Source organism: Mesorhizobium sp. M0491 (genome assembly GCF_040321265.1).
Lineage (GTDB): Bacteria > Pseudomonadota > Alphaproteobacteria > Rhizobiales > Rhizobiaceae > Mesorhizobium.
Window position 1 is genome coordinate 112,799 of sequence record NZ_JAMYRE010000013.1, and the last position, 52,697, is coordinate 165,495.

Below are 52,697 nucleotides of genomic sequence, written 5' to 3' on the forward strand. Positions count from 1 at the left end.
CTTTAAGCTGGAAAATTTATACTTTGAAATCCAGGTGAAAAGCTGGCTTTTGTATCTTGCACTAAAGCCATACTTAAAGCTGGTTGTGTCGCTCCTGTGGGTCGACTCCTCCTAGCCGGTAGCCTGGAACCAGTCGCGGAAGGCATCCGGCTGGGATGGGAGTCACTGTGCGGGGCTGCCGAAGGAGTCGGCGGAAAGAAATTCGACCGGAGTCCGCGCCCAAGGGGCGAGCCGTAGATAGGAAAACAATCCCATGTGGGTAGAAATGTGGGTCGAACTAGACGAAGCCGAAATAACGCAATAAAATCAATATGTTAATCGAATAAATGGCGGAGAGAGCGGGATTCGAACCCGCGTTACGGTCTCCCGTAAACACACTTTCCAGGCGTGCGCCTTCAACCACTCGGCCACCTCTCCGTCCATGCATGTCGCGTCGGCCGGTTTCGCCGTGCGGGTTGGGGAGATGCACCTCCCTTGGGGCTGAGGCGTGGAAATCCGCGCCGGCGCCGCCAACCAGCGAACGCCCTTCCCCGCACCTGAGCCGAAGCAACAGGCGCGGGGCTCATCTAGTCGATCCGGCGCCGAATGCCAAGCCATAACGGCAGTCTATTCGCTTTGCCGGCCACACAGTGTTTCACAAGGCGGCCGGCATGCCCGTTTTTACAGGCGCCGCCGCTGCAATGGTGTGCACAGGCAGGACCGCGGGGCCGGCCGCCCTTGACTTCCCCCGGAGTTGCCTGTCGGGTGCCGAGGCTTTGCGGGGGCATTGTGCGGACATGACATCGAGCAATGGACAGCCAGTCAGGCGGCCGGACAGCGGGCTGTCCTTCGTGCCGGTGGGCTGGCTTGTCTTCGTCATGGCGTGGTCGGTCTACGGCCTGATCTCCGTCTGGCCCGCGGTCGGCGCCACCGGCCTGCCAGACAGCGTGTTTTACCTTATCTATGGCGGGCTGGTCATCGATATCGTCACCATCCTGTGGGGGCTTTACCTGCTCGGCCTCGCCTTCGGCCGCTCGGCCCGCTTCCCGCGACGGTTCATCATTTGGCAGGTCGCCACAATCGTCTGGCTGGTGACCTGGCAGGCCTGTGCACTGACGATTTCGGATTTCGTCTTTTCGGGCCAGGCGCTTGCCATCATGGCTGCTCAAATCGCCATCGGCGTTCTCTGCATCTATCTGCTGCGCCGTGGATCCGAAGCCGATGCCGTTTATGTCAATCCGGAAACCGAAAGCCCGCCTGTCTTCGTCTCGGTCGTCGCCGCGCTGCTCGGCATCGTCCTGGGCGCGGTCATCGGCGCCGTGGGCGGATTCGCCATCGGCTCGGTGATCGCTGATGCCACCGAGATGAGCTGTTTCGAGGGCGCCTGCGGCTATTTCGCCGTGTTCACCGGCCTGGCCGGCCTGGCGATCGGCGCCATAGGCGGCGGCGTTTTTGCCGTCTGGCGTGTCCATCGGCGCAAAGGAAGCCGGCCGCATAGTTCGCGCAGGGCAACGAATCCGGGTTCACCCGGGCTTTAGAGACTTCGCCGGCACGTCGGTTTGCAAGGCACCAAACGCAAAAACCCGCCTGTGCGGCGGGTCGTCGGCGCAAGTCAGCACCATACCGAAATTGTTAGCATAGCTGCCCTCACATGTCAATGAAAAGCCACCCGGCCGACGGTTGTGTGGGCTTCTGTTGACCTGAGTTTGGAGTCTGCAAATTCGCGTATGGCGATTGCGATCCAGCCATGCGCATTCTATCTCTGAAAGGCCCCTCGGGAGGGGGACCAGCCCGGAGGAGGGTTCTGATGTTTCGCTTCGTCTTTCGTCTTGCCGCAATGATCGCGCTGTCGATTTCCGTCATCATGGCGGTGCTCGACGCGACACGCACCGTGGCGGCCTCCGTTCTGGTGCTGACCCCGCTCAACACCAGTTGGCTGGCGGTCTCCCCTGACACGCGGGCCGCCTTCGAAACCTTCATCCGAACCAAGGCCAGCCCGCTGCTGTGGGACGGCGCCATCGCCTGGGTGCTGAACCAGCCGGGCTTCGCCGTATTCGCGGTGCTGGCTTTCCTGCTCTATGCGATAGGCTACAGGCGGCCACCGCGTGCTGGGCAGTTCGCCGCCACCTAGAGCATCGGACCCAAAAGCGGTTGCCGGTTTTGGGAAATCCGATGCTCAAACAAAGCCGCCGTCATGCGGCTTCTTGCGTTTCACCCGGAGAGGAGCCGCGCATGTTCTTTCTCAGCGACATGCTGAACAAGAAGCTCAATATGCCGAAGCCCTCCGAGGCCCTGCCGGGCCGCGCCAGGGCGATCCCGACCGCATCCAGACACAAGGTCTTGAAAAGACCGCTCAAGGGTCCTTATCCCGAGAGGCTGGAGACGGCGATGTTCGGACTGGGCTGCTTCTGGGGTGCGGAGCGGCTGTTCTGGCAGATCGAAGGCGTCTGGGTCACCGCGGCTGGCTATGCCGGCGGCTTCACCCCCAATCCGACCTATCAGGAGACCTGCACCGGGCTTACCGGTCATGCCGAAGTGGTGCTGGTGGTCCATGACCCCGAGATCGTCTCCTATGCTGGGCTTCTGAAGCTGTTCTGGGAAAGCCACGACCCCACGCAAGGCATGCGCCAGGGCAATGATGTCGGCACCGCCTATCGCTCCGCGATCTACACGAGCGACGAGGCGCAATTGTCGGCGGCGAGCGCCTCGCGCGATGCGTATGAGACCTCGCTGCGCGGTGCCGGCCACGGCAGGATCACCACCGAGATCGCGCCGGCGGCCGAATTCTACTTCGCAGAATCCGATCACCAGCAATATCTGGCGAAGAATCCTTACGGCACGTGCAACCTCAAAGGCACTGGCGTCGCTTGCGCCATCCCTGCCGCCGCCTCCGCCTGACACTTGGCGCAAGGACAAGCTGCGGTGCGGCTTGCCCGCACCAAGCTTTTCCAAAAGGTCAAAATTCCGCGTGAATTTTGTTTCGGGCCATGCCAGATTGCCGCCGAGCGGGAGGGAGTACACTCCTGGCTGACGTCGTATGCCTGCCGGAGAACCGGGCCGGCATGCGGCGCGTAACGGAAAAAATAACCGACAGGGTGTGGATCACATGAAACGTATCGTTCTCGGCCTCCTGGCCGCAACCGCAATGGTTCTTCCGGCTTTCGCCGCGGATGTCCAGCCGGCCATCCTCTATGATCTCGGCGGCAAGTTCGACAAATCCTTCAACGAGGCTGCCTACAACGGCGCCGAAAAATTCAAGACGGAAACCGGTACGGCCTACGTCGAATTCGAGGTCTCCAATGCCTCGCAGCGTGAGCAGGCGCTGCGCCGCTTCGCCGAGGACGGCCGCAACCCGATCGTCATGGCCGGCTTTGCCTGGACGGACGCGCTGGCCAAGGTCGCCGCCGAATATCCCGACCTGAACTTCGCCATCATCGACGACCAGGTCGATCTGCCGAACGTGCGGTCGCTGAAGTTCAAGGAACAGGAGGGCTCCTACCTCGTCGGCGTCCTGGCGGCCATGGCTTCGAAGTCGAAGAAGGTCTCCTTCGTCGGCGGCATGGATATCCCGCTGATCCGCAAGTTCGAATGCGGCTATGTCGGCGGCGCCAAGTCAGCGGGCGCGACCGACGTCATCCAGAACATGACGGGTGATACGCCGGCTGCCTGGAACGATCCGGCCAAGGGCGGCGAGATCGCCAAGACGCAGATCGACCAGGGCTCCGACGTGGTCTATGCCGCGGCAGGCGGCACCGGCGTCGGCGTGCTGCAGGCGGCGGCAGATGCCGGCAAGCTCGGCATCGGCGTCGATTCCAACCAGAACGGCCTGCAGCCGGGCAAGGTGCTGACCTCGATGCTGAAGCGCGTCGACGTCGCCGTCTACACCGCCTTCATGGACGGCAAGAACGGCACCTTCAAAGGCGGAGTCGAGAATCTGGGCCTCAAGGAAGGCGGCGTCGACTACGCCATGGACGACAACAACAAGGCGCTGGTGACGGAAGAGATGAAGGCGGCCGTCGAAAAAGCCAAGGCCGACATCATTGCCGGCAAGGTCGAAGTACACGATTATACGGCTGACAACGCTTGCCCCTATTGAGCGGCACGAACACACAGCCATGATCTGCAAACCGCCGGGCGCCAGCCCGGCGGTTTTGTCTTTACCGGATCGAGCGAAACGTTCGCTCCGTGCCGGACACCGTTTGGGGATACAGATGCAGCCGAAGATCGGACCCATGGGCGAGCACGACGTAGCAGCGGTAGCCCAACTGCGCCTGGCTGCCTTTTTCGAGGGAACCGGAAGGACCCTCGGGGAAGATGCGGCAGGGCTTCGTGGCTTGATCGCCGGTGACGGCTTCGAGGCGGCATTCGTGGCCCGGATCGGCGACACCCCGGTCGGGACATGCCTGCTGGTCCGCCACGAGCTGGAGCCCGCACATGATCTGACGCCATGGCTGGCCGGGTTGGTTGTCGATGCAAGATATCGACGCCGAGGCATCGCCACCGCGCTGGTCAAGGCAACGGAAGCCCATGCGGCGTCACGCGGCGTCGAGACGCTCTATCTCTACTTATGGGATGCGCGTGATTTCTACGCGGCCCTCGGCTGGAATACCGTTGAGATAAGCGGCTCGGACGGCGAGACGATGGCGCTGATGTCGCGCCGGCCTCGCCTATAGCAGCTTCGCGACGACACAGCCCAGCGCGAACGCCACCATCAGCCCGGCGGCAACGACAACTCCGCGCCGGCCGCCAAGCGCGTGCACGCCAATGCCGTATGGTGGCCGGGACAGGCTTCGGATCACCGTGCGCGGTTTGACCTCATTGCCGCCGAGCTCGACGCTGCGCATCTGAGGTAACTCGGCTAGGCGTTGGGTAACCAGTTCCCAATGCCTGCCAGGCAGCAGGCCGCGTTTTCCGTAACGGTCGAAGAAATACATCTGCTCGGCAAGTCGCACGACCGCGTCGCGGAAGGCGGGATCGACCTCCAGGTCACGTTCGGCCCGTTCGCGGTCTTTGTCGTTCATAAGACCGAGCACATATTCGCCGGCCCGCGCGATGCGATCGCTTTCACTGACCACGGCGTGCACCTTCCCTTTCCTCACCAGTGCGGTGGCTTGGTTACCGGCACCTCATCTCCTGTCTGCTCCTCCAGCGCCAGGAAGCGATCCGTCAGCGCGTCGAGCTTGCGCTGCATGCGCTCGATCACTTTCCACTGCTCGGCGATCTGGCCGGACAGTTCCTCGATGGTCTTCTCCTGCTCGGCGGCGCGTATTTCCAGCGTCGTCAGCCGGTCGGCGGGCGTGATCATGTGAATTCCCCAGTCTTCACGGCGATGTCGTTCGCCGCGATGTCGTTCACCGCGATGTCGTTCACCGCGATGTTTTGCGCCGTGATGCGAATTTCGGCGCCGTCATACTAGCGAATGTGAAGGCCCCGGCCACGTTGCAAATTGACAAGCGCACCGGGATTTGTCGAGAGTGAACCGGCTCCGCCAATTGGCACGGGCGGAGCGTCATGCTAGGCGTTTTGACCAAGCGATAAAAAAATAAGAGTGGGACAGGCTGCATGGCGCAAGCCGCAATCGAGTTGATCGGCATCAACAAGAGTTTTGGTGCGGTGCGCGCCAACCGGGACATCAATCTTGAGATCGGTCGCGGCACGATCCACGGCATTGTCGGCGAGAACGGAGCTGGCAAGTCGACGCTGATGTCGATCCTCTACGGCTTCTACCAGGCCGACAGCGGCGAGATCCGCGTTGGCGGCCAGCCGGCCTCGATCAAAACCCCCAATGACGCCATCGCGCTCGGCATCGGCATGGTGCATCAGCACTTTATGCTGGTCGACAATTTCACGGTGCTGGAGAACGTCATCCTCGGCGCCGAAAGCGATGCGCTGCTGAAGAAGAGCATCGCCAAGGCGCGCTCCGAACTGGAGCGGCTGGAGCGTGAATACGGGCTGGAAGTCGATCCCGATGCAATCATCGAGGAACTGCCGGTCGGCCTGCAGCAGCGGGTGGAGATCCTCAAAGCACTCTATCGCGGCGCCGAGATCCTGATCCTCGACGAGCCTACGGGCGTGCTGACACCGGCCGAGGCCGATCACCTGTTCCGCATCCTCGGGCAGTTGAAGGACCAGGGCAAGACGGTGGTGCTGATCACCCACAAATTGCGCGAGATCATGGCCATCACCGACACCGTGTCGGTGATGCGCCAGGGCACGATGGTGGCGACGCGCGAGACCAGGAAGACGACTGTCGAGGAACTGGCCGAGCTGATGGTCGGGCGGCGCGTGCTCTTGCGGGTCGAGAAGGGCGAGGCCGAGGCCGGCGCCGTCAAGCTCGCTGTCAAGAACCTGACGGTCAGGGATACGCGCGGCGTCACCATGGTCGACGACATCTCCTTCGATATCAGGGCCGGCGAGATCGTCGGCATCGCCGGTGTCGCCGGCAACGGACAATCCGAACTGCTCGAGGCGATTTCCGGCATCAGGCGCGCGGTGTCCGGCTCGGTCATGCTCGACGGCAAACCGATCGACCTGACCGGTGCGGCAGATCCCGGCGAATTGCGCGACCGTGGCCTGGCGCATGTGCCGGAGGACCGCCATCACGTCGGGCTGGTGCTGGCCTTCGAGGAGAACGAGAATTCTATCCTCGGCTATCACGACGATCCCCGCTATTTGAAGGGGCCGTTCCTCAACGTTGACGCCATTATGGCCGACGCCAGGGACAAGATCGAGAAATACGACATCCGCCCCGGCAATCCGCGCCTGAAGACCGCCAATTTCTCCGGTGGCAACCAGCAGAAGATCGTGCTGGCGCGGGAGATGGAACAGGACCCGGGTGTTCTGATCGTTGGCCAGCCGACACGCGGCGTCGATGTCGGCGCCATCGAATTCATCCACAAGCGCCTGATCGCCATGCGCGACCAGGGCAAGGCGGTGCTGGTGGTGTCGGTCGAGCTTGACGAGATCCGTTCGCTGTCCGACCGTATCCTGGTGATGTTTGCGGGCCGCATCGTCGGCGAACGCGGCCCCGAAGCGACCGAGGGCGAGCTCGGCCTGCTGATGGCCGGCATCGAGCACCAGGAGGCCGCCGAATGAGCGCGCCTTACGCCAAACTGCCGGCCTGGGCCGACTATGGCCTGATCCCGCTGATCAATCTGTTCGTCGCCTTCGTCGTCGCCGGCTTCGTCGTGCTTCTGGTCGGCGAGAATCCGTTGCGCGCAGCCGTCATCCTGGTCGAAGGCGCCTTCGGCAAAGGCACCGGCATCGCCTTCACCCTCTTTTATGCCACCACCTTCATCTTCACCGGGCTTTCGGTGGCGGTGGCCGCGCATTGCGGCCTGTTCAACATCGGCACCGAAGGGCAGGCCTACATCGCCGGCCTCGGCATCGCCATCGTCTGCCTGAGCTTCGACAGCACACTGCCATGGTGGCTGACCTTCCCGCTGGCGATCATTGCTGCGGCGGCGGTGGGCGCATTGTGGGCGCTCATCCCGGCCTATCTGCAGGCCAAGCGTGGCTCGCACATCGTCATCACCACCATCATGTTCAACTTCATCGCCGCCTCGATCATGGTTTACCTGCTGGTCGGCCCTTTGAAACCAGCTGCCTCGCAAGCGCCGCAGACGCGCAACTTCCTCGCTGGCGCGGAATTGCCCAAGCTCAACTGGATCATCGAGCTGTTCGGCGCCAAGATCCGTTCGGCGCCGCTCAACGTCACCTTCCTGCTGGCGCTGGTCATGGCGTTCCTGGTCTGGCTGCTGATCTGGCGCACCAAGCTCGGCTATGAAATGCGCACCTACGGTCACAGCCCGAAAGCGGCACGCTATGCCGGCATTTCCGAAACCCGCATCATCATCACCGCCATGATGATCTCGGGCGGGCTGGCCGGCATGATGGCGCTCAATCCGGTGATGGGCGATCAGCACAATGTCGCCATCGACTTCGTTTCCGGCGCCGGCTTCGTCGGCATCGCCGTGGCGCTGATGGGCCGCCTGCACCCTGTTGGCATCGTGCTGGCGGCAATCCTGTTCGGCATGCTCTACCAGGGCGGCGCCGAGCTCGCCTTCGAGATGCCGGCAATCAGCCGCGACATGATCGTCATCATTCAAGGCCTGGTGATCCTGTTTGCCGGTGCCCTCGAGCACATGTTCCGGCCCTACATCCAGGCGCTGTTCGCCTCGTTCAGTCCGCGATCGGTTGGCATGGAAGCGGTCAAGGGGAAAGGTGCCTGAGATGGATGTGTTCAACGCGATCATCCAGACATTGGACTCCACCATCCGCCTCTCGGTGCCGCTGCTGCTTGCCTGCCTCGCCGGGCTCTATTCGGAACGCGCCGGCATCTTCGACATCGGCCTCGAAGGCAAGATGCTGGTCGGCGCCTTCGCCGGTGCGGCCGCCGCTTCCGTGTTCCATTCGGCCTTTCTCGGCCTCGGCATGGCCATCCTGATCTCGGTCGCCTTTGCCATGATCCACGGCTTTGCCTCGATCACCCATCGCGGCAACCAGATCGTCTCCGGCGTGGCGATCAACTTCATCGCCGCCGGCTCGACCATCATCCTCGGCCAGGCCTGGTTCCAGCAGGGCGGGCGCACGCCGGCGCTGCAACCGGGCGAGCGCTTCGAGGCCATCACCTTGCCGGGCGCCGAGGCCATCCGCGACGTGCCGGTCATCGGACCGATCTATGCCGAGCTCCTGTCGGGCCACTCGATCCTGGTCTATCTTGCCTTCCTGATGGTGCCGTTCACCTGGTGGGTGCTGTTTCGCACCCGTTTTGGCCTCAGGCTGCGCGCCGTAGGCGAGAACCCGGCCGCCGTCGATACCGCCGGCATATCGGTCGCCTGGCTGCGCTACAGGGCGCTGATCTGCACCGGCATCCTCACCGGCATTGCCGGCGCCTACCTGTCGATGGTGCAAAATGGCGGATTCGTGAAGGACATGACCGCCGGCAAGGGCTATATCGCGCTGGCAGCCCTGATCTTTGCCAAGTGGAAGCCGGTCAACGCCATGTTCGCCTGCCTTCTGTTCGGCTTCCTGGACGCGGCGTCGATCCGCCTGCAGGGATCACCGCTGCCCATCATCGGCAAGGTGCCGGCACAGTTCATGCAGGCGCTGCCCTACATCCTCACCGTCATCCTGCTCGCCGGCTTCATCGGCAAGGCAATCCCGCCACGCGCCGGCGGCGTGCCTTATGTCAAGGAACGTTGAGCGGCAGGTCGGCTTTGCGCCGGGTTTTGAACACGATCATCGGAGAGAACACCTGAATGTCGCATGATCTGTTCGAGGCCGCCAAGGCCGCCATGGCCAGGGCCTACGCGCCCTATTCGAAGTTTCCGGTCGGCGCTGCCTTGCGAACCGAAGACGGGCGCGTCTTTACCGGCGCCAACATCGAAGTCGCCTCTTATCCGGAAGGCTGGTGCGCCGAGACCACGGCGCTCGGCCACTACATTATGGGCGGCGGCGGCAAGATCGTCGAAATCGCCGTCATCGCCGAACGCATGGCGAAATGCTCGCCTTGCGGCGGCTGCCGGCAGCGGCTGGCCGAATTCTGCCGGCCGGAAACAAAGCTCTATCTCTGCGACAATGCAGGTGTGGCCGAGACCGTGACCATGGGCGACATGCTGCCTTACGGCTTCCGCGGCGATATTTTGAAATGAACAACGGGCTCAAATGAACAGCTGGCAGCGATGACGGAAAAAGCCCTGGATCATCTCGTCGAAAGGCTGGACGGCCTGGCGCCGGCCACGGCACTGGTGCTCGGTTCGGGCCTCGGCGGTCTGGTCGACCAGATCGAGGACCCGATCCGCATCTCCTATGCCGACCTGCCCGGTTTTCCCAGAAGCGGTGTCACCGGGCACGCCGGCGAAGTGGTGGCAGGGCTGTTTGCCGGCGTGCCGGTGCTGATGCTTTCGGGCCGCGCCCATTACTACGAGCACGGCGTTGCCGCGGCGATGCGGCCGGTGCTGGAAGTGCTTGCCGGCATCGGCATCACGAAGCTGATCCTCACCAATGCCGCCGGCTCGGTCGATCCGGACATGCCGCCGGGCTCGGTGATGCTGATATCGGACCACATCAATTTCTCGGGCACCAACCCGCTGATCGGCGAACCAAGCGACCGGCGTTTCGTCGGCCTGACTGAAGCCTATGATGCCGGCATCCGCCAGGCCATCGAACGGGCGGCAAATGCGACCGGCACCACCCTGCACAAGGGCGTCTATATGTGGTTCTCCGGCCCATGCTTCGAAACGCCGGCCGAGATCCGCATGGCGCGCATCATGGGCGCCAATGCAGTCGGCATGTCGACCGTACCGGAGGTCATTCTCGCCCGCTTCCTCGGACTGCGCGTCGCCGCCTGTTCGGTCATCACCAATTTGGCCGCCGGCATGACCGGGGCCGAGCTTTCGCACCAGGAGACCAAGGACATGGCACCGGTAGGCGGCGCGCGGCTGGCGACGATCCTGCAGCGCGTGTTTCGCGACGGACTGCTGGAGATCTGATGCTTCCCCAGGAAATCATCCGCCGCAAGCGCGATGGCCTCAGGCTGTCGGAAGAGGAGATCGCCGGCTTCGTCGAGGGCGTGACGTCAGGCGCCGTTACCGATGGCCAGGCTGGCGCCTTCGCCATGGCGGTGTTCTTCAACGGCATGAGCCGCGACGAGGCCGTGGCGCTCACGCTGGCGATGCGCGATTCCGGCGACGTGCTCGACTGGTCGGACCTGCCCGGCCCGGTCACCGACAAGCATTCGACCGGCGGCGTTGGCGACAATGTCTCGCTGATGCTGGCGCCGATCGTCGCCGCCTGCGGCGCCTATGTGCCGATGATCTCGGGCCGTGGCCTTGGCCACACCGGCGGCACGCTGGACAAGATGGATGCCATCCCCGGCTACATCAGCCAGCCCGACGTCGCGCTGTTTCGCAAGGCGGTGCTCGAAACAGGCTGTGCCATCATCGGCCAGACCGCCGACCTCGCGCCCGCCGATCGACGGCTCTATGCGATTCGCGACGTCTCCGGCACGGTCGAATCGGTGCCGCTGATCACCGCTTCGATCCTGTCGAAGAAGCTGGCGGCCGGGCTGCAATCGCTGGTGCTCGACGTCAAGGTCGGCAACGGCGCCTTCATGGAAAAATCGCGCGACGCCACTGCACTCGCCAACAGCCTTGTTGAGATCGCCAACGGCGCCGGACTGAAGGCTTCGGCGTTGATCACCGGCATGAACGAGCCGCTGGCGTCGGCCGCCGGCAACGCCGTCGAGGTGCGCAACGCCGTCGATTTCCTCACCGGCCGGTATCGTGACCGTCGGCTCGAGGACGTGACGCTGGCGCTGGCCGCCGAAATGCTGCAGTCGGCCGGGCTGGTATCGTCCAACCAGGATGGCATGCGGCGCGCCACCGAGACGCTCGCCGGCGGCCGCGCCGCCGCCACTTTCGCACGCATGGTGGCCGCGCTTGGCGGCCCCGCCGATTTCATCGAAAAGCCGGAAAAGTATCTGCCGGCGGCGGCGATCGAATTTGCCGTCAAGGCAACGGCAAACGGCTTCGTCACCGGCATCGCCACCCGCGATATCGGGCTCGCCGTGGTCGGCCTGGGAGGTGGGCGCACGCGGCCGGACGACCAGATCGACCCCGCGGCCGGCATCACCAGGCTGTTGCCGGTCGGTGCGGAGGTTGGGATCGGCGAGCCGCTGGCGCTGGTCCATGCCCGCTCATTGGCGGATGCCGAGGCGGCGGCGGCAACCGTGCTTTCGGCCTATACGGTCGGTGCCTCCAAGCCGCCCGCCGACAAGTCGGTCATCCGGCGGATTCTGCCGCGCGGCTAAAGCAATTCCAGGAAAAGTGTGAAACGGCTTCCCGGGAAAAGCGCATAACGCTTTCCCTTGGAAATTACGGAGAACGAACGGCCTTACTGGACGAGCAGCAGCGTGCCGTTCTCGACCTGGTATTTGTCGAGCCGGTTGAGGAAGCTCATGCCGATCAGATTGGTGCGCAGCGCCCTGTCGTCGAGCACGATGGTCTGGACGTCATTGACCGTGATGTTGCCGATCTGCAGGCGGTCGATCATGGCCACGGCCGCCTTGATGGTGCCGTTGGCGGTGTTGACCTCGCGGTTGAAGTCGGAAGCGTTCAACGACAGGCCGATTCTGCGCGCCGTCGAAATGTTGATGGCGACCAATGTCGCACCTGTGTCGATCATGCCGTCGATCTGACGTCCGTTGAACTTGAAAGCCGATGAGAAATGTCCGCGCTCGTCAGCCGCGACGACCACCTTGCGGCCCATCGGCAGCGGTGCCGCGGGCTTGTTGGGCATCGATGCCAGATTGACGTCTGGTTGGGCTTCGACCGCTTGTTTGCCCGGCACCGCCGACCTCAGCAGGTTTTCGACGAGTTGCGGATTCGACTGATACACAATCGGTATCGAGGCCGATGTACCGGCGAAAACGGCGAGGATCAGAAGTTTGCGCAGCATGGATCGGCCTTTGTGACAGCCGATCCTTATGCCTTGATGATGTTTGCCGGTTTAACGGGCGCCAGAAACCCGCCTTTGCGTAAACAATTGGTAAATTACTTGGTCCCGTACATGCGGTCGCCAGCGTCGCCGAGGCCCGGCATGATGTAGCCCTTCTCGTTGAGCTGGCGGTCGATCGAAGCGGTGAAGACGGGAACGTCCGGATGCGCCTTGATGAAGCGCTCGATGCCTTCAGGCGCCGCCAGCAGGCAAAGGAAACGGATGTTGGTGGCGCCACGCTCTTTCAGCTTGTCGATCGCCGCGATCGCCGAATTGGCGGTGGCCAGCATCGGATCGACGACGATCACCAGCCGGTCGGCGAGATCGCTCGGCGCCTTGAAGAAATATTCGACCGCTTCCAGCGTTTCGTGATCGCGGTAGAGACCGACATGGGCGACGCGCGCCGCCGGTACCAGGTCGAGCAGGCCTTCCAGCAAGCCGTTGCCGGCGCGCAGCACCGAGGCGAAGACCAGCTTCTTGCCCTCAAGCGTCGGCGCTTCCATGGTTTCCATCGGCGTCTCGATGGTCGTCGTCGTCAGTTCGAGGTTGCGGGTGACCTCGTAGCCGAGCAGCAGCGAGATTTCGCGCAGCAGCCGGCGAAAGCCGGCCGTCGAGGTTTCCTTCTTGCGCATGATGGTCAGCTTGTGCTGGACAAGCGGGTGGTCGACGACGGTGACGCCCTTCATGGTGTTCTCCTGATGCCTGCGCCCGAAAATGCGCGCATGGCCCTTTCGGACGCGCCGCGCTTCAAGCTGCCTGGGCGAACCCTAGCGGCAATGCGCCGGCCAAGGAACCGCTTGGCCCGCACCGACCACAGCTTTGTCGGCGGAAATCAGCGTGCCGCGCTGCTCAACCGGGCAAGAAGTGCCGTCTTTGTCTTTCTGTCGACGAAAGCGGCTTCGATGGCTGTACGGGTAACGGCGGCCAGCGCCTTTTCGTTCATCGAGAAATGCTCGGCGGCAATCTCGTATTCGCGCTTCAGCGAGGTCCAGAAATACGGCGGATCATCGGAATTGAGCGTCACCTTGCAGCCTGCCGCCTGCAGGGACGGAAACGGATGGTCGGCAAAACTGTCGAACACCTTGAGCGCGATGTTGGAACCGGGGCAGCATTCCAGCACGACGCCCTCGTCGGCGATGCGCCGGACCAGGTCCAGGTTCTCGATGGCGCGCACGCCATGGCCGATGCGGGACGGACGGATATGATCGAGCGCCGCCTGGACGGTCTCCCAGCCCGTCAGTTCGCCGGCATGGATGGTGATGCCGAGCCCGGCTTCGCGGGCGATCTCGAAAGCCCTGACATAGTCCTCCATATCGCCGATGCGCTCATCGCCGGCAACGCCGAAACCGGTGACCAGCGGATGCCCGCAGCGCGCCGCGAAGCGCGCCGCCTGCTCGATCGACTCGACGCCGACATGGCGCACGCCGGTAACGATCATGCGGCCCTCGATGCCGGTCTTGGCCTTGGCGCGGGCCATGCCTTCGCCGAGCGCATCGGTATAGGCTTTCGGCGACAGCCCGGCCTTTTTCGCGTGGTCCGGCGAGGTGAACACTTCGGAATAGATGGCGCCATCGCGAGCGAGACTGGTCAGATAGTGGTCGGCCAGCCGCGCATAGTCCTCCTCGGTCCGGAACAGATCGGCGGAAAAATCATAAGCCGCCAGGAAGGAGGTGAAATCGTGCCAGACGAAGGAACCGTTCTGGATATAGGGCGAGGTGTCCTTGCCGTATTTCTGCGCCTGGCGGACGACGAGTTCGGGCGCCGCTGCCCCTTCGATGTGGCAGTGCAGTTCCGCTTTCAAAGGCATTCAATCATCCCGTCGGTCCGTCCAGGTCTCGAAAACCCGCCACCTGGAAGCGCGGCTGAACACCGCGCCTTAAACAATAGCGCCCGCACCATCGATCGGCTATGGTCCCGCCGGTTTTATGACGGATCAAAAAAATGTCAGTTGAGAGAACCACGGCCGCGGGCGGCATGGAAACTTCCTATGGTTTCAAGCGTGTAGGGGCTGGCGACAAGCAGTCCCTGGTCAACGATGTTTTCCACAAGGTCGCCAACCGCTACGACCTGATGAACGATCTGATGTCGGCCGGCCTGCACCGGCTGTGGAAGGACGCCATGGTCACCTGGCTCAATCCTCCCAAAAGGATCGGCTGGCGCGTGCTGGACGTTGCCGGCGGCACCGGCGACATCGCCTTCCGCATCGTCGATGCCAGCCACGGCAATGCCCATGCCACCGTGCTCGACATCAATGGCTCGATGCTGGCTGTCGGCCGCGACCGGGCCGAAAAGAAGGGCCTGTCCGGCAACACCGATTTCGTCGAGGCCAACGCCGAGGAACTGCCCTTCCCTGATGCCACATTCGATGCCTACACCATCGCTTTCGGTATCCGCAACGTACCGCGCATCGAGGTGGCCTTGGGCGAAGCGTTTCGCGTGCTGAAGCCCGGCGGGCGCTTCCTGTGCCTGGAGTTTTCCGAGGTCGAGATGCCGCTTCTCGACAAGGCCTACGAAGCCTGGTCGTTCAACGCCATTCCCAAGATCGGCAAGATGGTCACTGGCGACGGCGAACCCTATTCCTATCTGGTCGAATCGATCGCCAGGTTTCCCAATCAGCAGAATTTCGCGACGATGATTTCCCGCGCCGGCTTCGACCGCGTTTCCTTCCGCAACTATTCCGGCGGTATTGCAGCACTTCATTCGGGCTGGAAGCTTTGAGGCCGGGCCGCATTTCTCACAACCGACGCGTGCTATGCCGGTTCAAAGAGCCGGCAGGATCGGCGCTGCCATGAGCAATGTCAGTGCAGGATTCCGGCTCGTAAGGGCCGGCTGGGTGCTGGTCCGCGAGGGTGTCGTCGCCGCTCTGCCGGGTGAGGAGCTGTCGGGCCTGCCGAAGTTCGGATGGCGGATGGCGCGGCTGCTCACCCGCCGCCGCGCGCTGGCCTATGAGCGCAGCGACCGGCTGGCCAAGGCGGTCGTCCGGCTCGGTCCATCTTATGTAAAGCTCGGCCAGTTCCTGGCGACGCGGCCCGACGTCGTCGGCAACGACATGGCGCTCGATCTCGCCACGTTGCAGGACAAGATGCACACCTTCCCCCGGGCCGAGGCCATCGCGGCGGTCGAGGCTTCGCTCGGGCGCAAGATCGGCGCCCTCTATACGCAATTCGGCGACCCGGTCGCCGCCGCCTCCATCGCCCAGGTCCATGCCGCCGACGCTCTCCATGACGGCATTGCCACCAAGGTGGCGGTCAAGGTGATCCGGCCAGGCGTGCGCCGCCGTTTTTTCCAGGATCTCGAAAGCTATTTCCTCGCCGCTCGCCTGCAGGAGAAATACATCCCCTCGTCACGCCGGCTGCGGCCGGTCGAGGTCACCCAGACGCTGGCACAGACCACCAAGATCGAGATGGATCTTCGCCTCGAGGCGGCGGCTCTCTCGGAGCTCGGCGAAAGCACCAGGGATGACCCCGGCTTTCGCGTGCCGTCCGTCGACTGGGAGCGCACCGGCCGCGACGTCTTGACCATGGAATGGGTCGACGGTGTCAAGATGAACGACATTGCCGGCCTGGAGGCCGCCGGCCATGAACTGAAGGCGATCGCAGCAAACCTCATCCAGTCGTTCCTGCGCCACACGCTGCGCGACGGGTTCTTTCATGCCGACATGCATCCGGGCAATTTGTTCGTCGAGGCAAACGGCACCATCGTTGCCGTCGATCTCGGCATTGCCGGCAGGCTCGGCAAGAAGGAGCGCCGCTTCCTCGCCGAAATTCTCTATGGCTTCATCACGCGCGACTATCTGCGTGTCGCCGAGGTCCATTTCGAGGCCGGCTATGTGCCGCGCCAGCACAATGTTGCAGCCTTCGCGCAGGCGATCCGGGCCATCGGCGAGCCGATCCATGGCCAGCCGGCCGAGACCATCTCGATGGCCAAGCTTCTGACGCTGCTGTTCGAGGTCACCGAACTCTTCGACATGGCGACGCGGCCCGAATTGATCCTGTTGCAGAAGACCATGGTGGTGGTCGAGGGCGTGGCGCGCACGCTCGACCCGGCCTTCAACATGTGGAAGACGGCCGAGCCGGTGGTCGGCGACTGGATATCAGGCAATCTTGGGCCGCGTGGCATGATGATCGATGCGCGTGACGGCGCCAGGGCGCTGCTCACGCTGGCCCGCCAGATTCCCGAGCTTGCGGCGCGCACCGACCGGCTGTCGCGCGAGATCGACCTGATGGCCGAGCACGGCCTGCGCTTCGACGAAACCACCGCCCACGCCATTGGCAAGGCCGAGGCGCGCTACAGCCGCTCCGGCCGCTGGGCACTGTGGGTCATCGCGCTGACGCTCGTCTATATCGCCTGGAAGATCATCTGAGTGCATGCAATGACAGCAATGCTGTCATTGCATGCACGCTGCTTGTCGCCTATATTAAGCGGCATGGAGCAAGACCATGAGCACAATAACAGTCCGCAACCTTGACGACAACGTGAAGCAGGTGCTCCGCGAGCGCGCCGCCGCGCGCGGCGTTTCGATGGAGCAGGAAGTGCGGGATGCCTTGCGTGAGGCGGCAATCCCAAAAACCAGGCTTGAGAATGGGGCGTGGCGACTGAAGGCTTCCCGTGACGAAATCTTGGCGCTCGGGCGGAAGCTGGAACGCCCTTTTGATCTCAAAGCGATTACTGACCATATGTGGGACGAGGGACTTCTGTGACAGTCGCGGTCGATACCTCGGCGTTGATCGCAATCCTTGGCGCGGAGCCGGATGCCGCTGCATTCGTCGACGTTTTCGGTACCTCATCTGTTGCACTGGTAAGCGCAGCGACGCTGCTGGAGGCGCATTGTGTCGCGAGCCGGTCGAGTGATGGCGTTAACGTCAACGAACTCAAACTGCTAATCGATCTTCTCGAGTTGACGGTAGTTCCTTTTGATTTAGCGCAGCTTGAAGTCGCACGGCTTGCCTACTCTCTCTATGGCCGTGGATCTCATCATCGTGCTGATCTCAACATGGGCGACTGTTTCGCTTACGCCTTGGCCAAGACGCGAAACCTGCCGCTGCTTTTCAAGGGTAATGATTTCATCCATACCGATATCGAACCGGCGCTGAAGCCGGCATGACACTGGACAGGAACTGGTCTCAGGCATGAGCCTCTCCGGCAAGCGCATCCTGCTCATCATTGGCGGCGGCATCGCCGCCTACAAGGCGCTCGATCTGATCCGCCGGCTGCGCGAGCGTGGTGCGGCGGTGCGGGTGATCATGACATCGGCGGCACAGGAATTCATCACCACGCTGTCGGCCGGCGCGCTCTCCGCCGACCATGTCTTTACCGAACTGTTCGACCGCCAGGACGAGCACGATGTCGGCCACATCAGGCTGTCGCGCGAGGCCGATCTGCTGGTGGTGGCGCCCGCCACCGCCGACCTGATGGCCAAGCTCGCAAACGGCCACGCCAACGATCTGGCCTCCACGGTGCTCATCGCCACGGACAAGCCGGTGTTGATGGCGCCGGCCATGAACACCAGAATGTGGGCGCATCCGGCCACCCGCCGCAACCGCGCGACGCTGCAGAAGGACGGCGTCACCTTCGTTGGTCCGGCCAAGGGCGAGATGGCCGAAAGCAATGAGGCGGGCGAAGGCCGCATGGCCGAACCGCTGGAGATCGTCGCTGCGATCGAGGCGCTGCTCGATGTCGGCCCGAAGCCGCTGTCGGGGCGCAAGATCATCGTCACCTCCGGCCCGACGCATGAGCCGATCGACCCGGTGCGCTACATCGCCAACCGTTCGTCCGGCAAGCAGGGCCATGCCATAGCGGCAGCACTGGCCAGGCTCGGCGCCGATGTGCACCTCGTCTCCGGCCCTGTCGGCATTGCCGATCCGGCTGGCGTGAAGACCATCCATGTCGAACGGGCGCAAGAGATGCGCTACGCGGTGGAACAGCTCCTGCCCGCGGACGCGGCGGTGTTCGTCGCCGCCGTGGCCGACTGGCGCACCGAGAACTCGGCGGGTGAGAAGATCAAGAAGGTCGCCGGCGAAGGGCCGCCGGTGCTGCGCATGGTCGAGAATCCCGACATTCTCGCCGGCGTCGGCCATCACAGCCAGCGACCCGGCCTGGTTATCGGCTTCGCCGCCGAGACACAGGATCTCCTGCGCAACGCCGAGGCCAAGCTCAAGAAGAAAGGCGCCGATCTCATCGTTGCCAACGACGTGTCGCAGGGAAGCGGCGTCGGTTCTTCGGGCGTGATGGGCGGCGATCGCAACCGGGTGCGGATCGTGTCAAAGGCCGGTGTCGAGGAATGGCCGGAGATGAGCAAGGACGATGTGGCGGCGCGGCTCGCCGCCCTGATCGCCGAAAGGCTTAAAACGATCGTCGTTTGAGCTGAAAGACGTTCTGCTGCAGTGACGCACCGCCCTGCCGCGAGACGGCATTCAGGCGGCGCGCTTTAAGTCCTGCGGCTCTACATCAATTGGTCAAAAGCTCGGCGGTCCGGGCAAGCGCGCCGGCGAAGCCGTTGAGCGGAATGGAGAAGCTCACCGCTTGTCCGGTGTCTGCCGCGAAAGCGTCGATCTTCAGTGTGGTGCCTGATTTCAGCAGTGGCGTGACAGTCGCATCGAACACCACCGGCACCAGACAGCCGACGACCTGGCAGGTGTTGAACGCCAGGCTGCCGTCCAGCTTCTGATCGTCGATGGTCAGGCTGACCCCCTTGGCCAGCGCCAGGCCGAACGGCAACGCAAGCGTGCCCGTGGCATCCTCGCCGGTCTTGCTCGACAGCTCGATCGCCAGCAGCCGCTGATTGCTTTGCTTGTTGAATTGCTGATGCGACAGGCTGCAGGTCTTGGCCGTGCCCGATATCTGGCAATTGACCGTCCAGTCGCCGTGGGTTTCAGACAGTGCCGACGCGCCGCCGGGCAACTGCGGCGCATCCGCGGCAGCGGGTGCCGCGACCGCCTTGTCGCTCTTGGTTTGTGCCGCCACGGCCGCCACGCCGACGGTGCAGGCAACACCCAGCATCGCCACGAAATGCGCGTACTTCCTCATCAAGATCCCTCCCGCCCGGCTCCGCCTCGGGCCAGCTAGAAACCGACCTTGAGAGACGCGCTGATCGCGTTCTGTTTAACCGTTTCGCCGAAGGCGCCATTATATCTGACGGACATGCCGACGCCATTGACGCCATTCAGCTCAAGGCCGGCGCCGACCCGATAGAGCGGCGAATCGACGGCCTCCGTCAAGTGCAATGCGGGGTTGCCAGGCAGATTCTCCGCCGCCGCGAAGCGACCTTCGGGGGTGACAAGCAGATTTGGTCGCTCGACCCGCTGGCCATGGCATCGCCGCGCAAACGTCCTATATCAGTGGGCAGAGTTTTTTGCGCGGGAATGAGCGAATGTCGGCACTTCGGCCATCAACGATCTTCACAGTGGCAATGCTGGCCACGGCAGTGCTGGCGGGCGTTTGCCTGCCGGCTTCCGCACAAGCGCTCAATTCCGCTACCGGCAACAATGCGCTGATCCGGCAGAACGACCTGCAAATCCTGCAAAACAGGATACAGCGGCAGCAATATCAGCAGCAACAGCGGCAGTACCGCGCCCAGGACCGCCAGATCGTTCAGCAACCGCCCCCGGTCGTGCAGCAGCTCAAGCCAAGCTGCCAGACCCAGATAATCGGCACCACCGCCGTGAGCAATTGCCGCTGACAACAAGGCCTTTTTCATTTATTTAGCCGACTTAGGTATTTCGAGTGTCTTTCGGCATATGCGAAAGTTTTGGCGGCACATGCGAAAGTTTTGGTTTTGCAACGACGCCTTGTCGCGCTATGCGGCATTGCATCGACTGGATTGACGAATGGCAGCCACCAAGAAGAAAGCCGTACGCAAGGCAAAAAAGGGCGAAAGAATCCGCCAGGTGGCGGCTGTTCCCTTTCGGCTGATCGCGCGCGGCGACATCGAGGTCATGCTGGTTACGTCGCGCACCACCAGGCGCTTCATCGTACCCAAGGGCTGGCCGATGAAGGGCAAGAGCGGGCGCAAGGCGGCCACCATCGAGGCGCAGGAGGAAGCCGGCGTACTCGGCAAGACGCTGAAGCAGCCGGCAGGCACCTATTCCTACTGGAAGCGGCTGGCCAATCGCTTTGTCCGCGTCGACGTCATCGTCTATCTGCTCGAGGTAACGGAGGAACTGGCCGATTGGCAGGAAGCCAAACGACGCCAGCGGGCCTGGCTGGCACCAGCCGATGCGGCCATGCTCATCGACGAGCCGGATCTTTCAACGTTGGTGAAGACGCTGAAGCTTCCCCAGCCTATGCAGGTGGACAAGGCGTAAAGCCTCACTCGCCGGGGTCATCGCTTTCGGGAAACGGCCGCACCGGCGTGCCGGTATAGGCCCACAGCCACTCGCGCGGCAGCGGCCCCTTGTTTCGCTCGGCCTGCTGCGACTGCTCCCAAGCATGCGCCAGGATGCCGACCGAGCGCGACAGCACGAAAAGCCCTCGCGTCAGCGGCGGCGGAAAACCGAGTTCGCCATAGATGACGGCGGTGGCGCCATCGATGTTGAGCGGTATTTTTTTCCCCTTGCGGCGTTCGACGTCAGCCTCGATCGCAGCGGCGATGTCGGCGAAACGTCCATTGACGGCACCGCGTGCGGCGAATTCGCGGATCAGTTCCAGCAAGCGCGGCGCGCGCGGGTCGACGGGATGGAAGCGATGTCCGAGTCCCGGCACATAGCCCTTCTCCTCGGCGAAGAACCGGTCGAGCCGCGCCGAGACCGCCTCATTCAGCGTCATCCCGGCATCGATCGCCACGGCAATGTCACCATAGAAGGAAAGCGCCTGCTCGCCGGCGCCTCCATGCACGTCGCCGAGAACGTTGATGGCCGAGGCCATGGCGCTGTTGATACCGACGCCGCAGGTTGCAGCCATGCGCGCGATGGCGATCGATGGCGCCTGCGGTCCGTGGTCGACGGCGGCACCGAGCGCAATGCCGAGCAGCGCGGCCTGATCCTCGCTGGGCAGTTCGCCGCGCAGCATCAGCCAGATCATCGCCGGGAAGCTGACGCGGCCGATCAGATCCTGGATCTCGTAGCCGCGCAGCCGGATGACACCAGGCCGCATCTCGATGATGTCGGTCTGCCACCATTCCTCGCCGCGCTCACGGCCTGTCTTCTTCTCCGTGCCGCTCATGCGCTTGCCTTTGTGTTGACGCGCGGTGGCAGGTCGGCGAACACCTCGCCCATATGTTCGCCGAGCGCCGGCGGCGGCTTTGTCGGCAAGGGCGCCTCGCCGTCGACCATGAAGCCGCCGCGCAGAACGGTCAGCGGTTTGTCCATACCAGCCACATCGTCGAAATTCGCGGTCACCTGGCGTTCGAGGACTTGCGGCTCGGCCAGCACTTGCGGGATCGTCAGCACCCTGCCGGCAGGCACGCCGGCGCGATTGAGCATCTCTTCCCAGGCCGCAGCCGGCGCGCCCGCCAGGGCGTGCTCGATCTCGACTTTAAGCGCCGCACGGTTGCGCTTGCGCGTCTCGCGCTCGGCAAAGCGGGCATCCAGGGCCAGTTCCGGCCGGCCGATCAGCCGGCACAGCGTCACGAACTGTTCCTGCTTGTTGGCGGCGATATTGATGAGCCCGTCGCCGGTGCGAAACGCACCGGAGGGTGCCGCCGTCATGTTCTCATTGCCCATCGGCTTGGGGTCGATGCCTGCGGTCAGATAGTTGGAAACCGGCCAGCCAAGCGCGGAAAGTGTGCATTCGAGCATCGAGACGTCGAGAAAGGCACCCTCGCCGCTCGTCTTCTGCCGCACCAGCGCCGAGGCGATGGCGAACGCGCCGACCAGTCCGCCAAGCGTGTCGGCCACGGGATAGCCGACCCGCAGCGGCGCCGTTTCCGGTGTGCCGGTGATACTCATGATCCCCGACAGGCCCTGGATTATCTGGTCATAGGCGGGATTGTCGCGCATCGGCCCGGTCTGGCCGAAACCCGATATCGCGCAATAGACGAGGCCTGGACGCACCGTCTTCAGCGCCTCGTAGCCAAGCCCCAGCCGATCCATCACGCCCGGGCGGAAATTCTCCACCAGGGCATCGGCGCTGGCCACCAGATCGAAAAAGCGCTCGCGATCGGCTTGCTTCTTGAGGTCGAGCACCACCGACCGTTTGCCGGCGTTCTGCGCCAGGAACGATGCGCCCATGCCGGCGCTGTTCAGCTTTGGCGAGCCGCCGAGCTGGCGGGCCAGGTCGCCGCCTTGCGGCGCCTCGACCTTGATCACATCGGCGCCAAGCAGCGCCAGCTGATAGGCGCAGTAGGGACCGGCCAGCACATTGGTCAGGTCAAGGACGCGGATACCGGAAAGCAGTTCTGTCATGGCATCATGGATCGATCAGGCATCGCCGGGCACATGCTCCGGTCCGCGCCGACGCCGATGCTCGATGAAGGCCCAGATATGCGGGCCGGCGAGGCCGATGAAGGCGAGCGTCAGCAGCGTCAGCGACAGCTTGTGGGTGTAGAACACCGACCAGTCGCCATTCGAGATGGTCATCGCCCGGCGGAACTGGGTTTCGGCGAGCGGCCCAAGGATCATGCCGATAATGACAGGCGCGGTCGGGAAATCGAACCGCCGCATCAGGAAACCGGCCGCTCCCAGCAGATAGAGGATGACGAGGTCGATGGGCGACTGCGAAATACCATAGGTGCCGACCGTCGCGAACACCAGGATGCCGGCATAAAGCTGCGGCGCCGGGATTTTCAGCAACCGCACCCACAGCCCGATCAACGGCAGGTTGAGGATGACCAGGATGACGTTGGCGATGAACAGGCTGGCGATCAGCCCCCAGACGAGATCGCCCTGGGTCGTGAGTAGCAGCGGTCCGGGATTGATGCCGTAGCTCTGGAAGGCCGACAGCATGATCGCCGCCGTCGCCGACGTTGGCAGGCCGAGCGTCAGCATCGGCACCAGCACGCCGGCTGCAGACGCATTGTTGGCGGCTTCCGGGCCGGCGACGCCTTCGATGGCGCCGACCGTGCCGAACTCCTCCTTGTGCTTCGACAGCTTCTTTTCGATGGCGTAGGACAGGAATGTCGGGATCTCGGCGCCGCCGGCCGGCATGGCGCCGATCGGGAAGCCGATAGCAGCGCCGCGCAGCCACGGCTTCCACGAACGCCCCCATTCGGCCGCCGTCATGTAGAGCGAGCCCTTCAGCGGCACGATCTCGTCCTTGCCTGCATAGCGGCGCGAGGCCATGTAGAGCGTCTCGCCGACGGCAAACAGGCCGACCGCGGCAATGATGACATCGACGCCATCGAGCAGTTCGTTCGTGCCGAAGGTGAAGCGCGGCTGGCCGGTCTGCAGGTCGACGCCGATCATGCCGATGACGAAGCCGGCGAACAGGCTGGTCAGGCCGCGCACCGACGACGAGCCGAGCACCGCCGAAACGGTGATGAAGGCCAGCACCATCAGCGAGAAATATTCGGCCGGACCGAAGGCCAGCGCGAATTTGACCACCACCGGCGCCAGGAAGGCAACGCCCATCGTGCCGATCGTGCCAGCGACGAACGAGCCGATCGCCGACGTGGCGAGCGCCGCACCGCCACGGCCGGAACGCGCCATCCTGTTGCCTTCCAACGCAGTGACGATGGTGGCGCTTTCGCCGGGCGTGTTGAGCAGGATCGACGTCGTCGAACCGCCGTACATGGCGCCGTAGTAGATGCCGGCGAACAGGATGAAGGATGCCTCCGGCGCCACCTGATAGGTGATCGGCAAAAGCAGCGCGATGGTCAGCGCCGGCCCAAGACCGGGCAGCACGCCGATGGCGGTGCCAAGCGTGGTGCCAAGCAGGCACCACAGAAGGTTGACCGGGGTGAAGGCGACCGAGAAGCCATGTGCGAGATGTCCGAGCGTTTCCATGGCGTCAGCCCCTCAACACGGTGATGAACGCATCGATGACCGTGTTCAGCTGGTTCTCGATGAAACCGGCACCGATGTTGACGCCAAGCGCCCTGGCGAAGCCGAAATAGGCGGCCAGCGCCAGGATCAGGCCGAGCACTGCGTCACGCAGTGTGCGCTTGCTGCCGAAGCCGTAGCAGACCAGAACGAACATAATGACCGAGGCGGCGGTAAAGCCGAGCGGCTGGATCAGCACCAGGTTTGCCACCAGCCCGATAACGACGATGCCCATCGCCTTCCAGTCGGTCGGCGTTTCCTTTTCTTCCTCCGGCTGCCAGCCGCCGCGCAGCGCTGCGAGGATGAGCAGCAGCGAAAGCACGATCATGCCGGTCATGGTGATATAGGGAAAGACGGTCGGCCCGACCTTGGAATAGAGCGGCGACACCGGGATCGCCAAGGTCTGCCAGGCTACGGCCCCGGCGCAGGCGAGAAGCCCGACGCCGATCAACAATTCGGGCATGGCAAGGCGCGGCGCCGCCGCCTGAGGGTCGCTGGTGCTCATCGGTGTCCTCCCAAGGTGGCCGGCATCCTCCAGCCGACCGCATCCGCAGTTTCGCCGCATCATATGTCCATGCGGCAGGCGAGATGGGAAGGGGGCGGCACTCTAACCGCCCCCTGAAGACATCAGGCGAGGCCGAGATCCTTGAGGATCGCGGTGATGCGGGCCGTGTCCTCGGTGAGGAATTTTGCGTAGTCGTCGCCAGTCAAAAGGATGGGCGTCCAGTTGCGGTTTTTGCACTCGGTTGCCCATGCATCGCTCTTGGCCATGGTCTCGATCATTGTGACCATCGCCGCCTTGTCGGCGTCGGAAATGCCCGGCGGTGCGAAGACGCCGCGCCAGTTGAACAGCTCGACATCGATGCCGGCCTCCTTCAGCGTCGGCGCATCGATGCCGTCCTGGCGCTTGTCTGCCGAGATGGCGAGCAGCCGCAGCGCGCCCGCCTTGACCTGCTCGGAGAACTCGCCAAAGCCGGAGATGCCGGCCGCGACCTGGTTGCCGAGCAGCGCCGACAATGCCTCACCGCCGCCGGCGAACGGCACGTAGGACAGGTTTGTCGCCGGCACGCCGACCGTCTTGGCAATCAAGCCGAACAGGATGTGATCCGAACCGCCGGCGGAGCCGCCGGCGACGGGAACTTTTGTCGGATCGGCCTTGAGCGCGGCGACGAAATCAGCGGCCGTCTTGAACGGCGACTCCGCCGGCACGACCAAGGCCTCGAACTCGCCGGTGAGGCGGGCGATCGGGGTGACTTGCGTCAGATTGTTCGCGGCCTTGTTGGCAATGATGGCGCCAACCATGACCATGCCGGCAACCATCAGGGAATTGCCTTTGCCGGTCCACTGGCTGATGAATTGCGGCAGCCCGACAGTGCCGCCGGCGCCGCCGACATTGGTGATCTGCGAACCCGAGATGAGCTTTTCACTGCGCAGCACCTGGTCGATCGTGCGCGCCGTCTGGTCCCAGCCACCACCGGGTGCGGCAGGCACGAAGAGCTGTATCTGGGGCGCGCCTTCGGCGAAAGCGGGAGAAAGATGCGACGTCATCAGCCCGGCACCCACGGCTGCGGTGCTCATCAAAAATCTGCGTCTGTTCAGCATGGGGATTCCTCCAAATCACGACACCTCCTCCGGTGCCCGCCAAAACGCGCCTGCATCCAGACCCGTCATCGATTTCAAGCAGATGTTACGGAGTTCTGTCAACGGAAACGATATTCTACTGGACAGAACGATTTGGCGGCGCGACAGAGTCGCGTGCTCGGCTTTCTTCAAACTGGAACCGCCATGGACTCGCCAAGCAAATCGGCAAATGGGGAAATAGATCGCACCTCGGCGGACGGTGTTGCCGCGCTTGATCGGGCCATTGCCATCCTCGATGCCTTCACCACGGATGACCGGTCGCTCAGCCTGGCCGAAATCGCGGCGCGCACCGGCCTCTACAAGAGCACCATCCTGCGGCTTGCGAATTCCCTTTTGCGCGGACGATTGCTCGAGCGCCTCGACAATGGGCGCTACCGCGTCGGACCCGCGACCTTTCGGCTCGGTGCGCTCTACCAGCGTTCGGTCGTGGCGGTCGATATCCTGCTGCCGATCATGCGCGATCTTTCCGAGCGAAGCTGGGAGAGCGTTGCCTTCTATGTTCGCTCGGGCGATGTCCGCACCTGTCTCTACCGCGTCGAATCCAAGCACCCGATCCGCTACACGATACGCGAAGGCGACGTATTGCCTTTGCTGCTCGGCTCGGGCGGCCGCGTGCTCGCAGCGTTTTCGGGCCAGCAGGGCGAACCCTACGAGACCATCCGCAAGACCTGCAACTGCCTCGCCGTGGGCGACCGGGACCCCGAGACGGGGGGCGTGTCGGCGCCGGTGTTCGGCCCGGGAGGCGTCCTGCTCGGCGCCTTGACTCTGGCTGGGCCCAGCACGCGCGTCGACGCGGCATTTCTGCAGCGCATGAAGCGTCCGCTGCTCGAGGCGGCGGCCCGCGCCACCCGCGCCTTCGGCGAGGACGCCTCCATGCTGGAGCGGGCAAGCCTGGCAGCGGACGCCATGCCGTAGAATGCGTCCTGGTTGGAAGGCTCGCTCAGGGTCAATTTGACCAGAACCACACGGCGGTTCTTGGCGGGGCCCGCCTGTCATTATTGCTGGCGACAGGCGCCATCATGCCGGCGCCGGCAGCGGGCAGCCTCGCCGCTCAGGTCACCGCGCCAGCAGGACGGTCGGAGTGTCATGATAGGTGGTCTTCACCACTTCCCGGTAACCGCACTTGGCAGCCACCCTCAGCGAAGCGCCGTTTTCCGGATCGATGATGCAGACGGTCTTCTCGCGCCCGAAAATCGCTTCGCCCCACGCCAGGACGCGGGCAACCACCTCGGTGGCGAAGCCCGCCCCGTGCACGGCCGGAACCAGCGCCCACCCGGCCTCGGGAATGCCTTCGATCGATGGTTCCATGTCGCGCTTCAGATCGTGAAACCCGGCCTCGCCGATGAAGCGCCCGGTCGCCTTCTCCTCGATCGCCCAGAAGCCATAGCCGAGCAGCGACCACAGGCCGGCGTGACGCAGGAAGCGCATCCAGCTCTCTTCGCGCGTGCGCGGCTTGCCCCCGATGAAACGGGTGACCACTGGATCGGTCCACATCGCGGCATAGGCGTCGAAATCGTCCAGCCGGTGTGCCCGCAGGATGGTTCGCTTCGTTTCGATGACAGGAGCGCTGGTCGCTTGTGGATTGTTCATGGGATCTGCCTCGCACGGATCGCCAGCGATTAGCAAATCGCCGATGCGGCGCAAGGGGCCAGGGCAACACGGCCCATCATCCAGGCGCCGCTATGGGAATTTTGCGAGACGGTGTTATTTTTCACCGCAGGCCGATTTCAACACCTGCCGGCGCGACTTTCAAGCGCGCATTGGCGCCGTCAAACCCAGGGAAAGAGCATGGACACCGCCGATCTTGCGCTTGCGATCTTCCATCATCTGCTGGTGTTTTCGCTGGCGGGAATCATCGGCGCCGAATTCGTCCTGATCCGCGGCGATCTGGGTGCTGCGACGCTCAAGAGGCTCGCCGGCATCGACCGCCATTACGGCGTCATCGCCGCGCTGATCATCGTCGTCGGCATCGGCCGCGTCTTCTATGGCCTCAAGGGCTGGGAATTCTACGTCTACAACTGGGTGTTCTGGGCCAAGATAGCGGCGTTCGGCGCTGTCGGCCTGCTGTCGATCATCCCAACCGTCCGCTTCATATCCTGGAACAGGCAGGCGAGCGGCAATGCCTCGTTCCAGGTGCCGGCGGCCGAGCTTGCGTCCGTGAAGACCTACATCCGAGCCGAAGCTTTCATCTTCCTGCTCATCCCGGTCTTCGCGGCGGCGATGGCGCGCGGCTACGGCTACTAGGATAGGGCTGATCAGCAGTTTGCCGTTTGCCTCCGGTTGCAATCTGCTAGCTTGCGCTAGTTGTTGCTTCATCCGCAGGCGGTGCTGAGAGGGACCCCGCGCAGCGGTTGGAGATTGATACACTGGGAGGAGATCACGATGAGAAGATTTGTCGCCACTCTGGCTGCTGCCGCGGCCGTCACGCTTTATGGGTTCACTGCCGGCGCGCAGACCTATCCCGAACGCACCATCACCGTTGTGGTGCCGTTTGCGGCCGGCGGCCCGACCGACACGGTCACGCGCCTCGTCGCCGAAGCGATGTCGAAGGATCTCGGCCAGCAGGTCATCGTCGAAAATGTCGGCGGTGCCGGCGGCACGCTGGGTGCCGGCCGCGTCGCCAACGCCGAGCCTGACGGCTATACGCTGCTGCTCCATCATATCGGCATGGCGACAAGTGCGACACTGTACAGAAAGCTCGCCTACGACACGCTGAACGCCTTCGAATATGTCGGCCTCGTCACCGAGGTGCCGATGACCATCGTCGGCCGCAAGGACCTGGAGCCGACCGACCTCAAGGGGTTGGTGGAGTACGCCAAGGCCAACAAGGATTCCATAACCGTCGCCAATGCAGGCATCGGTGCGGCCTCGCATCTATGCGGCATGCTGTTCATGAGCGCCATCAAGACGCCGCTGGTCACCGTACCCTACAAGGGCACCGGCCCGGCCATGACCGATCTCCTCGGCGGCCAGGTCGACATCATGTGCGACCAGACGACCAACACCACCAAGCAGATTCAGGGCGGCACCATCAAGGCCTATGCCGTCACCTCGCCGGAGCGCCTTGATGTGCTGAAAGACGTGCCCACGACGGTGGAAGGCGGCCTTCCCGAAGTGCAGGTCGGCATCTGGCACGGTCTCTATGCACCCAAGGGCACGCCGGCCGGGATCACCGAACGCCTGTCGAAATCGCTGCAGGTCGCGCTGAAGGACCAGAACGTCGTCGCCCGCTTCGCCGAACTCGGCACCAAGCCGTCGCCCGAGGCCGATGCGACGCCCGCCGCACTGAAGGCCAAGCTGGAAAGCGAGATCGCGCGCTGGAAGCCGATCATCGAAGCCGCCGGCCAGTACGCCGACTGAGGTTTGAATAGGGGCGCCACCAGCGCCCCTATTCGCTTGGCATCCGCTACCCACTGCGGGCTTGGGAGAACCATCATGAAACCTTTCGCGATCGACAGGGCCAACGGCCTGTGCGCCGCCCTGTTCATCGGTTTCGGCGCATGGTTCGCGCTGCAATCGCTCGGCCTCGAAATCGGCACCGCGTTGCGCATGGGTCCAGGCTATTTTCCGCTGGTCCTGGCGATCGTGCTGATCCTGCTTGGCGCCGTCATTCTCGTCCAGGCCGTACGCGTCGAGGGCGAAGCGATCGGGCATATCGCGTGGCGCGGCATGCTGCTCATCCTGCCTGCTCCGATCTTCTTCGGCCTGACGGTGCGCGGCCTCGGCTTCATCCCGTCGATCTTCCTGACGGCGTTGATCGCGTCGTTTGCCAGCCGCCGCATGAAGCCGTTGACCGCGCTCGTGCTGTCGGCCGGCCTGACATTGTTTGCGTACCTCGTCTTCAGCTACGCGCTCGGCCTGCCGTTCCGCCGCTTCGGCCCGTGGCTGGCCCCATGGTTGGTGTCGTGAGGCGATGAGCATGGATCTGCTCGACAACCTCGCGCTCGGTTTTTCGACGGCGACGTCGCTGACCAACCTCGGTTTCTGCCTGATCGGCGTCCTTCTCGGCACGCTGATCGGCGTCCTGCCCGGCATCGGCGCCACCGCGACCATCGCCATGCTTTTGCCGATCACCTTCCAGATCGGCGACCCGGTTTCCTCCCTCATCATGCTCGCCGGCATCTATTACGGTGCCCAATATGGCGGCTCGACCACCGCCATTCTCATCAACATGCCGGGCGAATCCTCGTCCGCCGTCACCGCGATCGACGGCTACCAGATGGCCAGGAACGGCCGCGCCGGAGCGGCCCTCGCGATCGCGGCCATCGGCTCGTTCTTTGCCGGCACGGTGTCGACGTTCCTCGTCGCCATCTTTGCCCCGCCGCTGACGGCGATCGCGCTGAAATTCGGCGCGGCCGAGTATTTTTCGCTGATGATCGTCGGCTTGGTTTCGTCCGTCGCGCTCGCCCACGGCTCTATCGTCAAGGCGCTGGCCATGGTCGTGCTCGGCCTGCTGCTCGGCATTGTCGGCACCGACATCTACACCGGCACGCCGCGCTTCACGCTTGGAATCCGGGAATATGCCGACGGATTGAATTTCGTTGCGGTGGCGGTCGGCGTCTTTGGCGTCGCCGAGATCCTGCGCAACCTCGAAAACGAGGATGAGCGTTCCGTGATGATCCGCAAGGTCACCGGCCTTATGCCGACCCGTGAGGACTTTCGGCGCATGGCAGCGCCCATCGTGCGCGGAACAATCATCGGTTCGGCGCTCGGCATCCTGCCGGGAGGCGGCGCGATCCTGGCAGCTTTTGCGTCCTACACGGTCGAAAAACGCGTCTCGAAAAACCCGCAGGAGTTCGGCAAGGGCGCCATCGAAGGCGTCGCCGGACCGGAATCGGCCAACAATGCCGGTGCGCAGACCTCCTTCATCCCGATGCTGACGCTCGGCATTCCAGCCAACCCGGTCATGGCGCTGATGATCGGCGCCATGATCATCCAGGGCATCGTGCCCGGCCCCAATGTCGCGACCGAACAGCCGGCGCTGTTCTGGGGCATCATCGCCTCGATGTGGATCGGCAATCTGATGCTGATCATCCTCAACCTGCCGCTGATCGGGCTTTGGGTGAAGCTGCTGACGATCCCCTACTACGTGCTTTTCCCGATCATCATGGCGTTCTGCTCGATCGGCGTCTACAGCGTCAACAGCAACGTCTACGACCTCTACGCCGTCGCCTTCTTCGGCTTCCTCGGCTACCTCCTGACCAAGCTGCGCTGCGAACCGGCACCGCTGCTGCTCGGCTTCGTGCTCGGCCCGCTGCTCGAGGAAAACCTGCGCCGCGCCATGATCCTCTCGCGCGGCGACCCAAGCACCTTCGTGACGAGACCGATCAGCGCCGGCCTGCTGCTCATCGCGCTCGCCGTGCTCGTCATCGTCTTCCTGCCGGCGGTCAAGAAAAAGCGCGAAGAGGTGTTTGTGGAGGAGAGTTGAACTACGTCGTCGTTCCGCTTCGGTCCTGGATCTCTTCGACAGGATCGAGCGGTGCGATCGGCACCAGCGGTGCTGGCACATCGGTCGTCTTGACCTCGGCCTTGCAGATGTCGGCGATGACGCAGGCCGGGCAATCCGGCTTGCGCGCCTTGCAGACGTAGCGGCCATGCAGGATCAGCCAGTGATGTGCATGGCGCATATATTCGTCCGGAATGATCTTCAACAATCCCTGCTCGACCTGTTCCGGTGTCTTGCCGGGCGCCAGCCCGAGCCGGTTGCCTATGCGGAGAATGTGCGTGTCGACCGCCATCGTGTGCTGGCCGAAGGCCATGTTGAGCACGACATTGGCGGTCTTGCGCCCGACCCCGGGCAGCTTGACCAATTCATCGCGACTGTCGGGTACCTCGCCGCCATGGTCGCGGATCAGCGCCTGCGACAGCGCAATCACATTCTTCGCCTTGTTGCGCCACAGCCCGATGGTGCGGATATATTCGCCGACCCTTGCCTCCCCCAGCGCCAGCATCTTGTGCGGCGTATCGGCGGCCTTGAACAGCGCCCGCGTCGCCTTGTTGACGCCGGCATCCGTCGCTTGCGCCGACAGCACCACCGCGACCAGCAGCGTGAAGGCGTTGACATGTTCGAGCTCGCCCTTCGGCTCGGGCCGCTGGACGGAAAAGCGCCGGAATATCTCGTTCACTTCGGCCGGGCTGTAGCGTGACGCGCTTCGCACCGGCCGCGGACGCGGCTTGGCGTTCGACCCATCGCTTCGTGCGGGCAACAGCTCTTTTTTGGACAGGGAAGAATCTTTGGACTTGGGGCTTGCCATTTCCCTCCTATAATATCCCCTCATGAGCGACACAAACGCCTCGTTTCAGGCCGACGAGCCATTCTTTCAGGCGCTACTCACCCCGCACCGGTCTCTGGGCCGGACAGGATTCTTCGTCCTGATCGGTGCGCTGCTGTTCGGCTGGCTTGTGACAGGCGCGTTTTTCCTGTCGCGCGGCGCCTGGCCGGTGTTCGGCTTCTTCGGCCTCGACGTGGCCGCCGTCTACATCGCCTTTCGCATCAACTATCGTGCCGCTCGTGCCCGCGAAGAAGTCTCGGTCTCGCGCACCAGCCTCGACATCCGCAAGACAGCCCCCTCGGGGAAATCGGAAGCGCATCGCTTCAATCCGTTCTGGGCGCGGTTTTCGGTGGCCCGTCACGCCGAGATCGGCATCACAGGGATGACGGTGGAAGGCCAAGGGCAGAACGTGCCGATCGGATCCTTCCTGGACCCCGATTCCCGCGAGAGTTTTGCCACCGCCTTTTCGCGGGCGCTGGCGACCGCCAAGGCACGCTGAGCCAGCCACGAGCGACTCCAGGGCTCGAATCCTGTGTCCATCTGGGTATGCGCCGCAAGAAAGCAAGTTTCGGGTGGCGATCGACGCCCCGAGGGGCGATATTCCGGCTCAAGGAGACAGTTCCATGAGCACACACACCGCGGTCCTCAAAAAGGACATCACGCCTGAAGGCAGCGACTACGAAATCGTGCGCCGTGCCATCGAGAAGATCAGTCTCGACTATCGTGATCAGCCTTCCCTTGAAGAACTGGCCGAGGAGGTCGGCGAGACGCCAACCGGCTTGCAAAAACTCTTCACCCGCTGGGCCGGCCTGTCGCCCAAGGCCTTCCTGCAGGCGGTGACACTGGACCATGCGCGCAGGCTGCTCGATTCCGGCATGCCGCTGCTCGAGACCTCGTTTGAACTGGGCATGTCCGGCCCGGGCCGGCTGCATGACCTGTTCGTCACGCATGAGGCGATGTCGCCGGGCGACTACAAGACACGCGGCGCCGGGCTCATCATCCGCTACGGCTTCCATTCCTCGCCGTTCGGCACCGCCCTGATCATGGCCACCGAGCGCGGACTCGCCGGCCTCGCCTTCAGCGACCCCGGCGAGGAACGCGCCGCCTTCGCCGACATGTCCAGCCGCTGGCCGAACGCCATTTATGTCGAGGACATGATTGCTACCGGCCCCTATGCCGCCCGTATCTTCGACCCGGCGCTGTGGCGCCCCGACCAGCCGCTGCATGTCGTCATGATCGGCACCGACTTCCAGGTTCGCGTCTGGGAGGCGCTGCTCAAGATCCCGATGGGTAAGGCCCGCACCTATTCCTCGATTGCGGCCAGCATCGGCGCACCGTCCGCCAGCCGTGCGGTCGGTGCGGCCAACGGCGCCAATCCGCTCTCTTTCGTGGTGCCTTGTCACCGCGCCATCGGTAAATCAGGCGACCTCACCGGCTATCACTGGGGCCTGACCCGCAAGCGCGCCATTCTGGGCTGGGAAGCCGGACAGGTATCGTAATATCGATTTTTTTCGATATTAGGAAGAAAACCATGGGTATGTCGGCGTTATTAAGTATAAGCGCGATTTCCACTGTGGTTTTCGCCTTTGCAACCGAGGACAACCTCCGGTTTCTGTAATTGTTATTTCGAGCCTTTATTTTAGGTAACTCTAAATTAACCACGATAAAGTGATGATACCCCATGTTAATCCGGACGATCCGGCTTGATAGGAGGTCCCGATGACGTTGTTTCGCGCCGTCTGCGGCGCAGCTCTGCTGGTTGCCAGCATCGACGAGGCCGCGCTGGCCACGACGCAGAATGTCCTATTCAATGGTACGATCGCGCCCACCTGCACACTTGTCGTTGCCACCAACGGCACGATGACGGCCAGCCCCGATCTCCAGTCCCTCAGTTCGCACAACAGCGGCGGCTCGGCTGGAACCGTGACGCTGACGACGACCGGAGGTGTGTCGCTGAGTGTCGACCCGGTCACCACCATGACGGTGCCATCGGCAGACAGCACGTCGACGACCTGGACGCCCACCTACTCAGCCGCCGGCGCGCATGCCATCGGTGAGACCGGCTCGGCAAGCAGCATCACCACCCCCGGCGCCGACCTCGTTTCGGTCCACCTCGCCGGCACCAAGGGCGGCAGCAGTCGCTTCGCCAACGGCAATTATCAGGCAACGGTAACGCTGCGCTGCGAATGACGCGAGCGAAGGAGGGGGTCGTGAAACATGCTCGAATCCTGGCGACGGCACTGGCCGTCGGATTGGCGCCCATTGCCGCCAAGGCCCAGTCGATGTCGCCGATGCGTGGCGAGATCAACAGCTTCACCGACGTCTTCGCGGTTCGCGTCTTCCCCGCCAATCCCTACGACCGGAAGATCCGGGTCGAAATCCATGTCTACGATCAGGATTTTCAGCCGGTAGATGCCAGAATCTCTCCAGATATATTCCAGCTGGCTTCCCAGGCCTCCCGTTCTGTCCTTGTGGTTGTGCCTTTTGACGGCGCTGCCGAGCGTAAAGTGCGTATCTGTACCGAAAGCATCCCCTTTCCCAATCAACAGACGCAGATAAGGGCACAGATATGCGGAAAGTTTTTTGGGCGCCGCAAGTCCTGACACTGGCGCTCGCGGCTGCTTGGGCGGGTGCGTCGCCGGCCGGGGCCGAGGACGTCTATAACCTTAACCAGAATGAGAGCGGCTTCAACCTGCCCGGCGTCACCTTGCCCCAGGGCCAGGACGAGGTCCATGCCGCGGACGGTACCACTTGCCGTTCCGCCGTCTCCGGTTCCGGCGCTTATGTCGATCTCGGCGTTATCAGAGGCAACAGCCAGTCGGACAACAGCGTTGCCACCTATGGTCGGGTGGTGATCCCGATCGGGCGCACGCCGAAGCGCGTCGATTGCAGCCGTCTCTATGAGCTTGAGGTCGAGCGCCTGCAGTTGGAACTGAAGCTCCTCAAAATGGGCCTCGGCGCCGACGGCCAGACGGCGAGCGTGGCTGCCAGCACTTCTACGGCCGCGTCACCGGGGTGGGCCAACGAAGGCTGGAGCATCAGGACCGGAAGTGGTGATGGCAAGAAAAAGAAGAAGCAGTAGTCGCGCGCTGCTTGCGATGGCAGCACTTGCCGGTTCCTGCCTTCCGGTGCAGGCGGCGATCATCGGCACCTGCACCATCATGGTCGGGGCGTCCGGAACGATGAAGGCCAATCCCGCCATCAGCATACTGGGCTCCAAACAGGCAGGCGGATCGAGCGCCAGCGCCACCGTGGTGGCAAGCTCCCTGTTGTGCTCGATACTTAATTTGCTTGACTGCTATTCGGTTTCGGCGCCGGCGCCTGCCGCATTCTCGTCCGCGCCGAGCGGCGGCGGCACCAACGTGACCTTCGCTTCGGTCTTCCGCCTCGATGGCTCGGGGGCCGATGTCAACGGAAGTGTGCCGCAGAGGGTTGCCAACGGCACCCACACGATGCAGGTCGACCTCACCGCCACCAGGTCGAGCGGTATCTTTCCCGCCGGCAACTATCAGGGCACGGTCACCCTGCGCTGCGAATAAGGCCACGACACCCCAAATCGGGCTGGACCATGCGCGTGGTCTGGCAAGCCGCGGCCTTACAGGTTAGCTTCCGCGCAATCGGAACGACCTGGGTTCGCTTGGACGCACAAGGATGCTCCGACATTTGAATTTGCGTTGCCAGGAGGCCTTGCTTGATTATCGTCATCGGTTCGATCAACCTCGACCTTATTGCCAAGGTCGACCGCTTGCCTAGCCCCGGCGAGACGGTAGGCGGCTCGGCCTTCACCACCGCGCCCGGGGGCAAGGGCGCCAACCAGGCGCTGGCCGCCGCACGCGCCGGCGCCTCGGTGCGCATGGTCGGCGCCGTCGGCAGGGACAGCTTCGCCGCCGAGGCACTGGCATTGCTGCGCGACGGCAAGGTCGACCTGTCCGGCGTTGCCGAGACTCACGCCTCGACCGGCACGGCACTGATCATGGTCGCCGACGACGGCGAGAACATCATCGCCGTGGTGCCGGGCGCCAACGCTTCCGTAGTGCCCGGCGATCTCTCCAAGGCCTTTCTGAAAAAAGGCGACGTCGTGCTGCTGCAAAATGAGATTCCGCTGGCCACCGTCGATGCCGCCCTCGACCAGGCAAGGGCGGCCAGCGCCATCACCGTGCTCAACACCGCCCCTTTCCAGGGGCAGGCAGCCGGCTTTCTCGACAAGGCCGACTATGTCGTCGCCAACGAAACCGAGTTCGACCTCTATGGCGAAGCGCTGTCGCTGCAAGGCCGCGACCGGGCGGCCCGCATGCGCGACTTTGCCGGAAAGACCGGCCGCACCGTCGTCGTCACGCTCGGCGGCGACGGCGTGATGGCGGCGACACCGAGTGATTTCCTCACCGTTACGGCACGCAAGATCACCCCTGTCGACACGGTCGGGGCCGGCGATACGTTCTGCGGCTATTTCGCCGCCAGCCTGTCGTCGGGCCTCACGCTCGAACAGGCGCTGGCGCGCGCCGGCGCGGCCGGCTCGCTGGCCTGCCTGAAGCCTGGCGCCCAACCGGCGATCCCGCTCGCCAAAGACGTCGATCAGGCGCTGCAGGAAACCCGTTAAAATGCTGCGCCCTCAAACGAAACATGCCGTGCCGCCGGCAGGCGACATCTGCCGCCTGTCCGCGGTCGAACTCGCCGGCGCGATCCGGGAGAGAGAGCTTTCCGTGCGCGAGGTGGTGGCGGCATTCCTCGACCGCATCGAGGCGGTCAATCCGCTGGTCAACGCCATCGTCTCCTTGCGCGATCGCGCCGATATCCTGCGCGAAGCCGATGCGGCCAATGCCAGCCCAGCACGAGCCAAAACCGGCCCGCTCTTCGGCCTCCCCATCGCCATCAAGGATCTCGCCTCGACCACGGGCCTCAAGACCTCCTTCGGCTCGCCGATCTTCGCCGATTTCGTGCCGCAGGAAGACGATTTCTTCGTCGAGCGCATCCGCAATGCCGGCGCCATCATCATCGGCAAAACCAACGTCCCCGAATTCGGGCTTGGTTCCAACACCTACAACGCCGTGTTCGGGCCGACGCTGAACGCCTTCGATCCGGCCCTGACCGCCGGCGGCTCGAGCGGCGGCGCGGCGGTGGCCCTGGCGCTCGACATGGTGCCCGTCGCCGATGGCAGCGACTTCGGCGGCTCGCTGCGCAACCCGGCCGCCTGGAACAATGTTTTTGGCTTCCGCCCGTCGCAAGGACTTGTTCCCGGCGGACCCGATTTTGAAGTCTTCCATGCGCAGATGGGCGTCGACGGACCGATGGGCCGCAACGTCCGTGACATGGCACTGCTGCTCGATGTGCAGGCCGGTTACCACCCGCACGCGCCATTGTCCTACGAGAAACCCGGCTCGTTCCTCGAAGGGCTTGGAATACCGGCAACTGGTGGCCGCATCGCCTGGCTCGGTGACCTCCGCGGTCATCTGCCGGTTGAAACAGGCATTCTCGGCCTGTGCGAGGCGGCACTTGGCCGCTTTGCGGAAGCGTCCTTCACGACCGAACCCCTGCTGCCGGATTTCGATTTCGAAGCGCTGTGGCAGGCCTTCGTGACGCTGCGCCAGGCCAGCAGCGGCTGTGCGCTCAAAACCCACTATGACGATCCCGCGAAGCGCGGTCTGCTCAAGCCGGAAGCCATCTGGGAAGTGGAGAACGCAATGCGGCTGACGGCGCCGCAGATCCGCGCCGCCTCCGTGACCCGTACATCGTGGCATCGCATGCTGCTGTCGATCTTCGACCGCTATGACCTGATTGCGCTGCCGACGGCGCAGGTCTTCCCCTTCGACATGGGCACACATTGGCCCCGTGAGGTCGCCGGACGCGCAATGGACAGCTATCACCGCTGGATGCAGGTTTCCGCCTTCGCGACCTTGGGCGGCTGCCCGGCAGTCAACGTGCCGGTCGGCTTCGACGACAAGGGTAGGCCGATGGGCATGCAACTGATCGGGCGGCCACGCGGCGACCTCGCCGTGCTGAAGGCGGCGGCCGCCTATGAGGCAACGCTGCCCTGGCCGGCCGGCGCCTGAATCGGGCGGACTGGCGTGTCGCAGGGCGCCGCGTAACGGCTTGCACCGGCTGCGCTGCTATGCATGATTATCATCGGTTGCGCCGCATCGGCGGCATTCTTGGGGAAAAACCATGTCGCTGGAACTCTACGCCGCTTATGTGCTCGCTTGCGTCGTCATCATCCTGGTGCCGGGCCCGACGGTCACGCTGATCATCGCCAACAGCATTCGCCATGGTTCCCGCGCCGGCCTCGCCAATGTCGCCGGCACGCAGGCCGGGCTTGCCGTGATGATCGCCATCGTCGGCATCGGCCTCAACACGCTGATCGCAGGCATGGGCCACTGGTTCGAATGGGTCAGGCTGATCGGCGCCGCCTATCTGATCTGGATGGGCGTGCAGATGTTCCGTTCCAAGGGCACGCTGAATGCCGATGGAACGGCGAGAAAGCCGCGCGGCGGCTTCTTCCTGCAGGGCCTGCTGGTGGCGCTCAGCAATCCCAAGACGCTGATTTTCTTCGGCGCCTTCTTTCCGCAGTTCATTTCGCCGCAAGGCAACTACTCGCTGCAGATCGCCGTCATGGGCCTCACCGCCATGATCTTCGCCGCCTTCTCGGATTCGACCTATGCGCTGGCCGCCGGCCGCGCCGGGCGCCTGTTGTCGGCCGGGCGCATAAAACTTCTGTCGAGGATCAGCGGCAGCTTCATGGTCGGCGGCGGCCTTTGGCTGGCGTTTTCAAAGGCGAAGTAAGGTGTGCCTCTTCCCTCGCCCCGTTTATGGGGAGAGCGTGGTCGCGAAGCGATCGGGTGAGGGGCAACGCCGGGTCTGCAGACAAAATATTAACGTTTGTGCCGCCCCTCATCCGCCTGCCGGCACCTTCTCCCCGTGAACGGGGAGAAGGAAGAACCTACAGCCGCCCCAGCCTCTCCACCAGCAACGCGAAAAAGCCGTCATGGTCGATGTCGCGCATCACCATGGCGTTCTTCGGCCGTTTGGTGACGCCCCACCAGTCGATCACGGTCATGCCCATGGTGAGCTCGGAGGCCGTTTCCACGCTGACGTTGCAGTTGCGGCCCTTGAACAGGTCCGGCTTCAACAGATAGGCGATGACGCAAGGGTCGTGCAGCGGGCCGCCGTCGGTGCCGTATTTCTCCTCGTCAAAGCGCTCGAAGAACTCCAGCATCTCGGCGGTGGCGGTGCCGACCTTGGTGCCGAGCGTGCGGAAGGTTTGCGTGCGCTTGGCAGTGGTCAGCGCCTTATGGGTGACATCGAGGGGCATCATCACGATCGGGATGCCGGATTTGAGCACGACATCGGCGGCCTGCGGATCGACGTAGATGTTGAATTCGGCGGTCGGGGTGACGTTGCCGCCTTCGAAGAAGCCGCCGCCCATCAGCACGATTTCCTTGATGCGTGGTGCGATGCGCGGCTCGCGGATCAGCGCCAGCGCAATGTTGGTGAGCGGGCCGAGCGCGCAAAGCGTGATCGTGCCGCTTTCTTCGCTCATCAGCGTCTGGACGATGAAATCGACCGCGTACTGGTCCTGCAGCTTCATCGTCGGTTCGGGCAGTTGCGGTCCGTTGAGACCGGTCTTGCCATGCACTTCCTCGGCGGTGACCAATTCGCGCATCAGGGGCCGGATGGCGCCGGCATAGACCTTGATGTCCGGACGGCCAGCCAACTCGCAGATCTTGCGGGCATTCTTTTCGGTAAGCTTCAGCGGCACGTTTCCGGCAACGGCTGATATGCCGACGATCTCCAGTTCGGAGCTGCCGAGCGCCAGCAATATGGCGACGGCATCATCCTGACCGGGATCCGTGTCGATGATGATCTTGCGTGACTGGGGCATTTCAATTCCTTGTTTGGCGAGGTCGTGGGCTTGAACCGATCCGATCGAAGCATCCAAATGACGCCGAAGCGGCCGCGAGCTGCCACGCCGAACCGCTCGACCGGGGAAGACAATCCCCGACCTGCGCGCTTCTCCTTGCATCTGCTCGCCGTTTCAAGCGCCATGTCGGTCATTCCTGTGAGTCCACGCCTGGTCTTTTTGGGCGGGTCTGTTGACGGCTTGAACTTGGTCGCGGGGCGGACCATATCAAGGCCATCGGGAAAAATGCCATCTGGGTTTTTCCACTTTATGTCGCTCTTGAGAGGACAGTGTAACATGAGCCGAATGACGCCCTTTTCCAGCCCGCTTCTCCTTGGTTTCGACGCCATGGAAAAGACCCTGGAACGCTTGGCGAAATCCGGCGACAGCTACCCTCCCTACAACATCGAACGCCTCAGCGGCGCCGACGGCAAGACCGAAAGGTTGCGCATTACATTGGCGGTCGCCGGTTTCGCCGAAAGCGATCTCGATGTCACCACGGAGGAAAACCAGCTGGTCGTGCGCGGCCGTCAGACCGACGACACCGAGCGCGAATTTCTTCATCGCGGCATCGCCGCGCGCCAGTTCCAGCGCTGTTTCGTGCTGGCCGACGGCATGCGGGTGATCGCGGCGGAGTTGAAGAACGGTCTTTTGTCGATCGACCTCGATCGGCCGGAGTCCGAACGGCTGGTACGGAAAATAAACATATCGGTGAAAGACTGATCGTTACCACTGCATCGGCCGGAAAATCGGCACCGATTTTTCGAAAGCACGATGCAGCAAATTGAATGGCTCTCATGCGGGATGGCCTTGAGCGGCGTCCTCGCGCCAAGGAGGCTTTGAAATGACCAGAACTGAAAACATCACCATGACCAATGGCGAATTCGCTCATCTCGGCGAAGGCTCGGTCGCTTATCTCAGAAAGGTCTCGAGCGACGAATTGCTCGGCCGTTTCCCCAATCTCGGCGAAATCGCCCCCGGCATGGAACTGTGGGCGCTGTTTGCCGCCAATGGTCAGCCGATCCTGCTTTCCGATGCGCGTGACCGCGCTCTGGCCGGCGCCATGGAAAACGACCTGACCACCGTCGCCATTCACTGACAGCGATTCCGGCTGAAACGGAAAAGGGCCGCCCATGGCGGCCCTGTGGCGATATCATTCTCGAAATTCAGGCCGCGTGCGAAGCCTGGGTGTCCGACAAAAGCGCGTGGATAGCGGCGGCGTCGCGCGTACCCCTGATCTTGGCCACCGTGTCGGCATCGCGCAGCACCCGCGCGATGCGCGACAGTGCCTTGAGGTGGTCGGCGCCCGCCCCTTCCGGCGCCAATAGCAGAAACACGAGATCGACGGGCTGATCATCCAGCGATTCGAAATCGACAGGCGTCTCCAGCCGGGCGAAAACACCTGCGATGCGCTTCACGCCGGCCAGCTTGCCGTGCGGAATGGCGATGCCGTTGCCGACGCCGGTCGAACCCAGCCGCTCACGCTGCAGGATGGTGTCGAACACCTCCCGCTCCGGAATGCCGGAAATCGCCGCTGCCCGTTCGGACAGCAATTGCAGCAGCTGCTTCTTGGAGTTCGCCTTCAACGCCGGCAGTATCGCCGGAACGTTGATAAGATCGCTCAGATCCATGCTTGAAAATCCCTTGTTCGCCTGCCGTCACCAGTCCCCACCCCTCGTGCGGCCGGCTCTTATCCCAGTGCGACCGTGGTCGTCACGTCCGTGCGACCTTTGTCGTCACGCTTGCGCGACCTTGGTCGTCGACGGGTCGATCCAGCCGATATTTCCATCGGGTCGGCGATAGACGATGTTGAGATGGTCGGTTCCCGCATTGCGGAAGACAAAGACCGGGCTGTCCTTGGTGTCGAGCTCGATGACCGCCGACGCCACCGACATGGTCTTCAGCGTCATGGTTGATTCGGCGACGATGGCCGGCGCGAAATTCTCCGGAATGTCCTCGTCGTCATCGGCAAGCGGCGCCATCACCGTGTAGGCTATGTCGGTCGGCTGGCCGTTGGCGGCGCCCGAATTGTGCGATTTCAGCCGGCGCTTGTAGCGCCTCAGGCGGGTTTCCAGACGGTCCGCCGCCGCCTCGAAGGCAAGCGTCGGATCCTGGGCATCGCCGGTGGCCTGCAGCGAAGCGCCGGAATCCAGCCGGATCATGCAGTCCGCCGAATAGCGCGAGCCCGATTTGATGACCGTGACATGTCCGGCAAAGCCGCGATCGAAATATTTGCCGATCGCTTCGCCGACGCGATCATTGATGCGTGTCCGAAACGCATCGCCGATGTCCATGTGTTTTCCCGATATGCGCAGATTCATCTGAAAACTGACCTTCCTTGCTCAGGCTTCAAACTGGCCAGAGTTTATACTCGTGATCCGTGCGCACAAGCTTTGCGGCGTCACTTGCGCCGATTTTAAATCCAAACTTTCCGGTTGATCACAAGCCGCCCTTTGACCGTCCCGAGGCCAACGTCGTGACGGACCATCCGCATGCGGGCATCTAGCCCGTCTCATGCGGGCGGGCTTCTAGCCACTTCACCGCGGCTTGTCAATGAAGTGCCGGCCTGTGGAAAATCGACCCGCTCAGCGCCCGGCGCTGGCCATCGCCCGTTTCTCGCGTCGGCGCTGCACCGAAGAGGGGATATTCATGCCTTCCCGGTACTTGGCGACCGTACGCCTTGCAATGTCGACGCCACTTTCACGCAACATGTCGACGATTGCGTCGTCGGAAAGCACGTCGACGGGTTTTTCCTCGTCGATCAACTGCTTGATGCGGTCACGCACGGCTTCCGAGGAATGCGCATCGCCGCCGCCCGAGGCGGCGATCGAGGCGGTGAAGAAATACCGGAGCTCGAACACGCCGCGCGGCGTCAGCATGTATTTGTTGGCTGTGACCCGGCTGACCGTCGATTCGTGCATGCCGATGGCGTCGGCCACCGTGCGCAGATTGAGCGGCTTCAGCTGCCGCACGCCATGGACGAGGAAGGCATCCTGCTGGCGAACGATTTCCGAGGCGACCTTGAGGATGGTCTTTGCCCGCTGGTCGAGGCTGCGCGTCAGCCAGTTGGCGTTCTGCAGGCATTCGGCCAGAAAATCCTTTTCCGCCTGGTTCTTGGCCTGCGGTGAGACCTGGGCGAAATAGATATGGTCGACCAAAACCCGCGGCAGCGTTTCGGCATTGAGTTCGACCGTCCAGCTGCCGTCATTGGCCGCGCGCACCTCGACATCGGCGACGATCGCGTCGCTGGCGCCGCCCGAAAACGCCATGCCCGGCCGGGGATCGAGCGCCCGGATCTCCGCCAGCATGTCGAGCAGATCCTCCTCGTCGACACCGCAGATCCGTTTCAATGCGTGAAAATCACGCCGTGCCAGGAGTTCGAGATTGGCGACCAGCGCCTTCATCGCCGGATCGAGCCGGTTGCGCACCGCAAGTTGCAGCGACAGGCATTCGGCTAGGTCGCGGGCAAACAGGCCGGCCGGCTCGAAGGTCTGACACACCGCCAGCACCTTCGCCACGGCAGCGGCATCCGCACCGAGACGAGCGGCGATCTCGGCCAGGTCGGCACGCAGATAGCCGGTCTCGTCAAGGCCGTCGGCGAGTTCGGCGGCGATCAGCCGTGCAGCCGGATCGGCGAAGGCTAGCGCCACCTGTTCACCGACATGGTCGCGCAGCGTGATCGTCGCGGCCGCCATATCGCCCGCATCAAACCACTCGGATGAGGAACCCGCGCCATTGCCCGAAGCCGACTTCCATTGTGCCGTCAGGTCGGGACCGAGCCGCTCGCTGGTGCCCGGGTCGTCGGGAAACAGGTTTTCCAGCGACGTGTCGAGCTTGTCCGAGATCGCCTCGGCGCTCCACTGCGTCTCGTTTTCGAACCAGTCGCCTTCGGCGGTGGCTTGCGGCTCCGCCTCGATCTTCTGCGCCTGGTCGCTGGCGGCATCGTCCTGCGGCTCGGCGCGTTCCAGCAGCGGGTTGCGCTCGATTTCCTCGTCGATGAAATGCTCAAGCTCGACATGGGTGAACTGCAGCAGCCGAATCGACTGCATCAGCTGCGGCGTCATCACCAGCGACTGCGATTGTCGTAGCTGTAGTTTGGCCGCCAACGCCATGGTTCGGTTTCAAACGCCTCGTCTACGCATCCCGACTTCCGGGCAAGAATTTTGCAGCCGGCCATAAAAACTGGCCCGGCTTTTGCTTGTCAAGGCAATTGGTAGCAAAACGCGCTTACCGGAGCGTTATCCCGGAGCAAAATCGAGAAAAAAGCGCCGCGCGAACCGCAAAAATCGTGTCAGGAAACAAATTTCACGCTCAGAGCAATTCCAGGAAAAGTGTGAAACGGTTTTCCCGGAAAAGCGCATAGCGCTTTCCCTTGGGAATTGCGTCAAGACGAAAAGACGGAGCGGATTGGCGTTTTCCGCGAAACGACGAACCGTTCAGAGCGTAAAACCCTCGCCGAGGTAAAGTCGCCGCACATCCGGGTTTGCCACCACTTCGTCGGCCCTGCCATGGGTCAGCACCTGGCCGGCATGGATGATGTAGGCGCGGTCGATCAGGCCGAGCGTTTCGCGCACATTATGATCTGTGATGAGGACGCCGATGCCGCGCGCTGTCAGGTGGCGCACCAGTTGCTGGATATCGGCGACAGCGATCGGATCGATGCCGGCGAAAGGCTCGTCGAGCAGCATGTAGGCCGGACGCGTCGCCAGCGCTCGCGCGATTTCCAGGCGTCGCCGCTCGCCGCCCGAAAGCGACATGGATGGCGCCTTGCGCAGATGGCTGATGTGGAATTCCTCGAGCAGTTCGTCGAGATTGCGCTCGCGCACCTTGCGGTCCTTTTCGACCACTTCCAGCACCGCGCGGATATTCTGCTCGACATTGAGCCCACGGAAAATCGACGCTTCCTGCGGCAGATAGCCGATGCCGAGGCGTGCGCGACGGTACATCGGCATCGACGTGACGTCGAAGCCGTCGATCTCGATCGTGCCTTCATCCACCGGCACGAGGCCGGTAACCATGTAGAAACAGGTCGTCTTGCCGGCGCCGTTGGGGCCGAGCAGTCCAACGGCCTCGCCGGCGCGCACGCCGATGGTGACGCCGCTGACGACCTTGCGGCCCTTGTAGCTCTTGGTCAGCCCCTTGGCGATCAGGGTTCCCTTGAACTTTCCCGCATCGACGGTCACCGTGGCCGGCGCCGAAAGCTTGCCGGCGGCCCGTCCCGGAAGACGCGCCGTCAACGACGACAGGCTGGCCATCAGGGGTTCGTCGCTCCCGATTTCGGCGGCGGCGTGATCGACATCTGGACGCGTTGCCCAGCACATGGATCCACCTGAGCCAGTCCGCTTTTCATCTGCACCGTAAGCTTGCAGCCCACCAGAACATTGTCGTTTTGCGACAGAACGACCTTTTTGCCCGAAAGCACCAGCACCTGGCTCTTCATATCGAAGCTGCCTTGATCGCCGGTCGCGACCTGCGCATCCGACTTGATGTAAACCTTGTCGGAGATCTCCAGGTGATCGATGTTGGCCGAGCCCGTCATCGCCGCACCCGCGGCCTCCGTGCCCTTGGCAGCGGCGTTGGGGTCCTTGACGTAGTAGACCGTCATCTTGCCGGCCTTCATCAATGTCGGCCCCTGGACGACGCTGACATTGCCCGTGAAGATGGCGACACTGTCGGCCTGGCGGACTTCCAGCTTGTCGCTCTCGATCTGGATCGGCTTGTCGCCGGACAGTTTGAGGCCTGATTGACTGGTCGTCTGCGCCCATGACGGCACGAGTCCGAGCAGCAGCAACGCTGAAGTTGCAGCCGCGAGCCGCGTCGAACTACTGAGCCGCATTGGTTTCTCCGCTGTTTCCCTGTGCCGCCTTCAAGGCGGCGGAATCGATGTTGACGCGCACTTTGTTCTCGAAAACCAGAACCTTGCCATTGTCCTGGACCGACATCGTATCCGCCGTGATCCGTGACCCGCCACGGCTGACATCGACGGGATCTCCCGTCTTCATAGTGCCTTTGCCCATGTCGAGGAAGACCGATTTGAACTTGGCCTGCATGCCGTCGGTCGTGGTGATCGTCACGTCGCTGGTCAGGTTCATCGTATTGCCGTCGCGATCGTAGGTGCCGTGCGAGGCCTTGACCGCCGCCACATTGTCGGGCGCGATCGGCACCTTGGCGTCGATGCCTTCCAGCTCGATGATACCTTGCGTGCTGACATCCTGAATGGCACGCAACGCCGTCATCGAATAAGGCTGCTTCTGCTTGGTGAAACCGTTGAGCTTGGGATTGGCCATCACCAGCTTGCCGTTGGAAAAGGCAGTGCCTTCCGCCTGAACCTTCACGGCGACGGGTGCGGCGAGATAGGAATAGACCGGGAAAGCGACCGCTATCAGTGCCGCGGCCACTGGCACGGCAAATTTGAGAACGCGCACGCGGCGCGAATGACGCTGTGCACGGTCGAAAGCATCGCCGCGCGTCCGGCCGTCCGCCGGGGGAGCCAACACCGCCTCGGCGTTGGTTGGTTCAATAGGTCGCGCTAACATTCACTGCTTTCTTCTAACCCTGCCCGCCCTTGAGCACCGCCTATAGGTGGGACGCCGGCGCTTTCAAGCAAGCACAAGCCCACGAAAACTGCAAAAGTGTGACAACCGCCTTTGTACAGACGAAAACGAAGTCCGCACAACTGCGTGTTCTCCATAGCAGAAACAGACACGCGGCGTAAAATTTATCAGCGCCTGTCTCGCCGCCCGACCTCGCGGTAATTGCCCAAAAACGTGAGGGGAGATGTCGGATGCCCCGCCTGGCCAGCCTGGCCGATCGTGTATGCGGCGTTGCCGATCACGTCGGCGGGACGCTTTTGGCTTTAGATCCGGTCGGCGTCAGGCCGCCTTCCTCTGTATGAGACCAACAAGAACGGTGCGCATTCCCGAATACGATGGGCTGCCAATTTTCACTTCCCAATCAGTGTTGCGTTTCCGAGGGTGCTTCACATTACGCAACGCTTGGCGGAATGTGTTCGGGTCGACGCCTACAGTTCGAGCCATATCTTCGGCGGTTGTGTGTTTGGCGATCATGAAATCTCCTATGCCTTTTGCCGGTATATAGGGCGTTTGCGCAACTCGGCCAAAGGATTAGCCGTTTGCGCAAACTTCAGACTGAGACACTGCCGGAAAGAGAACTGCTTCCCGATGAGAGGATCATGGTCTAAAAGCGTCCCCTTCCGCCGACTGAAAGGCTGACCATGGCACTGAGAGCCGACGACCTGATCGACCGCCGCCGTTTGCGGCGCAAGCTGACATTCTGGCGCGTTGTCGCCATAGGCATCGTAGCCCTTGGGGTGATTGCGCTTTCAACCTGGTTCTATGGCGACGATTTCGGCGGCTCGACGGTCGACCATATTGCCAAGGTCAAGATCGAAGGCACGATCACCGAGGACGAGGAACTGATCAAGCGCCTGGAAACCATCCGTCTTTCATCGAAGGTGAAAGGGGTGATCCTGTCGATCGATTCGCCTGGCGGCACCACCGTTGGCGGTGAATCGATCTATGAAGAAGTGCGCAAGCTGGCCGCCGACAAGCCGGTGGTGGCGGAAGTCGGCACGCTCGCCGCATCGGCGGGCTATATGATCGCCAGTGCCGCCGATCACATCGTTGCCCGCAAGACCTCGATCGTCGGCTCGATCGGCGTGCTGATCCAGTATCCCGACGTCAGCGGCCTGATGGACAAGCTCGGCGTCAAGCTGGAGGAGGTGAAATCCTCGCCGCTGAAAGCCGCGCCCTCTCCCTTCAAGCCGACCAATGACGACGAGCGCGCCATGGTTCGCAAACTCATCCTCGACAGTTACAACTGGTTCGTCGACATCGTCGCCGAACGCCGCAAGATGACCCGCGAACAAGCGCTGGCGCTTGCCGACGGCTCGATATTCACCGGGCGCCAAGGCGTTGCCAACGGGCTGATCGACGCCGTCGGCGGCGAGGCCGTAGCGGTCGACTGGCTGGCCACCAAGGGCGTCGATGCCAAGCTCAAGGTCGTCGAGTGGAAGGATACCGAACGGCGCGGCAGCTTCCTGTTCTCGAAAGCGATGGCGCAAACCATCGGCAGTGCGCTCGGCCTGCCCGCCTACAGCGGCGACGTCATCCATGAACTCGGAGCCGACCGCTTGTTTCTTGACGGTCTCGTTTCCGTCTGGCACCCTTGAGACGCCGTTTGGGGCAAGTGAAAAAAGCAAATAAAATCATCCTCATAATTTTGACCGCACTGCTTTCACGGGGACCCGTCTCATGATCAAGTCCGAACTTGTGCAGATTATTGCCACGCGCAATCCGCATCTTTTCCTGCGCGACGTCGAAAACATCGTCGGCGCCATCTTCGATGAAATCACCGACGCCCTTGCCGAAGGCAACCGGGTCGAGTTGCGTGGCTTCGGCGCTTTTTCGGTGAAAAATCGTCCCGCCCGCACCGGCCGCAATCCGCGCACAGGCGAATCCGTCGAGGTCGAGGAGAAATGGGTGCCGTTCTTCAAGACTGGTAAGGAACTGCGTGAAAGGCTGAACGGCGGCAAGTAGGCGCGACGTCAGCGCCTGACGGCCTTCGGACAGGCCAGCTTCCGACGGAAAACATCATGTTCAATCGCTTCATGCTCATCGCGATCTTCGTGCCCCTGGCGATCATCCTGATCGCACTCGCCGTTGCCAACCGCGAACTGGTCGCCTTCACGCTGGATCCGTTCAACCCCGGCAATCCGAAGCTGACCCTGACTTTGCCGCTGTTCATCTTCCTGTTCCTGGCACTCGCCATCGGCATGATCGTCGGCAGCCTGGCAACCTGGGTCAAGCAGGGCCGCTATCGCAAGCTGGCGCGCCAGCGCGGCGTCGAGGCCGAGAACCTGCGCCAGGCGGTCAGCCGTGCGCCGGCGGTATCACAAAGCCAGGCTCCGGGAACGGCCCCAGGCTCCGCCCACGGGTCCGCCCAAGGGTCCGCATTGCCGAAGCCGACCGCTTGAACCGCCTGTTGGCGGTTTTGTCCCCACGGAGTTTTGCATGCTGACCATTTCGGCCGCAGAGGTTGACCATGCCCTGAGCTTTGCCAGGCTGGTCGAGACGCTGCGCATGGCGTTTCGCGACGGTGCGGTGCAGCCGGTCAGGCATCATCATACGATCGAGCGGCCAGATGGTGCCGCCTCCACCCTGCTTTTGATGCCGGCCTGGACCGATCTCAACGCGGCCGGCACGTCGGCCGGCGGTCACGTCGGCGTCAAGATCGTTACCGTGTCCCCCGACAACAATGCCATCGGCAAGCCGGCGGTGATGGGGCTCTATCTCCTGCTCAATGGCGCCACCGGCGAACCCGAGGCCTTGATCGACGGCCAGCGGCTGACACAGTGGCGCACCGCCTGCGCTTCGGCGCTCGCGGCCTCCTATCTCGCCCGCGACGATGCCTCGCGGCTGCTGGTGGTCGGCGCCGGCGCGCTGTCGCCCTTCCTCGCCAAGGCGCACTCGGCCGTACGGCCGATCAAGACCATCCGCATCTGGAACCGCACTCCGGCCAATGCCGAGAAAGTCGCCGCCGACCTGCGCGCCGAGGGTTTTGCAGCCAGCGCGGCGAGCGATCTCGATGCCGAGCTTGGGCAGGCCGACATCGTCTCCTCGGCGACGATCACCACCACGCCGTTGATCAAGGGTGCGCTGTTGCAGCCGGGAACCCATGTCGACCTGGTCGGAGGCTTTACGCCGACGATGCGCGAGAGCGATGACGACGCGATCAGGCTTGCCCGCGTCTATGTCGACACCCGCGCCGGCGCCACCAAGGAAGCCGGCGACATCGTCCAGCCGCTGGCCTCCGGCGTGCTGAAGCCGGAAACCATCGTCGCCGATCTGCACGAATTGGCGCGCGGGCAGAAGAAGGGTCGCGAGAGCGCCGGTGAGATCACGCTGTTCAAGTCGGTCGGCGCGGCGCTCGAGGATCTTGCCGCCGGCATTGCCGTCTACAAGGCGATGAAGACTTAATTCGCTGCCGCAGCCGTTTTGGCGCCCATCGCCTCTGCGATCAGAGCAAAATCGGCCGCGCTGACCGAAAACAGGCCAAAGCGAAGCTGATAACCCCAGTTCGACTTGCCGACGGTGAATTCGAGCTTGTCGAGCAGCGGCTTGATCGGCGCTTCCTCGGCCTTAGCCCACGCAACATCGCGGCGGAACGGCGTGAAGCCGGCGCCCATATCGCCCTGATAGGGCCCGCCTTCCCGCACCGTGCCGATCGCGGTGAAGGCCTGCAGGCCATCTTTCTCGCCCAAAACAGTGGTCGGCGAATAGTAGACGATGCCATCGCCTGGCTTGACGCGACGCAGCGGTGCCGCCTTGCCGTGATTGACCTGCATGAAGCCGGCTGCGCGACCCCGCCGGACATGTTCGGCCGATGCCACCGCGATCCAATACGCGCTCATTTCTGGTCACCATCGGCTTGTGCGCCGTCGGACAGCCAATAGACGCGCAGGCGATGATTGTCGGGATCGAGCGCGACAAAAGTACGGCCGAAATCCATGTCGGTCGGCGTCTGCAGGATTGTCAGCCCGCGCCCGGACCAGTCGGCATGGGCGGCATCGACCGCATCGGGCGTATCCAGCGCAAACACGATTTCGGCGCCACCGCCTGACGTGGCGGCTGCCGGCTCCACCGTATGGCGCGACCACAGGCCGAACTTGAAGCCGGCATCGAGCACGAACAGCACGAAGGTCGGCGAACTTTCGACCGGCTGACGGCCGAGCAGCGCGCTGTAGAAGGCGCCGCTCTGCTGCGGCTGGTCGACATAGAGGATGACGAAATTCGGGGTGGTCATGTCTGCTCTCCAAGGTTCAGCGTTTCGACTTGGCGAACATAGGATGCGCTACTGTCAGTTTCTGGCAGTAGCCGTCACGAACCACGCGACGTGTCGAGCGTTGCCCGCCATTCCTTGAGCAGCGCCTGGCGACGATGGGGATAGCGCGTATCTGTTGCATGGAGTTCGGTAATGCGATCGGTGCGAAAATGCCGGAAATCGTGCCGCATCTCGCACCACGCCACCACCACCCGCACCTTGTCGAAGAAGCCCAGCGCAAATGGCCACACGACACGCTCGGACGCAGCGCCGCCAGCGTCGCGGTAAAGAAAGCCGAGCTTGCGCTCGTTGCGGATGGCCTGCCGTACGAGGCCAAGGTCGATGGTCTCGATGGCCATGGCGGGAGGGCCGACCAGCAGTGTGCTCGCGTCGAGATCCTCGCGCAGATCGTCCGGCAGGACAGCCGCGATCTTGGCCAACGCGTTGGCAGCGGCGGCCGAAAGACGCTGGTCCGGCTGCTTGGCGACCCAGCGCGAGCCGAGCACGATGGCTTCGATCTCCTCGTCGCTGAACATCAGCGGCGGCAGCATGAAGCCGGGCTTGAGCACATAACCGACACCCGCCTCGCCCTCGATCGGCGCGCCCTGGCCCTGCAGCGTGGCGATGTCGCGGTAGAGCGTGCGGATCGAAATCCCGAGTTCATCGGCCAGCGCTTGCCCGCTCACCGGCCGGCGATGCCGGCGCAGGCACTGGATCAGGTCGAGCAGGCGTTCGGAGCGGGACATCCGGTAGATTTGCCTGTTTCTTTGACATTGGTCCATCGCGGCCAACCTGAACCGGAGAGGCCGACCTGTCGGACTTGGTTGCGAAGCCGGTTGCCCTATGTCAAAAGCGGCCACCCCGTTCGGAGTTGCCCCCGCTTGAAGTCTTTTCGCGACAAACGCCGCGACAACCGTCCACATCCATCCGCGAAGGGTGCGGCGGACGTGTCACGTCCGCGTCCCGGCCAGGCTCCCGCCAGACCGGAAGCGCCACCGCGCGAGCGCCATGAGGCGAAGACGGAAAGTCGTTCCGAACCGAACTCGGCGCCGCGCATCCTGGCCCGCCGCGAAGGCGCTCTGCCCGCCGAACATCTTCCCGTGATCCTGGAAGTGGCGCCCAATGCCGATTATGCGCTCCTCGACAGCGGCACCGGCCAAAAGCTCGAACAATATGGCCCCTACCGTATCGTGCGGCCCGAGGGCCAGGCGATCTGGCAAAAGGCCTTGCCGGCAAAGGAATGGGAGCGCGCCGACGCCGTCTTCACCGGCGACACCGACGAGGAGGGTATCGGCCGCTGGCGTTTTCCCAAGCTGCCACTCGGCGAGACCTGGCCGATGAAGCATGACGGCATCGACTATCTCGGCCGTTTCACCTCGTTTCGTCATGTCGGCGTCTTTCCCGAGCAGGCCTCCCATTGGGATCACATGGCCGGGCTGATCGCGGCGGCGAAGCGGCCGGTCAAGGTGCTGAACCTGTTCGGCTATACCGGTCTCGCCTCATTGGTGGCGGCTCGCGCCGGCGCCGAGGTCACCCATGTCGATGCCTCGAAGAAGGCAATTGGCTGGGCCCGTGAAAACCAGGAGATGGCCGGCCTCGGCAGCAAGCCGATCCGCTGGATCGTCGACGACGCGGTCAAATTCGCCGAGCGCGAGGAGC

General features: G+C 63.3%; 64 protein-coding genes and 1 tRNA gene (1 of these 65 cut by a window edge). 38 read left to right on the plus strand and 27 right to left on the minus strand.

What is annotated here, in order from left to right:
• Positions 1-327 precede the first annotated feature (327 nt).
• A tRNA-Ser gene (locus NKI69_RS18550) sits at positions 328-417 on the minus strand.
• A gap of 359 nt (positions 418-776) precedes the next feature.
• Between NKI69_RS18550 and NKI69_RS18555 the strand changes: the two genes are divergently transcribed.
• From NKI69_RS18555 to NKI69_RS18575, 5 genes are all read left to right on the plus strand, one after another.
• Positions 777-1,517 carry a hypothetical protein gene (locus NKI69_RS18555; protein WP_352722316.1) on the plus strand — a complete coding sequence of 247 codons (741 nt, stop codon included), beginning with the start codon at positions 777-779 and terminating at the stop codon, positions 1,515-1,517.
• 269 nt (positions 1,518-1,786) lie between these two features.
• Positions 1,787-2,110 (plus strand): hypothetical protein, encoded by a 324-nt coding sequence (locus NKI69_RS18560; RefSeq protein WP_127290698.1) that lies wholly within the window; start codon positions 1,787-1,789, stop codon positions 2,108-2,110.
• A gap of 101 nt (positions 2,111-2,211) precedes the next feature.
• Complete coding sequence (gene msrA / locus NKI69_RS18565) at positions 2,212-2,877, plus strand: peptide-methionine (S)-S-oxide reductase MsrA (protein WP_352722317.1); 666 nt, start codon at positions 2,212-2,214, stop codon at positions 2,875-2,877.
• A 208-nt stretch (positions 2,878-3,085) separates the two neighbouring features.
• A complete protein-coding gene (locus NKI69_RS18570; protein ID WP_128303185.1) occupies positions 3,086-4,075 on the plus strand; it encodes a BMP family lipoprotein in 990 nt (329 codons plus the stop codon).
• A 115-nt stretch (positions 4,076-4,190) separates the two neighbouring features.
• Positions 4,191-4,652, plus strand: coding sequence for a GNAT family N-acetyltransferase (locus NKI69_RS18575; RefSeq protein ID WP_352722319.1), 462 nt, complete (start codon positions 4,191-4,193; stop codon positions 4,650-4,652).
• On the opposite strand, the gene NKI69_RS18580 is transcribed toward NKI69_RS18575, so the two are convergent.
• Together NKI69_RS18580 and NKI69_RS18585 are read right to left on the minus strand one after the other, a co-directional pair.
• A complete protein-coding gene (locus NKI69_RS18580) occupies positions 4,647-5,054 on the minus strand; it encodes a hypothetical protein (protein WP_352722344.1) in 408 nt (135 codons plus the stop codon). The genes NKI69_RS18575 and NKI69_RS18580 overlap by 6 nt on opposite strands.
• 20 nt (positions 5,055-5,074) lie before the next feature.
• Positions 5,075-5,281: a SlyX family protein gene (locus NKI69_RS18585; protein WP_174800349.1), complete on the minus strand. Its 207-nt coding sequence runs from the start codon at positions 5,279-5,281 to the stop codon at positions 5,075-5,077.
• 260 nt (positions 5,282-5,541) lie between these two features.
• Between NKI69_RS18585 and NKI69_RS18590 the strand changes: the two genes are divergently transcribed.
• Genes NKI69_RS18590 through deoA form a run of 6 tightly spaced genes read left to right on the plus strand, consistent with a single transcriptional unit; the run spans position 5,542 to position 11,791 of the window.
• Entirely contained in the window at positions 5,542-7,074 is a 1,533-nt protein-coding gene (locus NKI69_RS18590) for an ABC transporter ATP-binding protein (protein ID WP_352722320.1), read from the plus strand.
• On the plus strand, positions 7,071-8,210 hold the full coding sequence (locus tag NKI69_RS18595) for an ABC transporter permease (protein ID WP_023812577.1): 1,140 nt from the start codon (positions 7,071-7,073) through the stop codon (positions 8,208-8,210). Before NKI69_RS18590 ends, NKI69_RS18595 begins: the two co-directional genes overlap by 4 nt.
• Position 8,211: 1 nt before the next feature.
• Complete coding sequence (locus NKI69_RS18600) at positions 8,212-9,183, plus strand: ABC transporter permease (protein ID WP_023812576.1); 972 nt, start codon at positions 8,212-8,214, stop codon at positions 9,181-9,183.
• A gap of 56 nt (positions 9,184-9,239) precedes the next feature.
• Complete coding sequence (cdd, locus tag NKI69_RS18605) at positions 9,240-9,632, plus strand: cytidine deaminase (protein ID WP_023812575.1); 393 nt, start codon at positions 9,240-9,242, stop codon at positions 9,630-9,632.
• 30 nt (positions 9,633-9,662) lie between these two features.
• Entirely contained in the window at positions 9,663-10,472 is an 810-nt protein-coding gene (locus NKI69_RS18610) for a purine-nucleoside phosphorylase (protein WP_127259901.1), read from the plus strand.
• On the plus strand, positions 10,472-11,791 hold the full coding sequence (gene deoA / locus NKI69_RS18615) for a thymidine phosphorylase (RefSeq protein WP_352722322.1): 1,320 nt from the start codon (positions 10,472-10,474) through the stop codon (positions 11,789-11,791). The genes NKI69_RS18610 and deoA overlap by 1 nt, the downstream gene beginning before the upstream one ends.
• 83 nt (positions 11,792-11,874) lie before the next feature.
• Here deoA and NKI69_RS18620 read toward each other — a convergent pair whose 3' ends face one another.
• From NKI69_RS18620 to NKI69_RS18630, 3 genes are all read right to left on the minus strand, one after another.
• Complete coding sequence (locus NKI69_RS18620) at positions 11,875-12,438, minus strand: TIGR02281 family clan AA aspartic protease (RefSeq protein ID WP_352674912.1); 564 nt, start codon at positions 12,436-12,438, stop codon at positions 11,875-11,877.
• A gap of 95 nt (positions 12,439-12,533) precedes the next feature.
• The gene (gene upp / locus NKI69_RS18625; RefSeq protein WP_023812571.1) at positions 12,534-13,163 is read right to left on the minus strand and encodes a uracil phosphoribosyltransferase; all 630 of its coding nucleotides are present in this window, start codon (positions 13,161-13,163) and stop codon (positions 12,534-12,536) included.
• A gap of 146 nt (positions 13,164-13,309) precedes the next feature.
• On the minus strand, positions 13,310-14,284 hold the full coding sequence (locus NKI69_RS18630; RefSeq protein ID WP_352722323.1) for an adenosine deaminase: 975 nt from the start codon (positions 14,282-14,284) through the stop codon (positions 13,310-13,312).
• A 134-nt stretch (positions 14,285-14,418) separates the two neighbouring features.
• Here NKI69_RS18630 and ubiE point away from each other — a divergent pair, with 134 nt between their 5' ends.
• From ubiE to coaBC, 5 genes are all read left to right on the plus strand, one after another.
• Complete coding sequence (ubiE, locus tag NKI69_RS18635; RefSeq protein WP_127328341.1) at positions 14,419-15,195, plus strand: bifunctional demethylmenaquinone methyltransferase/2-methoxy-6-polyprenyl-1,4-benzoquinol methylase UbiE; 777 nt, start codon at positions 14,419-14,421, stop codon at positions 15,193-15,195.
• A gap of 70 nt (positions 15,196-15,265) precedes the next feature.
• Entirely contained in the window at positions 15,266-16,840 is a 1,575-nt protein-coding gene (ubiB, locus tag NKI69_RS18640; protein ID WP_352722324.1) for a 2-polyprenylphenol 6-hydroxylase, read from the plus strand.
• Between the two features lie 76 nt (positions 16,841-16,916).
• Positions 16,917-17,177 (plus strand): FitA-like ribbon-helix-helix domain-containing protein, encoded by a 261-nt coding sequence (locus tag NKI69_RS18645; protein ID WP_023812567.1) that lies wholly within the window; start codon positions 16,917-16,919, stop codon positions 17,175-17,177.
• Positions 17,174-17,581: a type II toxin-antitoxin system VapC family toxin gene (locus NKI69_RS18650; RefSeq protein WP_127290735.1), complete on the plus strand. Its 408-nt coding sequence runs from the start codon at positions 17,174-17,176 to the stop codon at positions 17,579-17,581. Before NKI69_RS18645 ends, NKI69_RS18650 begins: the two co-directional genes overlap by 4 nt.
• A gap of 25 nt (positions 17,582-17,606) precedes the next feature.
• Entirely contained in the window at positions 17,607-18,839 is a 1,233-nt protein-coding gene (gene coaBC, locus NKI69_RS18655; RefSeq protein ID WP_352722325.1) for a bifunctional phosphopantothenoylcysteine decarboxylase/phosphopantothenate--cysteine ligase CoaBC, read from the plus strand.
• Between the two features lie 85 nt (positions 18,840-18,924).
• Here the strand turns inward: coaBC and NKI69_RS18660 are convergent, their stop codons facing one another.
• The 3 genes from NKI69_RS18660 to NKI69_RS18670 form a co-directional block, all read right to left on the minus strand.
• The gene (locus NKI69_RS18660) at positions 18,925-19,503 is read right to left on the minus strand and encodes an invasion associated locus B family protein (RefSeq protein WP_023812564.1); all 579 of its coding nucleotides are present in this window, start codon (positions 19,501-19,503) and stop codon (positions 18,925-18,927) included.
• A gap of 35 nt (positions 19,504-19,538) precedes the next feature.
• Positions 19,539-19,700: a hypothetical protein gene (locus NKI69_RS18665; RefSeq protein WP_210164048.1), complete on the minus strand. Its 162-nt coding sequence runs from the start codon at positions 19,698-19,700 to the stop codon at positions 19,539-19,541.
• Positions 19,701-19,864: 164 nt separating this feature from the next.
• The gene (locus tag NKI69_RS18670) at positions 19,865-20,173 is read right to left on the minus strand and encodes a hypothetical protein (protein WP_164892879.1); all 309 of its coding nucleotides are present in this window, start codon (positions 20,171-20,173) and stop codon (positions 19,865-19,867) included.
• 130 nt (positions 20,174-20,303) lie between these two features.
• On the opposite strand from NKI69_RS18670, the gene NKI69_RS18675 reads away from it, so the two are divergent.
• A complete protein-coding gene (locus tag NKI69_RS18675; RefSeq protein WP_023812561.1) occupies positions 20,304-20,780 on the plus strand; it encodes an NUDIX hydrolase in 477 nt (158 codons plus the stop codon).
• A gap of 4 nt (positions 20,781-20,784) precedes the next feature.
• Here NKI69_RS18675 and NKI69_RS18680 read toward each other — a convergent pair whose 3' ends face one another.
• From NKI69_RS18680 to NKI69_RS18700, 5 genes are all read right to left on the minus strand, one after another.
• The gene (locus tag NKI69_RS18680) at positions 20,785-21,636 is read right to left on the minus strand and encodes a citryl-CoA lyase (RefSeq protein WP_023812560.1); all 852 of its coding nucleotides are present in this window, start codon (positions 21,634-21,636) and stop codon (positions 20,785-20,787) included.
• Entirely contained in the window at positions 21,633-22,817 is a 1,185-nt protein-coding gene (locus tag NKI69_RS18685) for a CaiB/BaiF CoA transferase family protein (protein WP_023812559.1), read from the minus strand. Before NKI69_RS18685 ends, NKI69_RS18680 begins: the two co-directional genes overlap by 4 nt.
• Before the next feature lie 15 nt (positions 22,818-22,832).
• The gene (locus NKI69_RS18690) at positions 22,833-24,356 is read right to left on the minus strand and encodes a tripartite tricarboxylate transporter permease (RefSeq protein ID WP_023812558.1); all 1,524 of its coding nucleotides are present in this window, start codon (positions 24,354-24,356) and stop codon (positions 22,833-22,835) included.
• 4 nt (positions 24,357-24,360) lie between these two features.
• Entirely contained in the window at positions 24,361-24,897 is a 537-nt protein-coding gene (locus NKI69_RS18695; RefSeq protein WP_023812557.1) for a tripartite tricarboxylate transporter TctB family protein, read from the minus strand.
• Positions 24,898-25,019: 122 nt separating this feature from the next.
• A complete protein-coding gene (locus NKI69_RS18700) occupies positions 25,020-25,994 on the minus strand; it encodes a Bug family tripartite tricarboxylate transporter substrate binding protein (protein ID WP_023812556.1) in 975 nt (324 codons plus the stop codon).
• A gap of 183 nt (positions 25,995-26,177) precedes the next feature.
• On the opposite strand from NKI69_RS18700, the gene NKI69_RS18705 reads away from it, so the two are divergent.
• A complete protein-coding gene (locus NKI69_RS18705) occupies positions 26,178-26,948 on the plus strand; it encodes an IclR family transcriptional regulator (RefSeq protein WP_023812555.1) in 771 nt (256 codons plus the stop codon).
• A 141-nt stretch (positions 26,949-27,089) separates the two neighbouring features.
• Here NKI69_RS18705 and NKI69_RS18710 read toward each other — a convergent pair whose 3' ends face one another.
• Positions 27,090-27,623 (minus strand): GNAT family N-acetyltransferase, encoded by a 534-nt coding sequence (locus NKI69_RS18710; protein ID WP_023812554.1) that lies wholly within the window; start codon positions 27,621-27,623, stop codon positions 27,090-27,092.
• Positions 27,624-27,821: 198 nt separating this feature from the next.
• On the opposite strand from NKI69_RS18710, the gene NKI69_RS18715 reads away from it, so the two are divergent.
• The 4 genes from NKI69_RS18715 (at position 27,822) to NKI69_RS18730 (ending at position 31,461) form a co-directional block, all read left to right on the plus strand.
• Positions 27,822-28,277: a DUF2214 family protein gene (locus NKI69_RS18715; RefSeq protein ID WP_023812553.1), complete on the plus strand. Its 456-nt coding sequence runs from the start codon at positions 27,822-27,824 to the stop codon at positions 28,275-28,277.
• Between the two features lie 138 nt (positions 28,278-28,415).
• Positions 28,416-29,393, plus strand: a complete 978-nt coding sequence (locus tag NKI69_RS18720; RefSeq protein ID WP_023812552.1) for a tripartite tricarboxylate transporter substrate-binding protein — start codon at positions 28,416-28,418, stop codon at positions 29,391-29,393.
• Between the two features lie 75 nt (positions 29,394-29,468).
• Complete coding sequence (locus tag NKI69_RS18725; protein ID WP_023812551.1) at positions 29,469-29,942, plus strand: tripartite tricarboxylate transporter TctB family protein; 474 nt, start codon at positions 29,469-29,471, stop codon at positions 29,940-29,942.
• A gap of 10 nt (positions 29,943-29,952) precedes the next feature.
• Positions 29,953-31,461 carry a tripartite tricarboxylate transporter permease gene (locus tag NKI69_RS18730; RefSeq protein WP_023812550.1) on the plus strand — a complete coding sequence of 503 codons (1,509 nt, stop codon included), beginning with the start codon at positions 29,953-29,955 and terminating at the stop codon, positions 31,459-31,461.
• Position 31,462: 1 nt separating this feature from the next.
• Here the strand turns inward: NKI69_RS18730 and nth are convergent, their stop codons facing one another.
• On the minus strand, positions 31,463-32,287 hold the full coding sequence (gene nth, locus NKI69_RS18735; protein WP_023812549.1) for an endonuclease III: 825 nt from the start codon (positions 32,285-32,287) through the stop codon (positions 31,463-31,465).
• A gap of 22 nt (positions 32,288-32,309) precedes the next feature.
• Between nth and NKI69_RS18740 the strand changes: the two genes are divergently transcribed.
• The 9 genes from NKI69_RS18740 to NKI69_RS18780 all read left to right on the plus strand — a co-directional run bounded on the left by NKI69_RS18740 (position 32,310) and on the right by NKI69_RS18780 (position 39,079).
• A complete protein-coding gene (locus NKI69_RS18740) occupies positions 32,310-32,804 on the plus strand; it encodes a DUF2244 domain-containing protein (protein WP_023812548.1) in 495 nt (164 codons plus the stop codon).
• 124 nt (positions 32,805-32,928) lie between these two features.
• The gene (locus NKI69_RS18745; RefSeq protein ID WP_023812547.1) at positions 32,929-33,804 is read left to right on the plus strand and encodes a methylated-DNA--[protein]-cysteine S-methyltransferase; all 876 of its coding nucleotides are present in this window, start codon (positions 32,929-32,931) and stop codon (positions 33,802-33,804) included.
• A gap of 220 nt (positions 33,805-34,024) precedes the next feature.
• Complete coding sequence (locus NKI69_RS18750; protein ID WP_352722327.1) at positions 34,025-34,495, plus strand: hypothetical protein; 471 nt, start codon at positions 34,025-34,027, stop codon at positions 34,493-34,495.
• Between the two features lie 20 nt (positions 34,496-34,515).
• Positions 34,516-34,908, plus strand: coding sequence for a hypothetical protein (locus NKI69_RS18755; protein ID WP_023812545.1), 393 nt, complete (start codon positions 34,516-34,518; stop codon positions 34,906-34,908).
• Entirely contained in the window at positions 34,875-35,387 is a 513-nt protein-coding gene (locus NKI69_RS18760) for a hypothetical protein (RefSeq protein ID WP_023812544.1), read from the plus strand. The genes NKI69_RS18755 and NKI69_RS18760 overlap by 34 nt, the downstream gene beginning before the upstream one ends.
• Positions 35,362-35,844, plus strand: a complete 483-nt coding sequence (locus tag NKI69_RS18765; RefSeq protein ID WP_023812543.1) for a hypothetical protein — start codon at positions 35,362-35,364, stop codon at positions 35,842-35,844. The genes NKI69_RS18760 and NKI69_RS18765 overlap by 26 nt, the downstream gene beginning before the upstream one ends.
• Positions 35,845-35,996: 152 nt before the next feature.
• On the plus strand, positions 35,997-36,902 hold the full coding sequence (locus NKI69_RS18770; RefSeq protein WP_023812542.1) for a ribokinase: 906 nt from the start codon (positions 35,997-35,999) through the stop codon (positions 36,900-36,902).
• Position 36,903: 1 nt separating this feature from the next.
• Positions 36,904-38,352 carry an amidase gene (locus tag NKI69_RS18775; RefSeq protein WP_023812541.1) on the plus strand — a complete coding sequence of 483 codons (1,449 nt, stop codon included), beginning with the start codon at positions 36,904-36,906 and terminating at the stop codon, positions 38,350-38,352.
• Between the two features lie 112 nt (positions 38,353-38,464).
• On the plus strand, positions 38,465-39,079 hold the full coding sequence (locus tag NKI69_RS18780) for a LysE family translocator (RefSeq protein WP_023812540.1): 615 nt from the start codon (positions 38,465-38,467) through the stop codon (positions 39,077-39,079).
• 157 nt (positions 39,080-39,236) lie between these two features.
• On the opposite strand, the gene NKI69_RS18785 is transcribed toward NKI69_RS18780, so the two are convergent.
• The gene (locus NKI69_RS18785) at positions 39,237-40,178 is read right to left on the minus strand and encodes a nucleoside hydrolase (protein ID WP_023812539.1); all 942 of its coding nucleotides are present in this window, start codon (positions 40,176-40,178) and stop codon (positions 39,237-39,239) included.
• A 315-nt stretch (positions 40,179-40,493) separates the two neighbouring features.
• Between NKI69_RS18785 and NKI69_RS18790 the strand changes: the two genes are divergently transcribed.
• Together NKI69_RS18790 and NKI69_RS18795 are read left to right on the plus strand one after the other, a co-directional pair.
• Positions 40,494-40,919 carry an Hsp20 family protein gene (locus tag NKI69_RS18790; RefSeq protein WP_023760739.1) on the plus strand — a complete coding sequence of 142 codons (426 nt, stop codon included), beginning with the start codon at positions 40,494-40,496 and terminating at the stop codon, positions 40,917-40,919.
• 121 nt (positions 40,920-41,040) lie between these two features.
• Positions 41,041-41,295: a BQ00720 family protein gene (locus NKI69_RS18795; protein WP_023760740.1), complete on the plus strand. Its 255-nt coding sequence runs from the start codon at positions 41,041-41,043 to the stop codon at positions 41,293-41,295.
• A 67-nt stretch (positions 41,296-41,362) separates the two neighbouring features.
• On the opposite strand, the gene ptsN is transcribed toward NKI69_RS18795, so the two are convergent.
• The 7 genes from ptsN to NKI69_RS18830 all read right to left on the minus strand — a co-directional run bounded on the left by ptsN (position 41,363) and on the right by NKI69_RS18830 (position 47,263).
• Positions 41,363-41,827: a PTS IIA-like nitrogen regulatory protein PtsN gene (gene ptsN, locus NKI69_RS18800; RefSeq protein ID WP_013529589.1), complete on the minus strand. Its 465-nt coding sequence runs from the start codon at positions 41,825-41,827 to the stop codon at positions 41,363-41,365.
• Between the two features lie 105 nt (positions 41,828-41,932).
• Positions 41,933-42,517, minus strand: a complete 585-nt coding sequence (gene hpf, locus NKI69_RS18805; protein WP_013529588.1) for a ribosome hibernation-promoting factor, HPF/YfiA family — start codon at positions 42,515-42,517, stop codon at positions 41,933-41,935.
• A gap of 264 nt (positions 42,518-42,781) precedes the next feature.
• The gene (gene rpoN, locus NKI69_RS18810; RefSeq protein WP_023812538.1) at positions 42,782-44,308 is read right to left on the minus strand and encodes an RNA polymerase factor sigma-54; all 1,527 of its coding nucleotides are present in this window, start codon (positions 44,306-44,308) and stop codon (positions 42,782-42,784) included.
• A 324-nt stretch (positions 44,309-44,632) separates the two neighbouring features.
• Positions 44,633-45,451, minus strand: a complete 819-nt coding sequence (gene lptB, locus NKI69_RS18815; RefSeq protein ID WP_013529586.1) for an LPS export ABC transporter ATP-binding protein — start codon at positions 45,449-45,451, stop codon at positions 44,633-44,635.
• A complete protein-coding gene (locus NKI69_RS18820; protein ID WP_023812537.1) occupies positions 45,451-46,032 on the minus strand; it encodes an LptA/OstA family protein in 582 nt (193 codons plus the stop codon). Before NKI69_RS18820 ends, lptB begins: the two co-directional genes overlap by 1 nt.
• A complete protein-coding gene (gene lptC / locus NKI69_RS18825) occupies positions 46,019-46,732 on the minus strand; it encodes an LPS export ABC transporter periplasmic protein LptC (RefSeq protein WP_128303210.1) in 714 nt (237 codons plus the stop codon). The genes NKI69_RS18820 and lptC overlap by 14 nt, the downstream gene beginning before the upstream one ends.
• A gap of 336 nt (positions 46,733-47,068) precedes the next feature.
• A complete protein-coding gene (locus NKI69_RS18830) occupies positions 47,069-47,263 on the minus strand; it encodes a hypothetical protein (RefSeq protein WP_127296383.1) in 195 nt (64 codons plus the stop codon).
• Positions 47,264-47,430: 167 nt separating this feature from the next.
• Here NKI69_RS18830 and sppA point away from each other — a divergent pair, with 167 nt between their 5' ends.
• The 4 genes from sppA (at position 47,431) to lhpI (ending at position 50,194) form a co-directional block, all read left to right on the plus strand.
• Entirely contained in the window at positions 47,431-48,387 is a 957-nt protein-coding gene (gene sppA, locus NKI69_RS18835) for a signal peptide peptidase SppA (RefSeq protein ID WP_023812535.1), read from the plus strand.
• Positions 48,388-48,469: 82 nt separating this feature from the next.
• The gene (locus NKI69_RS18840) at positions 48,470-48,754 is read left to right on the plus strand and encodes an integration host factor subunit beta (protein ID WP_006200394.1); all 285 of its coding nucleotides are present in this window, start codon (positions 48,470-48,472) and stop codon (positions 48,752-48,754) included.
• Positions 48,755-48,810: 56 nt separating this feature from the next.
• Positions 48,811-49,191, plus strand: a complete 381-nt coding sequence (locus NKI69_RS18845; protein WP_023812534.1) for a LapA family protein — start codon at positions 48,811-48,813, stop codon at positions 49,189-49,191.
• Positions 49,192-49,228: 37 nt separating this feature from the next.
• Positions 49,229-50,194: a bifunctional Delta(1)-pyrroline-2-carboxylate/Delta(1)-piperideine-2-carboxylate reductase gene (gene lhpI / locus NKI69_RS18850; protein WP_023812533.1), complete on the plus strand. Its 966-nt coding sequence runs from the start codon at positions 49,229-49,231 to the stop codon at positions 50,192-50,194.
• On the opposite strand, the gene NKI69_RS18855 is transcribed toward lhpI, so the two are convergent.
• The 3 genes from NKI69_RS18855 to NKI69_RS18865 all read right to left on the minus strand — a co-directional run bounded on the left by NKI69_RS18855 (position 50,191) and on the right by NKI69_RS18865 (position 51,784).
• Positions 50,191-50,628 (minus strand): EVE domain-containing protein, encoded by a 438-nt coding sequence (locus NKI69_RS18855; RefSeq protein ID WP_023812532.1) that lies wholly within the window; start codon positions 50,626-50,628, stop codon positions 50,191-50,193. The genes lhpI and NKI69_RS18855 overlap by 4 nt on opposite strands.
• Positions 50,625-51,020, minus strand: coding sequence for a VOC family protein (locus tag NKI69_RS18860; protein WP_128303211.1), 396 nt, complete (start codon positions 51,018-51,020; stop codon positions 50,625-50,627). The genes NKI69_RS18855 and NKI69_RS18860 overlap by 4 nt, the downstream gene beginning before the upstream one ends.
• A 74-nt stretch (positions 51,021-51,094) precedes the next feature.
• Positions 51,095-51,784, minus strand: coding sequence for a helix-turn-helix transcriptional regulator (locus NKI69_RS18865; RefSeq protein WP_128303212.1), 690 nt, complete (start codon positions 51,782-51,784; stop codon positions 51,095-51,097).
• Positions 51,785-51,919: 135 nt separating this feature from the next.
• On the opposite strand from NKI69_RS18865, the gene NKI69_RS18870 reads away from it, so the two are divergent.
• A protein-coding gene (locus tag NKI69_RS18870; protein WP_023812530.1) for an RsmD family RNA methyltransferase crosses the window boundary here: on the plus strand, positions 51,920-52,697 show its 5' portion. The gene runs 317 nt beyond the window's last position; 778 of the gene's 1,095 nt are visible here — the first part of the coding sequence; the start codon lies at positions 51,920-51,922; its stop codon lies off the right edge, out of view.

What these genes read in the sequence shown, in the direction of transcription:
- NKI69_RS18845 (WP_023812534.1), top strand. Translation starts at nt 48,811, where the DNA reads ATGTTCAATCGCTTCATGCTCATCGCGATCTTCGTGCCCCTGGCGATC.
- NKI69_RS18560 (WP_127290698.1), top strand. Translation starts at nt 1,787, where the DNA reads ATGTTTCGCTTCGTCTTTCGTCTTGCCGCAATGATCGCGCTGTCGATT.
- NKI69_RS18685 (WP_023812559.1), bottom strand. Translation starts at nt 22,817, where the DNA reads ATGACAGAACTGCTTTCCGGTATCCGCGTCCTTGACCTGACCAATGTG.
- NKI69_RS18715 (WP_023812553.1), top strand. Translation starts at nt 27,822, where the DNA reads ATGGACACCGCCGATCTTGCGCTTGCGATCTTCCATCATCTGCTGGTG.
- NKI69_RS18600 (WP_023812576.1), top strand. Translation starts at nt 8,212, where the DNA reads ATGGATGTGTTCAACGCGATCATCCAGACATTGGACTCCACCATCCGC.
- NKI69_RS18690 (WP_023812558.1), bottom strand. Translation starts at nt 24,356, where the DNA reads ATGGAAACGCTCGGACATCTCGCACATGGCTTCTCGGTCGCCTTCACC.
- cdd (WP_023812575.1), top strand. Translation starts at nt 9,240, where the DNA reads ATGTCGCATGATCTGTTCGAGGCCGCCAAGGCCGCCATGGCCAGGGCC.
- NKI69_RS18720 (WP_023812552.1), top strand. Translation starts at nt 28,416, where the DNA reads ATGAGAAGATTTGTCGCCACTCTGGCTGCTGCCGCGGCCGTCACGCTT.
- NKI69_RS18675 (WP_023812561.1), top strand. Translation starts at nt 20,304, where the DNA reads ATGGCAGCCACCAAGAAGAAAGCCGTACGCAAGGCAAAAAAGGGCGAA.
- NKI69_RS18740 (WP_023812548.1), top strand. Translation starts at nt 32,310, where the DNA reads ATGAGCGACACAAACGCCTCGTTTCAGGCCGACGAGCCATTCTTTCAG.
- NKI69_RS18630 (WP_352722323.1), bottom strand. Translation starts at nt 14,284, where the DNA reads ATGCCTTTGAAAGCGGAACTGCACTGCCACATCGAAGGGGCAGCGGCG.
- NKI69_RS18775 (WP_023812541.1), top strand. Translation starts at nt 36,904, where the DNA reads ATGCTGCGCCCTCAAACGAAACATGCCGTGCCGCCGGCAGGCGACATC.
- upp (WP_023812571.1), bottom strand. Translation starts at nt 13,163, where the DNA reads ATGAAGGGCGTCACCGTCGTCGACCACCCGCTTGTCCAGCACAAGCTG.
- NKI69_RS18760 (WP_023812544.1), top strand. Translation starts at nt 34,875, where the DNA reads ATGCGGAAAGTTTTTTGGGCGCCGCAAGTCCTGACACTGGCGCTCGCG.
- NKI69_RS18590 (WP_352722320.1), top strand. Translation starts at nt 5,542, where the DNA reads ATGGCGCAAGCCGCAATCGAGTTGATCGGCATCAACAAGAGTTTTGGT.
- lptC (WP_128303210.1), bottom strand. Translation starts at nt 46,732, where the DNA reads ATGTTAGCGCGACCTATTGAACCAACCAACGCCGAGGCGGTGTTGGCT.
- NKI69_RS18710 (WP_023812554.1), bottom strand. Translation starts at nt 27,623, where the DNA reads ATGAACAATCCACAAGCGACCAGCGCTCCTGTCATCGAAACGAAGCGA.
- NKI69_RS18780 (WP_023812540.1), top strand. Translation starts at nt 38,465, where the DNA reads ATGTCGCTGGAACTCTACGCCGCTTATGTGCTCGCTTGCGTCGTCATC.
- NKI69_RS18700 (WP_023812556.1), bottom strand. Translation starts at nt 25,994, where the DNA reads ATGCTGAACAGACGCAGATTTTTGATGAGCACCGCAGCCGTGGGTGCC.
- NKI69_RS18660 (WP_023812564.1), bottom strand. Translation starts at nt 19,503, where the DNA reads ATGAGGAAGTACGCGCATTTCGTGGCGATGCTGGGTGTTGCCTGCACC.
- NKI69_RS18570 (WP_128303185.1), top strand. Translation starts at nt 3,086, where the DNA reads ATGAAACGTATCGTTCTCGGCCTCCTGGCCGCAACCGCAATGGTTCTT.
- NKI69_RS18795 (WP_023760740.1), top strand. Translation starts at nt 41,041, where the DNA reads ATGACCAGAACTGAAAACATCACCATGACCAATGGCGAATTCGCTCAT.
- deoA (WP_352722322.1), top strand. Translation starts at nt 10,472, where the DNA reads ATGCTTCCCCAGGAAATCATCCGCCGCAAGCGCGATGGCCTCAGGCTG.
- NKI69_RS18595 (WP_023812577.1), top strand. Translation starts at nt 7,071, where the DNA reads ATGAGCGCGCCTTACGCCAAACTGCCGGCCTGGGCCGACTATGGCCTG.
- NKI69_RS18680 (WP_023812560.1), bottom strand. Translation starts at nt 21,636, where the DNA reads ATGAGCGGCACGGAGAAGAAGACAGGCCGTGAGCGCGGCGAGGAATGG.
- NKI69_RS18790 (WP_023760739.1), top strand. Translation starts at nt 40,494, where the DNA reads ATGAGCCGAATGACGCCCTTTTCCAGCCCGCTTCTCCTTGGTTTCGAC.
- lhpI (WP_023812533.1), top strand. Translation starts at nt 49,229, where the DNA reads ATGCTGACCATTTCGGCCGCAGAGGTTGACCATGCCCTGAGCTTTGCC.
- NKI69_RS18645 (WP_023812567.1), top strand. Translation starts at nt 16,917, where the DNA reads ATGAGCACAATAACAGTCCGCAACCTTGACGACAACGTGAAGCAGGTG.
- hpf (WP_013529588.1), bottom strand. Translation starts at nt 42,517, where the DNA reads ATGAATCTGCGCATATCGGGAAAACACATGGACATCGGCGATGCGTTT.
- NKI69_RS18745 (WP_023812547.1), top strand. Translation starts at nt 32,929, where the DNA reads ATGAGCACACACACCGCGGTCCTCAAAAAGGACATCACGCCTGAAGGC.
- ubiE (WP_127328341.1), top strand. Translation starts at nt 14,419, where the DNA reads ATGTCAGTTGAGAGAACCACGGCCGCGGGCGGCATGGAAACTTCCTAT.
- NKI69_RS18620 (WP_352674912.1), bottom strand. Translation starts at nt 12,438, where the DNA reads ATGCTGCGCAAACTTCTGATCCTCGCCGTTTTCGCCGGTACATCGGCC.
- NKI69_RS18830 (WP_127296383.1), bottom strand. Translation starts at nt 47,263, where the DNA reads ATGATCGCCAAACACACAACCGCCGAAGATATGGCTCGAACTGTAGGC.
- sppA (WP_023812535.1), top strand. Translation starts at nt 47,431, where the DNA reads ATGGCACTGAGAGCCGACGACCTGATCGACCGCCGCCGTTTGCGGCGC.
- NKI69_RS18610 (WP_127259901.1), top strand. Translation starts at nt 9,663, where the DNA reads ATGACGGAAAAAGCCCTGGATCATCTCGTCGAAAGGCTGGACGGCCTG.
- NKI69_RS18855 (WP_023812532.1), bottom strand. Translation starts at nt 50,628, where the DNA reads ATGAGCGCGTATTGGATCGCGGTGGCATCGGCCGAACATGTCCGGCGG.
- NKI69_RS18695 (WP_023812557.1), bottom strand. Translation starts at nt 24,897, where the DNA reads ATGAGCACCAGCGACCCTCAGGCGGCGGCGCCGCGCCTTGCCATGCCC.
- coaBC (WP_352722325.1), top strand. Translation starts at nt 17,607, where the DNA reads ATGAGCCTCTCCGGCAAGCGCATCCTGCTCATCATTGGCGGCGGCATC.
- NKI69_RS18750 (WP_352722327.1), top strand. Translation starts at nt 34,025, where the DNA reads ATGACGTTGTTTCGCGCCGTCTGCGGCGCAGCTCTGCTGGTTGCCAGC.
- NKI69_RS18820 (WP_023812537.1), bottom strand. Translation starts at nt 46,032, where the DNA reads ATGCGGCTCAGTAGTTCGACGCGGCTCGCGGCTGCAACTTCAGCGTTG.
- NKI69_RS18840 (WP_006200394.1), top strand. Translation starts at nt 48,470, where the DNA reads ATGATCAAGTCCGAACTTGTGCAGATTATTGCCACGCGCAATCCGCAT.
- nth (WP_023812549.1), bottom strand. Translation starts at nt 32,287, where the DNA reads ATGGCAAGCCCCAAGTCCAAAGATTCTTCCCTGTCCAAAAAAGAGCTG.
- NKI69_RS18865 (WP_128303212.1), bottom strand. Translation starts at nt 51,784, where the DNA reads ATGTCCCGCTCCGAACGCCTGCTCGACCTGATCCAGTGCCTGCGCCGG.
- msrA (WP_352722317.1), top strand. Translation starts at nt 2,212, where the DNA reads ATGTTCTTTCTCAGCGACATGCTGAACAAGAAGCTCAATATGCCGAAG.
- NKI69_RS18575 (WP_352722319.1), top strand. Translation starts at nt 4,191, where the DNA reads ATGCAGCCGAAGATCGGACCCATGGGCGAGCACGACGTAGCAGCGGTA.
- NKI69_RS18860 (WP_128303211.1), bottom strand. Translation starts at nt 51,020, where the DNA reads ATGACCACCCCGAATTTCGTCATCCTCTATGTCGACCAGCCGCAGCAG.
- NKI69_RS18555 (WP_352722316.1), top strand. Translation starts at nt 777, where the DNA reads ATGACATCGAGCAATGGACAGCCAGTCAGGCGGCCGGACAGCGGGCTG.
- rpoN (WP_023812538.1), bottom strand. Translation starts at nt 44,308, where the DNA reads ATGGCGTTGGCGGCCAAACTACAGCTACGACAATCGCAGTCGCTGGTG.
- ubiB (WP_352722324.1), top strand. Translation starts at nt 15,266, where the DNA reads ATGAGCAATGTCAGTGCAGGATTCCGGCTCGTAAGGGCCGGCTGGGTG.
- lptB (WP_013529586.1), bottom strand. Translation starts at nt 45,451, where the DNA reads ATGGCCAGCCTGTCGTCGTTGACGGCGCGTCTTCCGGGACGGGCCGCC.
- NKI69_RS18765 (WP_023812543.1), top strand. Translation starts at nt 35,362, where the DNA reads ATGGCAAGAAAAAGAAGAAGCAGTAGTCGCGCGCTGCTTGCGATGGCA.
- ptsN (WP_013529589.1), bottom strand. Translation starts at nt 41,827, where the DNA reads ATGGATCTGAGCGATCTTATCAACGTTCCGGCGATACTGCCGGCGTTG.
- NKI69_RS18785 (WP_023812539.1), bottom strand. Translation starts at nt 40,178, where the DNA reads ATGCCCCAGTCACGCAAGATCATCATCGACACGGATCCCGGTCAGGAT.
- NKI69_RS18725 (WP_023812551.1), top strand. Translation starts at nt 29,469, where the DNA reads ATGAAACCTTTCGCGATCGACAGGGCCAACGGCCTGTGCGCCGCCCTG.
- NKI69_RS18705 (WP_023812555.1), top strand. Translation starts at nt 26,178, where the DNA reads ATGGACTCGCCAAGCAAATCGGCAAATGGGGAAATAGATCGCACCTCG.
- NKI69_RS18670 (WP_164892879.1), bottom strand. Translation starts at nt 20,173, where the DNA reads ATGAAAAAGGCCTTGTTGTCAGCGGCAATTGCTCACGGCGGTGGTGCC.
- NKI69_RS18730 (WP_023812550.1), top strand. Translation starts at nt 29,953, where the DNA reads ATGGATCTGCTCGACAACCTCGCGCTCGGTTTTTCGACGGCGACGTCG.